At 60.3% G+C, this 57093-nt stretch carries 59 protein-coding genes and 1 pseudogene (2 of these 60 running past the window's edge); 31 read left to right on the top strand and 29 right to left on the bottom strand.

Translation table 11 applies throughout. The features are described from left to right. A protein-coding gene (locus HED64_RS09300; protein ID WP_168151737.1) for a quinone-dependent dihydroorotate dehydrogenase crosses the window boundary here: on the top strand, positions 1-297 show its 3' portion. 795 nt of this gene lie to the left of the window's left edge; the window shows 297 of its 1092 coding nt (coding positions 796-1092); the start codon falls outside the window, past its left edge; it ends in the stop codon at positions 295-297. A 168-nt stretch (positions 298-465) separates the two neighbouring features. On the opposite strand, the gene HED64_RS09305 is transcribed toward HED64_RS09300, so the two are convergent. After that, positions 466-1047: a DUF3043 domain-containing protein gene (locus HED64_RS09305; RefSeq protein WP_168151738.1), complete on the bottom strand. Its 582-nt coding sequence runs from the start codon at positions 1045-1047 to the stop codon at positions 466-468. 70 nt (positions 1048-1117) lie between these two features. On the opposite strand from HED64_RS09305, the gene HED64_RS09310 reads away from it, so the two are divergent. The 6 genes from HED64_RS09310 to HED64_RS09335 all read left to right on the top strand — a co-directional run bounded on the left by HED64_RS09310 (position 1118) and on the right by HED64_RS09335 (position 7169). Next, positions 1118-2527 carry a dipeptidase gene (locus HED64_RS09310; RefSeq protein ID WP_168151739.1) on the top strand — a complete coding sequence of 470 codons (1410 nt, stop codon included), beginning with the start codon at positions 1118-1120 and terminating at the stop codon, positions 2525-2527. 108 nt (positions 2528-2635) lie between these two features. Then, the gene (locus HED64_RS09315; RefSeq protein ID WP_132363784.1) at positions 2636-3010 is read left to right on the top strand and encodes a HesB/IscA family protein; all 375 of its coding nucleotides are present in this window, start codon (positions 2636-2638) and stop codon (positions 3008-3010) included. Between the two features lie 205 nt (positions 3011-3215). Further along, a complete protein-coding gene (gene ctaC, locus HED64_RS09320) occupies positions 3216-4091 on the top strand; it encodes an aa3-type cytochrome oxidase subunit II (RefSeq protein ID WP_168151740.1) in 876 nt (291 codons plus the stop codon). A gap of 6 nt (positions 4092-4097) precedes the next feature. After that, complete coding sequence (ctaD, locus tag HED64_RS09325; protein WP_168151741.1) at positions 4098-5816, top strand: aa3-type cytochrome oxidase subunit I; 1719 nt, start codon at positions 4098-4100, stop codon at positions 5814-5816. 2 nt (positions 5817-5818) lie between these two features. Continuing rightward, positions 5819-6220, top strand: a complete 402-nt coding sequence (locus HED64_RS09330; protein WP_168151742.1) for a cytochrome c oxidase subunit 4 — start codon at positions 5819-5821, stop codon at positions 6218-6220. Positions 6221-6383: 163 nt separating this feature from the next. Then, positions 6384-7169, top strand: coding sequence for a GntR family transcriptional regulator (locus HED64_RS09335; protein WP_132364005.1), 786 nt, complete (start codon positions 6384-6386; stop codon positions 7167-7169). A 413-nt stretch (positions 7170-7582) separates the two neighbouring features. Here HED64_RS09335 and HED64_RS09340 read toward each other — a convergent pair whose 3' ends face one another. The 14 genes from HED64_RS09340 to HED64_RS09385 all read right to left on the bottom strand — a co-directional run bounded on the left by HED64_RS09340 (position 7583) and on the right by HED64_RS09385 (position 16631). After that, positions 7583-8068 carry a recombinase family protein gene (locus HED64_RS09340; protein WP_210149458.1) on the bottom strand — a complete coding sequence of 162 codons (486 nt, stop codon included), beginning with the start codon at positions 8066-8068 and terminating at the stop codon, positions 7583-7585. Between the two features lie 112 nt (positions 8069-8180). Then, positions 8181-8465, bottom strand: coding sequence for a hypothetical protein (locus HED64_RS09345; protein WP_168151743.1), 285 nt, complete (start codon positions 8463-8465; stop codon positions 8181-8183). Positions 8466-8756: 291 nt separating this feature from the next. Then, entirely contained in the window at positions 8757-10433 is a 1677-nt protein-coding gene (locus HED64_RS09350) for a sensor histidine kinase (RefSeq protein ID WP_132363795.1), read from the bottom strand. Between the two features lie 247 nt (positions 10434-10680). Continuing rightward, a complete protein-coding gene (locus HED64_RS09355; RefSeq protein ID WP_425351792.1) occupies positions 10681-11013 on the bottom strand; it encodes a recombinase family protein in 333 nt (110 codons plus the stop codon). After that, the gene (locus tag HED64_RS20265) at positions 11010-11144 is read right to left on the bottom strand and encodes a recombinase family protein (protein ID WP_425351793.1); all 135 of its coding nucleotides are present in this window, start codon (positions 11142-11144) and stop codon (positions 11010-11012) included. Before HED64_RS20265 ends, HED64_RS09355 begins: the two co-directional genes overlap by 4 nt. A gap of 252 nt (positions 11145-11396) precedes the next feature. After that, positions 11397-11795: a DUF302 domain-containing protein gene (locus HED64_RS09360; RefSeq protein ID WP_245325834.1), complete on the bottom strand. Its 399-nt coding sequence runs from the start codon at positions 11793-11795 to the stop codon at positions 11397-11399. Between the two features lie 209 nt (positions 11796-12004). Then, entirely contained in the window at positions 12005-12475 is a 471-nt protein-coding gene (locus HED64_RS19650; protein ID WP_210149460.1) for an MFS transporter, read from the bottom strand. Beyond that, positions 12475-12669 carry a hypothetical protein gene (locus HED64_RS19655; RefSeq protein WP_210149462.1) on the bottom strand — a complete coding sequence of 65 codons (195 nt, stop codon included), beginning with the start codon at positions 12667-12669 and terminating at the stop codon, positions 12475-12477. The genes HED64_RS19650 and HED64_RS19655 overlap by 1 nt, the downstream gene beginning before the upstream one ends. Continuing rightward, positions 12660-12809, bottom strand: coding sequence for a hypothetical protein (locus tag HED64_RS19660; RefSeq protein ID WP_210149464.1), 150 nt, complete (start codon positions 12807-12809; stop codon positions 12660-12662). Before HED64_RS19660 ends, HED64_RS19655 begins: the two co-directional genes overlap by 10 nt. Positions 12810-12954: 145 nt before the next feature. Further along, the gene (locus HED64_RS19665; RefSeq protein ID WP_210149466.1) at positions 12955-13110 is read right to left on the bottom strand and encodes a hypothetical protein; all 156 of its coding nucleotides are present in this window, start codon (positions 13108-13110) and stop codon (positions 12955-12957) included. A gap of 55 nt (positions 13111-13165) precedes the next feature. Further along, positions 13166-14062, bottom strand: a complete 897-nt coding sequence (locus HED64_RS09370) for a sulfite exporter TauE/SafE family protein (protein WP_168151744.1) — start codon at positions 14060-14062, stop codon at positions 13166-13168. A 62-nt stretch (positions 14063-14124) separates the two neighbouring features. Beyond that, the gene (locus HED64_RS09375; protein ID WP_132363799.1) at positions 14125-14421 is read right to left on the bottom strand and encodes a rhodanese-like domain-containing protein; all 297 of its coding nucleotides are present in this window, start codon (positions 14419-14421) and stop codon (positions 14125-14127) included. A 119-nt stretch (positions 14422-14540) separates the two neighbouring features. Further along, complete coding sequence (locus HED64_RS09380; RefSeq protein ID WP_132363801.1) at positions 14541-15125, bottom strand: rhodanese-like domain-containing protein; 585 nt, start codon at positions 15123-15125, stop codon at positions 14541-14543. Positions 15126-15233: 108 nt separating this feature from the next. Continuing rightward, on the bottom strand, positions 15234-16631 hold the full coding sequence (locus tag HED64_RS09385; RefSeq protein ID WP_132363803.1) for an MBL fold metallo-hydrolase: 1398 nt from the start codon (positions 16629-16631) through the stop codon (positions 15234-15236). Between the two features lie 532 nt (positions 16632-17163). Here HED64_RS09385 and HED64_RS09395 point away from each other — a divergent pair. Continuing rightward, positions 17164-17421 (top strand): metal-sensitive transcriptional regulator, encoded by a 258-nt coding sequence (locus tag HED64_RS09395; RefSeq protein ID WP_168151745.1) that lies wholly within the window; start codon positions 17164-17166, stop codon positions 17419-17421. A gap of 818 nt (positions 17422-18239) precedes the next feature. Here HED64_RS09395 and HED64_RS09400 read toward each other — a convergent pair. Continuing rightward, positions 18240-18692: a universal stress protein gene (locus HED64_RS09400; protein WP_168151746.1), complete on the bottom strand. Its 453-nt coding sequence runs from the start codon at positions 18690-18692 to the stop codon at positions 18240-18242. Positions 18693-19249: 557 nt separating this feature from the next. Between HED64_RS09400 and HED64_RS09405 the strand changes: the two genes are divergently transcribed. From HED64_RS09405 to HED64_RS09420, 4 genes are all read left to right on the top strand, one after another. Continuing rightward, complete coding sequence (locus HED64_RS09405) at positions 19250-20320, top strand: zinc-dependent alcohol dehydrogenase family protein (protein ID WP_168151747.1); 1071 nt, start codon at positions 19250-19252, stop codon at positions 20318-20320. A gap of 10 nt (positions 20321-20330) precedes the next feature. Beyond that, complete coding sequence (locus tag HED64_RS09410) at positions 20331-20972, top strand: NADPH-dependent F420 reductase (RefSeq protein WP_132363811.1); 642 nt, start codon at positions 20331-20333, stop codon at positions 20970-20972. Between the two features lie 513 nt (positions 20973-21485). Beyond that, complete coding sequence (locus HED64_RS09415; RefSeq protein WP_168151748.1) at positions 21486-23345, top strand: heavy metal translocating P-type ATPase; 1860 nt, start codon at positions 21486-21488, stop codon at positions 23343-23345. A gap of 642 nt (positions 23346-23987) precedes the next feature. Continuing rightward, positions 23988-24299 carry a DUF3040 domain-containing protein gene (locus HED64_RS09420; RefSeq protein WP_132363815.1) on the top strand — a complete coding sequence of 104 codons (312 nt, stop codon included), beginning with the start codon at positions 23988-23990 and terminating at the stop codon, positions 24297-24299. A gap of 201 nt (positions 24300-24500) precedes the next feature. Here the strand turns inward: HED64_RS09420 and HED64_RS09425 are convergent, their stop codons facing one another. Beyond that, a complete protein-coding gene (locus HED64_RS09425) occupies positions 24501-26159 on the bottom strand; it encodes a GAF domain-containing sensor histidine kinase (protein WP_168151749.1) in 1659 nt (552 codons plus the stop codon). Between the two features lie 458 nt (positions 26160-26617). Here HED64_RS09425 and HED64_RS09430 point away from each other — a divergent pair, with 458 nt between their 5' ends. From HED64_RS09430 to HED64_RS09440, 3 genes are all read left to right on the top strand, one after another. Beyond that, the gene (locus tag HED64_RS09430) at positions 26618-27082 is read left to right on the top strand and encodes an Hsp20/alpha crystallin family protein (RefSeq protein WP_132363823.1); all 465 of its coding nucleotides are present in this window, start codon (positions 26618-26620) and stop codon (positions 27080-27082) included. 51 nt (positions 27083-27133) lie between these two features. Next, on the top strand, positions 27134-27802 hold the full coding sequence (locus HED64_RS09435) for a BON domain-containing protein (protein ID WP_168151750.1): 669 nt from the start codon (positions 27134-27136) through the stop codon (positions 27800-27802). A 206-nt stretch (positions 27803-28008) separates the two neighbouring features. Then, a complete protein-coding gene (locus tag HED64_RS09440; RefSeq protein ID WP_132363827.1) occupies positions 28009-29091 on the top strand; it encodes a carboxylate-amine ligase in 1083 nt (360 codons plus the stop codon). A gap of 163 nt (positions 29092-29254) precedes the next feature. Here HED64_RS09440 and HED64_RS09445 read toward each other — a convergent pair whose 3' ends face one another. After that, on the bottom strand, positions 29255-29521 hold the full coding sequence (locus HED64_RS09445; protein WP_132363829.1) for an SHOCT domain-containing protein: 267 nt from the start codon (positions 29519-29521) through the stop codon (positions 29255-29257). Between the two features lie 976 nt (positions 29522-30497). On the opposite strand from HED64_RS09445, the gene HED64_RS09450 reads away from it, so the two are divergent. Next, the gene (locus HED64_RS09450; RefSeq protein WP_168151808.1) at positions 30498-31364 is read left to right on the top strand and encodes an SGNH/GDSL hydrolase family protein; all 867 of its coding nucleotides are present in this window, start codon (positions 30498-30500) and stop codon (positions 31362-31364) included. A 545-nt stretch (positions 31365-31909) separates the two neighbouring features. Here the strand turns inward: HED64_RS09450 and HED64_RS09455 are convergent. Then, positions 31910-32335, bottom strand: coding sequence for a hypothetical protein (locus HED64_RS09455; protein ID WP_342590691.1), 426 nt, complete (start codon positions 32333-32335; stop codon positions 31910-31912). Between the two features lie 102 nt (positions 32336-32437). Between HED64_RS09455 and HED64_RS09460 the strand changes: the two genes are divergently transcribed. From HED64_RS09460 to HED64_RS09500, 8 genes and pseudogenes are all read left to right on the top strand, one after another. Further along, entirely contained in the window at positions 32438-32704 is a 267-nt protein-coding gene (locus tag HED64_RS09460) for a hypothetical protein (RefSeq protein ID WP_132363831.1), read from the top strand. Between the two features lie 370 nt (positions 32705-33074). Then, positions 33075-34274, top strand: a pseudogene (locus tag HED64_RS09465) (IS110 family RNA-guided transposase). A gap of 392 nt (positions 34275-34666) precedes the next feature. After that, positions 34667-35341 carry a glycosyltransferase family 1 protein gene (locus HED64_RS09470; protein ID WP_168151751.1) on the top strand — a complete coding sequence of 225 codons (675 nt, stop codon included), beginning with the start codon at positions 34667-34669 and terminating at the stop codon, positions 35339-35341. Between the two features lie 117 nt (positions 35342-35458). Next, a complete protein-coding gene (locus tag HED64_RS09475) occupies positions 35459-35911 on the top strand; it encodes a universal stress protein (RefSeq protein ID WP_132363836.1) in 453 nt (150 codons plus the stop codon). Between the two features lie 1111 nt (positions 35912-37022). Further along, the gene (locus tag HED64_RS09485) at positions 37023-37394 is read left to right on the top strand and encodes a hypothetical protein (RefSeq protein WP_132363838.1); all 372 of its coding nucleotides are present in this window, start codon (positions 37023-37025) and stop codon (positions 37392-37394) included. Next, positions 37395-37625: a hypothetical protein gene (locus tag HED64_RS09490; RefSeq protein WP_132363840.1), complete on the top strand. Its 231-nt coding sequence runs from the start codon at positions 37395-37397 to the stop codon at positions 37623-37625. 203 nt (positions 37626-37828) lie between these two features. Continuing rightward, positions 37829-38488, top strand: a complete 660-nt coding sequence (locus HED64_RS09495) for a hypothetical protein (RefSeq protein ID WP_132363842.1) — start codon at positions 37829-37831, stop codon at positions 38486-38488. Between the two features lie 220 nt (positions 38489-38708). Next, on the top strand, positions 38709-39614 hold the full coding sequence (locus HED64_RS09500) for a potassium channel family protein (protein WP_168151752.1): 906 nt from the start codon (positions 38709-38711) through the stop codon (positions 39612-39614). 809 nt (positions 39615-40423) lie between these two features. On the opposite strand, the gene nhaA is transcribed toward HED64_RS09500, so the two are convergent. Then, a complete protein-coding gene (nhaA, locus tag HED64_RS09505; protein ID WP_168151753.1) occupies positions 40424-41755 on the bottom strand; it encodes a Na+/H+ antiporter NhaA in 1332 nt (443 codons plus the stop codon). An 89-nt stretch (positions 41756-41844) separates the two neighbouring features. On the opposite strand from nhaA, the gene HED64_RS20175 reads away from it, so the two are divergent. After that, entirely contained in the window at positions 41845-42078 is a 234-nt protein-coding gene (locus HED64_RS20175) for a hypothetical protein (RefSeq protein WP_210149468.1), read from the top strand. Between the two features lie 27 nt (positions 42079-42105). Here HED64_RS20175 and HED64_RS20180 read toward each other — a convergent pair whose 3' ends face one another. Next, positions 42106-42441, bottom strand: coding sequence for a hypothetical protein (locus HED64_RS20180; RefSeq protein WP_210149470.1), 336 nt, complete (start codon positions 42439-42441; stop codon positions 42106-42108). Positions 42442-43467: 1026 nt separating this feature from the next. On the opposite strand from HED64_RS20180, the gene HED64_RS09515 reads away from it, so the two are divergent. Next, a complete protein-coding gene (locus HED64_RS09515; protein ID WP_168151754.1) occupies positions 43468-43716 on the top strand; it encodes a hypothetical protein in 249 nt (82 codons plus the stop codon). 2 nt (positions 43717-43718) lie between these two features. Further along, on the top strand, positions 43719-44207 hold the full coding sequence (locus HED64_RS09520; RefSeq protein ID WP_168151755.1) for a hypothetical protein: 489 nt from the start codon (positions 43719-43721) through the stop codon (positions 44205-44207). Positions 44208-44704: 497 nt separating this feature from the next. On the opposite strand, the gene qcrB is transcribed toward HED64_RS09520, so the two are convergent. From qcrB to ctaE, 4 genes are all read right to left on the bottom strand, one after another. Continuing rightward, the gene (qcrB, locus tag HED64_RS09525) at positions 44705-46381 is read right to left on the bottom strand and encodes a cytochrome bc1 complex cytochrome b subunit (RefSeq protein WP_132363892.1); all 1677 of its coding nucleotides are present in this window, start codon (positions 46379-46381) and stop codon (positions 44705-44707) included. Next, positions 46381-47430: a cytochrome bc1 complex Rieske iron-sulfur subunit gene (gene qcrA, locus HED64_RS09530; RefSeq protein WP_168151756.1), complete on the bottom strand. Its 1050-nt coding sequence runs from the start codon at positions 47428-47430 to the stop codon at positions 46381-46383. The genes qcrB and qcrA overlap by 1 nt, the downstream gene beginning before the upstream one ends. A 69-nt stretch (positions 47431-47499) precedes the next feature. Beyond that, complete coding sequence (gene qcrC / locus HED64_RS09535; protein WP_168151809.1) at positions 47500-48288, bottom strand: cytochrome bc1 complex diheme cytochrome c subunit; 789 nt, start codon at positions 48286-48288, stop codon at positions 47500-47502. A gap of 63 nt (positions 48289-48351) precedes the next feature. Next, positions 48352-48990 (bottom strand): aa3-type cytochrome oxidase subunit III, encoded by a 639-nt coding sequence (ctaE, locus tag HED64_RS09540; protein ID WP_132363898.1) that lies wholly within the window; start codon positions 48988-48990, stop codon positions 48352-48354. Between the two features lie 146 nt (positions 48991-49136). Here ctaE and trpD point away from each other — a divergent pair, with 146 nt between their 5' ends. Next, positions 49137-50189 carry an anthranilate phosphoribosyltransferase gene (trpD, locus tag HED64_RS09545; protein ID WP_168151757.1) on the top strand — a complete coding sequence of 351 codons (1053 nt, stop codon included), beginning with the start codon at positions 49137-49139 and terminating at the stop codon, positions 50187-50189. A 432-nt stretch (positions 50190-50621) separates the two neighbouring features. On the opposite strand, the gene HED64_RS09550 is transcribed toward trpD, so the two are convergent. Next, the gene (locus HED64_RS09550; RefSeq protein ID WP_132363902.1) at positions 50622-50900 is read right to left on the bottom strand and encodes an Lrp/AsnC family transcriptional regulator; all 279 of its coding nucleotides are present in this window, start codon (positions 50898-50900) and stop codon (positions 50622-50624) included. Positions 50901-50959: 59 nt separating this feature from the next. Continuing rightward, positions 50960-51343, bottom strand: a complete 384-nt coding sequence (locus HED64_RS09555) for a DUF3054 domain-containing protein (RefSeq protein WP_168151758.1) — start codon at positions 51341-51343, stop codon at positions 50960-50962. Positions 51344-51629: 286 nt separating this feature from the next. Between HED64_RS09555 and HED64_RS09560 the strand changes: the two genes are divergently transcribed. Both HED64_RS09560 and HED64_RS09565 read left to right on the top strand, forming a co-directional pair. After that, positions 51630-52733, top strand: coding sequence for a DNA alkylation repair protein (locus HED64_RS09560; RefSeq protein WP_168151759.1), 1104 nt, complete (start codon positions 51630-51632; stop codon positions 52731-52733). A gap of 128 nt (positions 52734-52861) precedes the next feature. Continuing rightward, complete coding sequence (locus HED64_RS09565) at positions 52862-53353, top strand: GNAT family N-acetyltransferase (protein WP_168151760.1); 492 nt, start codon at positions 52862-52864, stop codon at positions 53351-53353. Between the two features lie 142 nt (positions 53354-53495). Here HED64_RS09565 and HED64_RS09570 read toward each other — a convergent pair whose 3' ends face one another. Both HED64_RS09570 and HED64_RS09575 read right to left on the bottom strand, forming a co-directional pair. Beyond that, positions 53496-54944 (bottom strand): SLC13 family permease, encoded by a 1449-nt coding sequence (locus tag HED64_RS09570; RefSeq protein ID WP_168151761.1) that lies wholly within the window; start codon positions 54942-54944, stop codon positions 53496-53498. 11 nt (positions 54945-54955) lie between these two features. After that, on the bottom strand, positions 54956-56071 hold the full coding sequence (locus tag HED64_RS09575) for a PrpF domain-containing protein (protein ID WP_168151762.1): 1116 nt from the start codon (positions 56069-56071) through the stop codon (positions 54956-54958). A 239-nt stretch (positions 56072-56310) separates the two neighbouring features. Between HED64_RS09575 and HED64_RS09580 the strand changes: the two genes are divergently transcribed. Continuing rightward, on the top strand, positions 56311-57093 hold the 5' portion of the coding sequence (locus HED64_RS09580; RefSeq protein ID WP_168151763.1) for a LysR family transcriptional regulator. It continues 156 nt past the right edge of the window; the window shows 783 of its 939 coding nt (coding positions 1-783); its start codon is at positions 56311-56313; the stop codon falls past the right edge of the window.

Here is a 57093-nt window from a genome sequence, read left to right on the forward strand (position 1 = left end):
GTCACCGATGCGTTCAAGGTGGCCGGAATTGGTGCCGGTGGACTTAGCGGTGCCCCATTGAAGGCTCGCTCGCTGGAAGTATTGAAGGTACTGCGTGAAAAGGTGCCGGCGGACATGGCCATCATCTCCGTTGGCGGCATTAGCAGCGGTGCGGACGTCATTGAGCGTCTGGCCGCCGGTGCCGACCTGGTGCAGGGATACACCGCGTTCCTCTACGAGGGACCGGCCTGGGTGCGCAGCATCAACAAGGAGCTAGCCGAGGCCGTTTCCCGCGGCGAACGTTTGAGCGCTAAGTAAGAATTCCGTAGCCAGCTGGGCCTCCGACGCTTGTTGCGTCGGAGGCCCACTGTTTTTCGTGGCGAACTGCCGGGCTTCTTAAGCGAAAAGGCGTGTGGCCCCGCTCCGGATTAACCCGGTGGTTGGGGCCACACGCCTGGTGTGGATTATTGAACGCTAGTGCGTGTTTTAGCGGGGATCGTCTCCGCGGCGGACCTGCGGCTTGGGCAGGCGCAGCTTGCGGAACTGCATGCCGCGCATGACGCCATACCAAATGACGCCGCGCTCTACGGAGCCAAAGCGGGCGATGAGGCCCTTCTTCAGGCCGCGAGATGCGATGAAGGCCTCGAGGGCAACCAGCACGACCAGGATCCACAGGGCAAAGGTGACGTACACCGTTACCTGCGGGAATCTGGAAAGGCTCAGCGAAACGATGAGGAAGGCGAATACGGCGAACATCAGGTATTCACCGACCATGATGCGGCGATCCACGAAGTCGCGAGCGAAACGCTTCTGCGGGCCACGATCACGGATGGCCATGAATCGCTCATCGCCAGTTTCATTGGCCAAGCGCATGCGGTTTTGCGCTTCGAGTCGTTGTTCGCGTTCGGCCGCGCGCGCAAGCTTGCGGTCGGTGGGCACCAGGGGGCGCTGATTCTGCGCCTGCTGCACACTACGTTTAGGGGTCGGGGCATTTTTGCCGACGGGCTTGATGGTCTCTTCTGTGGGCGCTTCTACGGAAGCTGCCTGATCTTTCTTGCGTCCAAACACCGCACCAGTCTAGCGTGCAGAGGCGGTGGGGCAGGTATTGCCCCGCCCGTACAGTTGTAGGCTTTTCTCTATGACTACCAAGAACACCGACAACACGGCGAACTTTGGCGTTGACCGCGACGCATTGGCCGCCCACGTTGATGCAGCTTTTGACCGTATCGTTTCCGAACTGAGCACACTCGTGGCAATTCCGGGTATCGCGTGGGAATCTTTTGATTCGGCCCAGCTGGACCGGAGTGCCGAAGCCGTCGCGGAGTTGGTGCGCGAAGCCGGCATGGAAAATGTTGAGATTCTCCGCGTCCCCACGGCGAGCGGCGCCATGGGCGGACCTGCCATCGTGGCTAATCGTCCGGCCCAAGCGGGAAAGCCCACGATTCTGTTGTACGCGCACCACGACGTGCAGCCTCCGGGCGATGAAGCCCTGTGGAACACCTCCCCCTTTGTCGCCACCGAAATTGACGGTCGACTCTATGGCCGAGGTGCAGCAGATGATAAGGCGGGAATCATGGTGCACATTGCCGCCCTGCGCGCGGTGCTAGACAGCGTTGAGAACTTCGGCCTGGGTGTCACCTTCTTCCTTGAGGGGGAGGAAGAAGCCGGCTCACCGAGCTTCCGCCAATTCCTTGAGACCCACCGTGACCGACTGGCCGCCGACGTCATCGTCGTGGCCGACTCCAGCAACTGGAAGGTCGGTGTTCCGGCGCTGACTACTTCACTGCGCGGAATGGTCGGGGGAGAGGTTGAAATCCGCGTGCTGGATCATGCCGTTCACTCCGGCATGTTCGGTGGACCACTACTTGATGCGCCAACGGTTGCCGCCCGGCTGATTGCCACCTTCCATGATGAAGTGGGCAACGTAGCCATCAAGGGATTGGTTTCGAACGAGCTGGCCACCGTCGATTACCCGGAAGCAGAATTCCGTAAGGATTCCTCGGTATTGGACTCGGTGACGCTGGCCGGTACCGGAAACCTGGCTGACCGCTTATGGAACAAGCCGGCCCTGTCGATCATCGGCATGGACATCCCCTCGGTGGCGGTGTCCTCTAATACGTTGATTCCATCGACCCGCTTTAAGCTGAGCCTTCGGGTGGCGCCGGGACAGGATCCGCAGGCCGCCACGGAGGCGGTACGCGCCCACATCATGTCCCAGAATTTGGGTGGAGCCCAGGTGAACTTCGTGTCCGATGAGAACGGTCAGTCCTTCTCCACCGATACCAGTGCGCCGGCGGCGCAGGCCAGCCTGTGGGCCTTGGGTGAGGCCTGGGGAGTCCCGGCCGTAGAAACCGGCATTGGTGGATCGATCCCTTTTATCTCCGATCTGTTGGAAGTTTTCCCGGAGGCGCAGATTCTGGTCACGGGCGTGGAGGACCCCGACTCTCGAGCACATTCGGCCAATGAGTCGCTGCACCTAGGTGACTTCCGTCATGCCATTCTGGCCGAGTCCCTGCTGATGGCCCGTTTGAACAATTACGGCCTATAACGAACACGGGACATAACCGCGACAGCATTTGTTTGCTCGTCGTACCATTGAAGATGAGGGGCAGCGCTTGAGGCGTCGCCCAAGTGAGCAGTATATGGAGGATTACACATGACAACTGCAGCAAATGAGACCACCGCAGACCCGACCGAGCTTTCGACCCACCAGGTCCAGCTCACGGATGTTGCAGCGGGAAAGGTCCGCTCATTGCTTGAGCAAGAGGGACGCACCGATCTTCGTTTGCGTGTCGCTGTCCAGCCGGGCGGCTGCTCTGGCCTGATTTACCAGCTTTACTTTGACGAGCGCCTGCTTGAGGGCGACGCCGTCAAGGATTACGACGGTGTCGAGGTCGTAGTCGATAAGATGAGCGTTCCTTACCTGGATGGCGCATCGATCGACTTTGAGGACACCATCTCAAAGCAGGGCTTCACCATCGACAACCCTTCCGCCGGTGGGTCTTGCGCCTGTGGAGATTCCTTCCACTAAGCCGGAACCAATTGCACCGCCCATACGTTGAGTCATCTTCGTCCCTGGGCGGTGTTTTGGTCGGCATTCGAGCACCCGAGAGGGTAAGCTCTACGGTAAGTAGTAAAACTATGGTTTTCTTCGACCTCATCAGCGTTGATTCACTTGAGTCCGGCCGCTGGGCGTCGAAGACTCATTCAGCACCAACAAAGAGGAAGGGCCGTCTGTGAGTTCGCAAGACCGAACCAGCAGCCGCGGTAAAGGTGTAGCCAAAGTCTTGGCTATCGCCGGCGCTGGCGCGTTGTTGTTGACGGGATGTTCGGAGCAAGTCCAGCGAGGTTGGCTCCCGAACGTCGAACGTGACACCACCAACCACACCGGTATGATCCAGGATCTCTGGGTTAACACGTGGATTACCGTACTTCTGATCGGTATCCTGACGTGGGGCCTGATGCTTTGGTGCATCATTGCCTACCGCCGCCGCAAGAATGACACTGGCTACCCGCGCCAGCTCAGCTACAACTTGCCGCTTGAAATCTTCTACACGGCCGTACCTCTCGTACTCGTCCTGACGTTCTTCACGTTTGCAGATGGTGCCGAGAAGTCGATCAATACCGCCGTGGATTCCGAGCTTGTTGTTGACGTCCGTGCCAAGCAGTGGGCATGGGACTACAACTACAGCTACAAGGGTCAGGAAAATTACGAGGCAACGACTCAGGCTCACCTCACCGGCAAGGAAGGCGTTGAGGAAACTCTTCCAGTCCTTTACCTGCCGGTTGGAAAGACTGTGACGCTTGAGCTGAATAGCCGCGACGTTATTCACTCGTTCTGGGTTCCTGCATTCTTGCAGAAGCTTGACATGATCCCGGGCAAGACCAACTACATTTATCTCACCCCGCAGGTCGAAGGAACATTCGACGGCAAGTGTGCAGAGCTCTGTGGTGAGTACCACTCCGAGATGCTTTTCAACGTGAAGGTAGTACCCGAGGCCGAATTCGTCGCTCACATGGCAACCTTGCCTGAGGGTCACATCGGCGCCGAGTATGATCGCCAGCCGGGCACGGTCAACCAGACCAAAACCGCCCACACGGAAGGAGAGTAATCCGTCGTGACTACTTACGAATACGCAACGGACGAGGCCACTAGCCTCGCGCCTCGCGTGGTGCCGGTATCCAAGGGGCGGATTTTCGTCAACTGGATCACCTCCACCGACCACAAGACCATCGGGTACATGTACCTGATCATGTCGTTCATCTTCTTCTGCATCGGTGGCGTCATGGCACTGGTGATCCGCGCCGAGCTGTTCGAGCCCGGTATGCAGATCTTGCAGACCAAGGAACAGTACAACCAGCTGTTCACCATGCACGGCACCATCATGTTGTTGATGTTCGCAACCCCGTTGTTCGCGGGCTTCGCCAACGTCATGATGCCGCTGCAAATCGGTGCACCGGATGTGGCCTTCCCGCGTTTGAACGCACTGGCCTTCTGGTTCTTCGCCTTCGGCTCGACGATCGCCGTCTCCGGTTACCTCACCCCACAGGGTGCGGCTTCCTTCGGTTGGTTCGCTTACGCGCCGCTGTCGAACACCACCTTTAGCCCCGGCGTCGGTGGAGACCTCTGGGTCTTCGGTCTGGCACTCTCGGGCTTCGGTACCATCCTTGGTGCGGTCAACTTCATCACCACGATCATCTGCTTGCGCGCACCGGGTATGACCATGTGGCGCATGTCGATCTTCACCTGGAACACGTTGATCACCGGCATCCTGATCCTGATGGCCTTCCCGCCGTTGGCAGCAGCTCTGTTTGCACTTGGTGCCGACAGGCGTTTCGGGGCCCACGTCTTTGATCCCGAATCGGGCGGCCCAGTCTTGTGGCAGCACCTGTTCTGGTTCTTCGGCCACCCCGAGGTTTACATCATTGCCTTGCCGTTCTTCGGCATCGTCTCTGAGATCTTCCCGGTCTTCTCCCGCAAGCCGATCTTCGGCTACAAGGGTCTGATCTTCGCCACCATCTCGATCGCGGCACTGTCCGTATCGGTATGGGCCCACCACATGTACGTCACCGGCTCGGTCATGCTTCCGTTCTTCGGCTTCATGACGATGTTGATCGCCGTACCCACGGGTGTGAAGTTCTTCAACTGGATCGGCACCATGTGGCGAGGCTCGATCACCTTCGAAACGCCGATGCTCTGGAGCATCGGTTTCATGGTGACCTTCCTCTTCGGTGGTTTGACCGGCATCATCCTGGCGGCCCCGCCGCTGGACTTCCACGTCTCGGACACCTACTTCGTGGTTGCTCACTTCCACTACGTGGTCTTCGGTACCGTGGTATTCGCTATGTTCGCCGGATTCTACTTCTGGTGGCCGAAGTGGACCGGCAAGATGCTCAACGAGCGCTTGGGTAAGATCCACTTCTGGTTGCTGTTCATCGGCTTCCACGGCACGTTCCTGATCCAGCACTGGTTGGGTGTTCTGGGCATGCCGCGTCGTTACGCCGACTACATGCCGGAAGACGGGTTCACCACCATGAACCAGTTCTCCACCGTCTTCGCCTTCATCCTGGGTATGTCGATGATCCCGTTCTTCTGGAACGTTTGGACCACTCACCGCCACGGTAAGAAGATCCACGTGGATGATCCTTGGGGCTTTGGTGCATCGCTGGAATGGGCAACTTCTTGCCCGCCACCGCGCCACAACTTCCACTCCATCCCGCGTATTCGTTCCGAGCGTCCGGCTCTTGACCTGCACCACCCGGAACTGAGCGCACGCTCGACTCCGGAAACCGCAGTTGCCAAGATCTTCGGCCCGGCTGACCAGAAGGATAAGTAGAGATGAAAGTAGAGTCTTGGCTCTTCCTCGGCGGAATCTTCTTCTTCACGCCGGTCGGAATCGTTTACGGATACATGGTTGATTGGAAGGAGCCGGTCGGTTTCCTCGGCCTCTTCCTCCTCTCGGGCATGTGCATCCTCATCGGTTGGTACCTGCTGTTCACCGCAAAGCGCGTTGGTCCTCGTCCCGAGGACCGTCTTGATGGGGAAATCCACGAGAACGCCGGATCCATCGGAGTCTTCGCTCCGTGGAGCTGGTGGCCGCTGATCCTGGGTACGGGCGCCGCTATCGGCTTTGCCGGTTTGGCCCTGGGCTTCTGGGTAATGTTCATCGGCGTCGGCTTCACCATCATTGCGTTGGTCGGCTGGGTCTACGAATTCAGCCGCGGTAACCACGCTCACTAGTACGGGCGTTGTACTGAAACACTGATCTCATCAAGAGCGGTGCTTCTTCCCCTTGTAGGGGAGGCAAGCACCGCTCTTGACGTTTAACGGCCCAGGCCAACAATGCGGGAGAATGGAAACACAAGGGGTGCCGGAAGGCCGTCACCCCGACGATGGAGTATCGATGAAACCCTACGCGCCACGGCCCAAGGTCAACGGGCTGATCGACGAGAATTCGCCGGTGAGCAAATACCGGCAGATTCGCGAGATCTTGCGAACCCATGCCAAGACGGTATGCCAACCCGGGTACCGCCTGCCGCCCGAACGTGAACTTGCCGAAGGATTCAACGTCGCCCGCAAGACACTGCGTCAGGCCATCGATTCGTTGGTGGAGGAAACGGTACTCACTCGCGTGGTCGGGGTGGGCACCTTCGTTTCGCACCCCAAAGTTGACCTCCAGATCCGGCTGAACTCCTACAGCGAGGAGATGGTCAGGCGCGGCATGGTGCCAGATGCGCACGTCTTGCGTTTTGACGAGGTACCCGCCTCCAGTAGCCTCTCCCGGCATATGGAGATCGAGGAAGGCACCATGGTCATCCGCTTTAGTCGCCTCCTGCTGGCCGATGGCAAACCCATGAGTTTGGATGAGAATTTCCTGCCCAGCGAATTGGTGCCCGGCTTCCTCAAAGACACCCCGCCCAGTTCGCTTTATCAGTCCTTGCATGAACGCTATGGTCTGGTTCTGGAATGGGGAGAGGATCAGATTGAAAGCACCGCAGCCAGCGCCGAACACGCGAGCCTGCTGCAGGTAGACGTCGGCTTCCCGCTGCTGCGGATCACGCGCTACGCATTTGTTGGGGAGGGACTGGTGGATTATTCGGTCTCGCTCTACCGCTCGGATCGATACAAGTTATTTGTACCGTTGCAGCGTCAGGGGAGCCGTAGCCCGCGTTACACCACCATGCGCTAACAACCCCCGGCTGGTGCCCGGATCGTCACTTGGTACCCGGATCGACACTCGTGTGGCAGCTTACCCACGATCGGGCTCCGGCCGGCAGGACCGTGGCATAGCGACGCCCGGACGAAGAGTTCTCCTTCTCCTGGGATAAACAGCCGTGCTCGCTGAGCGTCTTCCGCGAGCGTGCGGAAAGTTGGATTCCGTCATCATTGTGCCGACAGGCCACACCCATGCCGGAACAGCTGGCACATCTGCTCAGGATGATTCGGGGGCTGACCGGTAGCGGAACAATGGTTGGCGTTAAGTAGTCTGTTTGAGCGGTATGGTTCGAGTGTTGCTGGTGGCTAAGTGTCGGTAAATGGACGCGCGGGAGACTGCCAGGGCTTTGGCGATCTGGGTGGGACTCTCCCATTGGCATGTCTGGCCTACGCGGCTGCGAGGGTATCGGCTTCCATGACGGTGGGGCGACTGCCGGTGCGGCCTTGGGCACGGGCTGCGGCTAAGCCAGCCAAGGTCCGTTCACGGATCATGTCGCGCTTGAGTTCGGCGAACGCGGCCATCATGACAAAGAAGAACTTCCCTTCTCCGGTAGGACTGTAGGTTCCGGTGAGAATACGCAGGCCGACTCCTCGCTCGTGGAGGCTGTCGGCGTTGGTAAGCACGTCCTTCGCCGACCGGCCGAGACGGTCCAATTTCCACACGCACAAGGTGTCCGTCGGACGGAGATGATCGAGTCCTTCAACGAACCCCGGGCGGGCGGTGGCGCGTCTGGAGATCTTGTCTTCGAAGATCCGGCCGCAGCCCGCCGATTCAAGGGCGTTGCGCTGGAGTTGGGATTCTTGCCCTTTGGTGGAAACCCGGGCGTTACCTGTGACAGTTGGCCCGGAACGGCGGTTAAGTTGCAACGTCAAATGGCGGTATGCCATTTCCCTGCGGCCGCATCCCATGCAATGTTCGGCCCAAAGGGTGTCCCGCCGGTTGCGGGTGACACTGCAACCAACTTCGTTGTCGTGAGCGATGAATTTACCGAAGCTTTTCCGGTATCTGGAAGTTGCCGTTGTTGGCGTTGTCGGAGTACTCGCAGCAGGATGCCAACAACAATACGTCCACTCCGGTCAGGACCGAGGCCGGTGGCAGCGTCACTACCAAAGCAATAGATGCGAGCGCGCCGATGGCTTGCCGTGCCTTGGGACACCGACGATCAGCAACGGGATGGGTGAACGCAGCAATGCTCGCCAGCAGATAGTCGACGAACACCCCAGAGTACGAGAACCCGGTGGCGTGGCGCAGATCCGCCACGGTGATCACTAGGCAAATCACGACCGCGAGAACCACTTCGGCGTGATGCGGGACCTAGTAGCGAGGGTGGACGGCAGCAAGCCAATTCGGCAGATCATGTTCCCTGGCCATGGCGAAACTGGTTCCCGGGTGTCGCGCTGGGGGATCGAATAAGAAATTCCAGCGGCAACTGGCAGTTGCGCACGAGCGGCACTGTCGAAGTTCGCCTAAGGGCGTTGGCAAGCTCCGGAACCCACGGGTTGATATGTGCGAAATCGATCGCTGAATAGGTGCGTCTAGGTATCCTCGAGCGACTGCTCTTTAGCGTTCGTGCGGTCCACCGTGCGTGGATACGGGCTGTGGCAGGGTGAATCGTATGGTGGTTCCTTTTTTGGGGGTACTTTGCAATCTAATGGTCCCGCCGTGCATTTCCACAATGGATTTGGTGATCAGTAGGCCTAGGCCAAGTCCGGGGATGGCGCGTTGTAAGGCCGACTCGGCCCTGAAAAACCTGGTGAATGCTTCTGCTTGCTCGGTGTTACTCATGCCCATTCCTGTGTCTTGGATGGTACATACGAGGTCTTCGCTCTCGGGCCAGGCCCGCACTGTGACAGTACCGCCATCGGGAGAGTACTTAATAGCGTTGGAGACGAGGTTATCCAGCACCTGTCCGATTCTCCCGGCATCAATGACGACAGGCATTGGACCCTCGACCAAACTCATTAAGGTGACCGCATTTGTGGCTGCCGAAGGGGCTGCTGCCGCCAAGCTGTGCGCTACTAGCTGGGCAAAGTCGGTCGGAGTAGGTCGGTACGTCAACGTTTTTGCGGTCAAAAGGTCATTGACAAGACCTAGTAGGCGTTCAGCGTTGCGTTCGATGACTGCTACAGAGCTGGCTACCTCGGAGGGGAGGTCCTGCCCGTCGTCCATGATGAGACTTGCATAGCCCAAGATGGAGGACAACGGTGTTCGAAATTCATGGGAGACCCGGGCTACAAAGTCATCCTTGGCGGCCAGCGCGGTAAGCATGCCTGTGACGTCGTGGAAGGAAATTACAGCGCCATCATTATTGCCATCAGCGTCCTTCATCGTGCGGGCAGTGGTGGAGAAGGCGCGGGCTCGGTCGCCCGATCCGACCCAGATCTGGCAGTTAGTGAAAGACTCGCCCCGAACGGCCCGGCGCACGGGGCGATCCTCGGTGCCCAACGGTGTCACCTTGTCCGTTCCAAACAGCAATAAGTCCTTCTCTTCCGGATCCCCGGTGTGATCGGGGACGGCAAATGCGTGGAAAGCCTGTTGGGTGGAGTTCATCAACTGGTCATGGCCCTGAGCATCAACTACCACCACGCCCACGGGGATTGCATCCAGGACAGTGGAGAGAAGCTGTTCGCGCTGGCGGCTAGCTTCCAGCGCAGCGCGCAACTGCACATCCATGGCGAGAACTGCCAAACGCTGGCGGTCCAGTCTTGCTGTCATGCTCACCACTGTCAGGGAAAAGCCGGCCATCATGAACGGGAAGAGTAGCGGCTTGCTCAACTGCTCCGCCGTGACCGGAATACCGGCAAGAAGGATTGGGGTCCAGATGATTAACAAAGTTCCCACTAGGCTGCTGAAAACTGCCGTCTTGCGTGCCAGGCCCGAGGTAGAGAGCCAGAAGACAGGAAACAGCATCAGCAATCCAGCCGACGTTGCGTATAGCAGGCTGCCCTCACGGGTAAAGCCAATAGCCACAAAATCCAGGTACGGAATGACCAAGAAGGATGAGGTCGGGAGCCTCTCCCAAGGGACCGCAAAGCAGAGGACAAAGATGGCGGCGTGCATCCACAAGCCAGTGACAAAAACGGGATTAGCGAAGATCTGCGGGAAAACAACGCCAGCATGGACGACCATCAAAATCACCGTCAGGCTGAGTGGTGCCTGGGTGAGAATGACCCTGACCCGTAGGGAACGAGAGTGAAAGTGACGGTGAACTAAACCCGCTGTGCTGGACTGAGTCATGGGACTTCCATCTGTGGCACGCGCCGGGCCCGGGGATCCAAGGACGACCGTGCCGCGACGTGTGAGAGGGAACTACGTGGCACCGGAAGTATTCCGGGCAACACGTAACGATAATGTCATAGCCCATCGGTGATCCCATATATTCGGCCTTGGGGAGCAGCGGCACAGCTGTTGGCGCTAAACGGGAGATCGTGGTCCCGGGCTGCGGTTCTTCTGCTACCAGAGTCGTCTGCACTCCGCAGGGTGATCAGCGATCGCTGGCTTTCGGCGGATCAGGCGTTTGGGTTGAGGTGGCGGTAGAGCGTCGCGCGACTCCGCCGAGCAATCGTGCCGCGTCTTCCGCGGTGCGTCCCTTCACACGAGTATCCTGCGCGATCAAGAGATTGTTGGCGGTCACTGCCGGGGCCGAGAGCGGCCGGCCGAATCTGGTGCCCGATTGACGCGCCGCGGCGATTCCGGCATTGACCCGTTCCATGATTAGCTCGCGCTCGTACTCTGTCAGAGAGGCCAAGAAGTTCAGCATCATCCGCCCGGCCGAGGTAGCTGGGTCGTTCCCGTCCGAATTGGATTGGACGTTCACGCCGCGTTCACGCCGCGTTCGCGCAGCAGGTTCACGGCATTCAGGCCATCGACCAAGGATCGGCCAAGCCGGTCGACCCGCCATACCACCACGGTGTCTCCGGCCTCGGCGTACTCGAGCAGCTTCTTCAACCGGGCCGCTCAATAACTGTTGTTCGTGGCTGCAACGCCCACCACTCTTTGCTGACTTCGCGGGTGGCGGTCGGCGCGTTTGGTGCCCACACCACTGTCCGTAGCCTGACGGTTCATAGGCCGAGTCCTAAGGTATCTGGCTCCGGGTAAAAACCATGCAGGAACCGGTGCCCGTTAGCGATGTCGGAATCGTGCAAGCGACCTGTGCCAATCAGGTCAGAACCTAGGTACCTACTGTTCGGGAGATTTCCTTCAATGCCGCCTGAAGCCTGGCATCGGCTTCGTTGGTGACCTCACGTGTCGCATCGCTCTGGCTGAGCTTGACCATGGTTTGCGGTCGATGGCCTCGATGGTGGTTTCCATGGCGGCAGGAGCGCGACGTGCGACGACGTGCGACGACGCTGCGCGGGAGCAGTGCGCCCAGCTGCGGTTCGGCGGTGTTGCCGCGTTGGGACAGTTGCGGGTTGCCGGCTCCGAGAATGATCTAGTCCCCACGGAGGCCTCGGTCTCGTGGCCCACCTTCTGGGTGATGGTCCCCTTCACATCGATGTCCGTCAGGACGCCGAATCCCTGTTCTGCCAAGGCGCCGCGTGTCCGTTCGACAGCTTCTTGCCAGGACAGTGGGACGGTGATGGCGTGGGTGTAGGTCACTGTGGTTCTCCTCGGGTCGTGGTGTGGAGGCGTGCCTGCCTCGACTGCGTACTTCGCCGCGGCAGGGGACCTCGGTTCTGTGGCCATGCTGCGGGTTGGTGTGGTCGCGCGGAGGTGTTGCCGGGGCATTGTCCGCAGGGGTCGGCCGGGGATGCGGTGGGTGCGTTTCATGCATACGGATCGCGACGATTAGCCCGGTAGACGCCCATCTAGCGTCCACTCCATGCGGGACGGGCGACGTCGCCCACGGAGGCCCGTAGCGTGGGCTTGACCATGGCGGTTCCCGCGCCAGACAAGACAGTTTCCAAGGCCCAGGCACCAAAGCCGTCCCCGAGCGCGATGAACGCCAGGGCTCCGGCCTGGACCAACATGCCGGAGGTGATGAGGTGTTTGCGTCCGATCCGGTCCGAGAGAGCACCGGTCGCCATTTGGCCTATGCCCCAGGCCCCGGGATTTAGGGCGAAATGTAGGACGATCTGGCCCATGCTGAGATCCGCGGTGGCGAACAGGAGGTGGAACTGGCCCGAGGAGAGTCCGAAGTTCAGGTTGTTCACCAGACCGGCCAGGCTCGGCGAGGACAAGGCCGGTTCCCAGAAGCTGCTCAGGGAAAGGATTTGGGCGTTGGCTAGGATGTCGGCCAGGCCAGGCCAGGCCGAGCCGAGCGCAAGCGCCCCGGGCATCAATGTTTACGGCATCCAGGAGGACATGTGGGGGTCTCCCGGACGGAAAGGCCTGACAGCAGCAGTGCCATTGCGGTGAAGGCGATTCCCAAGAGGAAGGGTGCCGGACGCAGCCCGGACTGTTCGGCGAGGTATCCGGTCAGCAGGGACACGGCGGCCACGTCACCGAAGCCCGCGGCCCCGTTCAGTCCCATGGCCAGGCCATGCTGTGCCGGGCCGTGCCCACCAGATCGATCTTCATGATGAGGGTGCTCGACCGGGTCAGCCCCCGGTTGATGCCCAGTAGCACGTTTGCGGCGACGGCCCAGCCCCAATCCGGCGCAAGGATGAACATGAGCGGCAGCGGAATGGTGAAAAGCCATCGGCCAGCAGCACGGGCTTTCGTCCGTAGCGGTCCGAGAGGGTCCCGGCGAACCAGTTGGAGGTTGCCTTGGCGATCCCGAAGGCCGCCACGTAGGCAAGCAGGAACGTGTATCCGCTCAGGCCGAATTCGAAGTGGGCCAGCAGTGCCAAGAAGGTTTGTTGCTGTCCAACCATGCCCCGACCAGCGCGTTGACCGCGACGAGCAGGCTGAACTCCGCCGCGTTGTCGCGCAAACTCAAGATGGGGAGCGCTCTGGTGGTGGACTGCTTCATGCTCGGACTCCTGGTGTGCTGGGGGCCGAAAGGCCGGACGGCGATGGGCCGGCGGTTAGTGGGCTTCGGTTGCCGTGGTGGTGGCGGGGGACCCCAGGGGCGTGCGTCGCAGGGGGCATGCCGGGATGGCAAACCAGCATAGGGCCGCGGCGGCCGCGATTGCGGTGGCCGTGACGCCCAAGATGAGGTTGGCGGGGGATGGTAGTTCCTGGAAGAGGACGAAGACGCCCATGGCCAGGACGAAGAAGCCAAAGCCCTTGCGCAGGGCCGATTCTGGGATCCGTCCGGCCAGCCGGGCCCCGAGGAAGGAACCAAGGATCGCGGCGGCCGTGACCCCGCCGACCAGTGCCCAGTCCAGGGTGACTGTGGTGAGGTAGCCGCCAAGTCCGGCGAAGGACTTCATGGCGATAACTACCAGTGAGGTGCCGACTGCGACGGGCATCGACAGGCCGCCAAGCAGGGCGAGCGCCGGGACGACGAGGAAGCCGCCGCCGGCGCCGACGAGCCCGGTGACCAGGCCCACGACTAGACCCTCGATGATGACCTTGAATGCGGGCAACTCGGCGTCGTGGGTGGCGTCGGTGTGATTCTTGCGGCCGCGGATCATGGCCAGGGAAGTGGCGACCATCATCAGGGCAAAGGCGATCATGAGGATTGTTCCGGGGATGCGGCCCCCCAGGAGGCCTCCGCCGAAGGCCCCTGCCATGCCGGCTGCGCCGAAGATCAGTCCTGTGCGCCATTGCACGCGTTTCTTGCGAGCATGAGTCACGGCGCTGACCGCCGAGGTCGCTCCGACCACGAAGAGGGATGCAGCGATGGCTTCCTTGGGGTTCATGCCTGCAACATAGGTGAGGATCGGGACGGTGAGGATGGACCCGCCGCCGCCGAGCAGGCCGAGGGAGATCCCGATCAGCACCGAGAGCAGGAGGGCGAGTGCGAGTGTGAGGGGCATGGAGGTGGCCTTGTCTTGGGAGGAAGGGCGGAGGGCGTGCGGGTTGGCGCCGGTGCGTGGCTTTAGGTGACGGGCAGGCCGGCGCGTTGCCAGGCGATCATGCCGCCGCCCATGGTGTCTGCGGTGTAGCCGGCCCCGGTGAGGGCGTCGGCGACGCGGGCGCTGCGGTTGCCGCTGCGGCAGATGACGATGACGGGGCGGTTCCGGTCTAGCTCCTCCAGTCGGGCCCCCAGCTCGCCCATGGGGATGTGGATGGCACCGGGGATCATGCCCTCGGTGATTTCGAAGTCTTCGCGGACGTCAAGGATCTGGTCCGTGGCACGTCGTCGCTCGGTGTCGGTGATGGAGATTTCGGGCATGGTCTGCTCCTTCGGGGGCGTGTTCAAGCGGCATGTGGGTGTTTTTCGGGCCCGGATCAAGGTGATCCGGGCCCGAAACCGGGAGAAATTCGGTTGGGAGCGGACCAACCGGGTGGGTGCTACGACTTCTTGGTCGGAAGCTGAGCGAGGACTGATGTGCGGGTCGGTTCGTTGCCGGTCTTGTTCCATGGCATTACTGATAGGGCTTTGCCCATGGCGCAGGTGTTGGTGGCAGCCGAGAAGGTCAGGCCCGCGCCGATGACTCCGGCGACGCTGCGGATCTGCGGGGACAGGAACCTGCCCCCGACCAATCCCGCAATGACGAGGGAACCGGCGGCCATGCGCACCTGGCGTTCCAGGTCCCAGCGCTTGGAACCTTCCACGGTCTGACCTCCGGCCTGGTGGTAGGCGGGAACGCCGCCGGCCAAGACGTGGGCGTTACCGAATCCGACTGACGCGAGGTTGGTCTTGGCTTCGGTGGCGCGCACTCCAGATTGGCAGACCAGCACCACCTTGGTGTTGAGCTTGGCGGCGAGTTCTTCGGTGTGTTCGGCCAGCAGCGGGAGGGGGACGTTGTATGAGCCCAGGATGTGTAGGGATTCGAATTCGGCGGCGGAGCGCACGTCAAGCACCACGACGTCAGATCCGGTGGTGATCCAGTCCTTGAGTTCTTCGGGGCTGGTGGTCTGGGGAACAGGGTTCATGGCTGGTGGGCCCTTTCTGCCGGGCATGGCGCCCAGCGGCATCCTGCATCCGGAAGGGGGATGAGGAAATACGTAGAATTTGTGGTCGGGGGATGGGTGGTGGAGAACTTAGGCGTTCTGCAGTTGCTTCCAGTTGGCCCATCCGGAGTAGCTGCCCTCGAGTTCAACAATATTGAACCCGGCACGGCGCAGCGCGGAAGCAGCTACGGAGTTGCGTACCCCGGACTGGCAGTAGCTCACGATCACACCGTTGGCTGGAAGGGTGTTGGTGTTCCAGAGCACTCGTCCTGCGCTGAGCTGCTCGGAACCCGGCACGTGCCCGGCGGTGTGCTCGGTCTTGTTGCGCACATCCAGCAGTAGGGCGGCGTCGAACCCTGCCAGCTCGGCGGGGGAGATCGTGCGAGGCACGTAGAGGGGCAATCCGTCCAGGGACGTGATGTATCCGGCGACTTTGTCGATGCCCACACGGATGAGGTGGTCCCACATCTCGGTGGCACTTTTGCTGTCCGGAGCCAAGAGCACCAGCGGGCGCTGGTCGGTTTCGGGGTCTACGGCCCAGGCGCCGTAGCTTGCTGCCTTGGTGCCGGCGGGAATGTTCAGTGCCCCGGCGACGGTGCCTTCGTGGACCAGGGTGTGGTGGCGCGTGTCGACCACGCCGATTGCGTCGGCAGCTAGAGCCGCGGCGACGTCGTCGGTGGCCAGCTCGGTCAAGGGTGTTCGCTTGCCTATGATGGCCGGGCCCTGGCGGTTTTCGCGTTTCATGCGGCCGAAGTAGGCGTGGGCATCGGGCTGTCCGTCAAGCAGTGCCTCGACGAAGCCTGCCTCGTCGTTCGATTCCAGGTAGTGCCCCCACCAGGCGAAGTTGCGCTCGTAGCCAACGGTGGAGGACGGGATCGCGCCCAGTGCCTTGCCACAAGCACTGCCGGCGCCGTGGCCCGGGTAGATCTGTATGTAGTCGGGCAGGGTGAGGAACTTGTTCTTCAGCGAGAGGAATAGGTCGTGGGCCCCGGCGAAGCGGGTGTCGGTGCCGCCGGCGGCCTCGTCAAGCAGGTCCGGGCGGCCCAGGTCGCCGGAGAAGACGAAGTCGCCCGAAAGTAGGAAGCCGGGCTTGTCGCTGAAGGCGCCGTCGGTGACCAGGAAGGAAAGATGTTCAGGGGTGTGTCCGGGGGTGTGTAGGGCGGTGACGGTGATGTTTCCCAGCGTGATGGTGGACTGGTCCAGGAGGCGTTCGGCCTCGAACTCGTATTGCCAGTCGGCCCCGCCCTCGCCCGAGACGAAGATGGCGGCGTCGGTGGCGGCGGCCAGTTCGCGGGTGCCGGAGAGGTAGTCGGCGTGAATATGGGTTTCGGTAACAGCGACGATCTTCATGCCGTTTTTGGCGGCGAGGTCCTGGTACACCTGGATGTCGCGGCGGGCATCCACTACAACGGCCTGGCCCTTGGCCTGGCAGCCGATGAGGTAGCTGGCTTGTGCGAGGTCCTCATCATAGATGCGTTCGAGAAGCATGGTCTCTCCTTAAGGTGCGTGAATCGTCGGAGATACCCCATGGGGTATCCGGCTGTTCATTAAACCGTAATACCCCCGGGGGTATTGGTCAAGTCGTTCAATAGATGCCCCAAGGTTGCCTGAAATGCAAGAGTGGCCGCCGGCGTCGGAGTAAACGGTGCCGACCGCCGCTAATTTCGGAGCAGTTAGGCTCGACGGCCAAAGAGGCGCGCGAAGTACCCGCCCTTCTTGCTGGACTCTTTCGGGGCCTTTGGGTCGCAGGAGCAGCGCTCGCTCTGCGGCACGTGGGCCATGACCTGTTTGACGTGCTGGCCGCATCCGGCCCAGGTGGTTTTCTGGCACTTGCGGCATTTGGTGGCGCGGCACATGTGGTGGCTCCTTGAGGGTCAGGTTATTGCGGGGGCGGGATAACCCCTTCGCATTCGAGTATTGCATATACCCTAGGGGGTATTGAGCATCCTTGTTTTCGAGTTACTTCAAAACCCCTGGGGGTATACAATGAGGGAAATTACCACACACGAAGGGGCTCGTCATGGAACTTGAAGCGGAAACCATGAAACCCGCAATTAATAGGCTCAAGCGCGCTCAAGGGCAGCTTAATGCGGTGATTCGCATGCTTGAGGAGGGCAGTGATTGCCGCGCGGTGGTCACTCAGCTTTCAGCAGCCTCCAAGGCCATCGACCGCGCCGGTTTCTCCATTATCGCCACCGGGTTGGAGCAGTGCCTCAAGAGTGAGGACTCCTCAAACGATCGCGCCGAGATGGAAAAACTCTTCCTCTCCCTGGCCTAACCCCGTCTAATCAGCGGCCATTTTCCCTGGAATTTGACCACGGGTATCCGGGGTTCTGGCAGCGCACATGCGAGAACGTCGTCGGTGCAGCGGTTTCGTAACCGCCACGGAATTGTTCCCCAGCCGCAAAGCGGGCCGTGGCGATCAGAGCCCATGTTCGTCACTCGGGTACCGCGCACCGAGCAGGGCTATCCACTGAGGTTGGTTCATCCAGTGGCCCAAAGGGCGAGGGTAGAAGTTAGGCCGCGCGGCCATTTAGCGCTGTGAAGAGGAGGCCATGTGCCGTTGCGATTCACAATCTAGCTGTTTAAATTTTGATGCCAAGTTGTCACGGTGGGGGTTAGCTTTTGCGACACTATGTAGGTTGCCACTTTTTGGACCGGCCGCCGTGGCGGTCAGAGGTGGACATATGCGTAGCCATCGTGCAGGTGTTGGGCCAGACGCGCGATGGCCGCAGGGACGTCCACGACGCCTTTGACCAGCGGCGCCCCGGTTACCGGCAGCCTGATCCTGACAAGGATCTTCGTTAAGGCTACCCTCGCCGTGACGGCGACCAACCAAGTCCATTTCCTGATCGTCAAGAAAGAGGAAACGTTCCAACTCGGCCCGCGAGATCGGACTTGAGAACTGGCCATACACCGCTACTGGGTCTTCACTGAGAAATCCAACTGGCATGGCACCAATTTGCGTTAATCGCGAAGGCTTGGCGCTAACCATTGTTCCGCTGCAGCTCAGAACCTAACTCCACCTGGTCCGTTGAGTTCTGCCCGCGCCGCCCTAGGGGGAAAGCCGGTATTCCGTTGTCACGTGGGGAGCGATCATCCTTCGTCCTCTTTATCAGGGGTGTGGGCGACCAAGACGGGGCAGGTGGCGTGCGCGATGCAATATGAGCTGACCGAACCAATGAGCAAGCCTGCGAGCCTGCCGTGGCCTCTGCGGCCTACGATGAGCAGGTCGGCATTCCTACCGGCTTTGATGAGCGCGGATCTCGGATCCCCTTGCACCAAGCTGACTGTGACATTGCTGGGTGTATCGGTGCCGAAAACACTGCTCACTGCCTGGTTCAGGAGGTTCGCGGCGCTCTCTTTGAATCCCTCGATGCCTGCGAGCAGGTAGCTGTCATACATCCGAGGGAAGTCCCAACAGCCGATTGCCTCGATGTGGGCGTTCAACGAACCGGCTAAGTGTTGGGCGTGCCGAAGCGCTTCGAGGGAAGCGTCCGACCCATCCACACCCACAATGATTTTCGATATTCCGTATCCAGGTCTCATAGGAGCCTCCAGTGCTATGGGTGTAGGGCTTCCCAAGCTACCGACTGCGCCGTTGGAACACCATAGGAGTCCAAGAATTTCCAGCTCCTCGCCGTCGGCGGCATTCCCCTAGGGCGCCTGCGAGTGGAGAATAGTCGGCGGGCGCACCGACCAAGCAGCTTTTCCGATCCGCTGTCCCTAATACCTAGGTGACAGCTGCTAATGGGGCGTCAGCATTCGCACCCATGGTAGAGGCGGTAGAGGCTGGTGCCCGGTCACGGAATAGAGCTTGCCGTTCAGGACGTTTTCCCTCCATCAAGGGCAACGCCAGCAAATGAACGAAGCAGAGTCTTAGTAGGGAGCGCGAGCCGGTCCGCGACATTAACCCAACGCACAAGCTCCATGCATCCCCTCACGGCATCAATGCCGGACAGCACGGGCCGGCGCCAAGTTTCTCTCCGTTCAAACAATGAGGGTGTCCACAAGTCTTGTCCCATCACGTCCTGCTCCGTAGCCTTGGCTTCACGGACACCTCCCGGTTGTCTTTTTTGATGAAGGACTAACCCTGAGGACGCTGTATGAAAGCCCTGATCTATCATGGCCCCGGCGACATGTCTTGGTCGGAGGCCCCCAAGCCGCAGGTTCTCAACCCGGGGGATGCCATCGTTCGAGTAGAGACCACCACCATCTGTGGCACTGACCTTCACATCCTCAAAGGGGATGTTCCTGCGGTGCAGCCGGGACGGATCCTGGGTCACGAGGGCGTGGGCACGGTGGTGGAAGTCGGTCCGGGCGTTCACGACATTACGGTGGGTGACCGGGTCCTGATTTCCTGTATCAAGTCCTGTGGACACTGCTCCAACTGTCGGGTGGGCCTATACTCCCATTGCCTAGGGGAGGAAGGCCAATCCGGCATCGGGTGGATTTTGGGGCACTTGATCGATGGCACCCAAGCCGAATACGCGCGGATCCCATACGCTGACAACTCGCTTCACAAGATCCCCGAGAACGTCAGCAACATCGAAGCGGTCATGCTCTCAGACATCCTGCCCACCGGGTTTGAGATCGGTGTGTTGGCCGGCAGGGTCAATCCTGGGGACGTGGTGGCCGTCATCGGTGCCGGCCCGGTCGGGCTTGCCGCCGTTGCCACAGCAGGACTCTGCGGCGCGGGAACGATTGTGGCTATAGACCGTGACACCAACAGACTTGACCAGGCTCAGGGTTTCGGGGCTACGGACACCGTCAATTCCACTCACGTGGACTGGCAGAGTCAGGTGTTGGCACTCACCGACGGTGAGGGAGTGGACGTGGCGATCGAAGCCGTCGGCCTACCCGAAACCTTCACTATGGCCGTTGACCTCGCCCGCCAGGGCGGGCGCATTGCCAACATCGGGGTCCACGGCGCCAGTGTGGAACTTGCCCTTCAGGATCTGTGGATCCGGAACATCGGAATCACAATGGGCTTGGTCAACACCAACACCACTCCGATGCTGCTCAAACTCGTGGCGCAGCACAAGATCCCGGTAGCCAAGTTCGCCACACATTTCTTCACCCTCGATCGGATGATTCATGCCTATGACACCTTTGCCCGGGCTTCCGAAACGAAGGCATTGAAAGTCATTATCAACCGCGCCTCGGCGCTCGCCTAAGGAGTTCATCATGGATCACGTCACCATCATCGGTAACGGACATATGGCCAGAGCCATCGCCGTCCGCATGCTCCGCGCCCGGCATTCGGTCCAGATCATTGGCCGCAACAGCGAAAAGACGCAAGCTCTTGTGGAGTTTCTGGGTGCTGGTGCCCGAGGCGACGAAGAGGGGACCCCCGTTGAGGGAAATATCGTCTTCTTGGCCGTCCCGTTTTTGGAAGGCAAAAAGACGGTCAGTACCTATGGCGAGTCACTGGCGGGAAAAGTCATTGTTGATATTAGCAACCCGGTGGACATGGCCACCTTTGACCACCTGTTGACCCCGGCTGGGACCTCCGCGGCGGAATCGATTGCCTTGCTGGCACCTCCTTCCAGCAACGTGGTCAAGGCCTTCAACACCTGCTTCGCCAAGTCACTGGAAGTGGGACAAGTGGCGGGAGTACCCTTGGATGTTTTCATTGCCGGGGATTCCGAGGCAGCCAAGGCCAAAGTCAGTGCGGTTGCGGCCGCCTCAGGGTTACGTGTGATCGACGTTGGCCCGCTACGCAGGGCGCGTGAGCTCGAATCCATGATGCTCTTGGTCATGGGGCTCCAAGCGAACCCCGAGCACGTGGGTTTCAACTGGGACACGTCCCTGAAGATCCTTCCATAGGAAGAGAAGAGATGAACACGGCACCGGCGAGGCCCGAGCGGATCGTCGTTGACCTCGGTGACTCAGGAAGCTGCACCAACGAGGTCAAAACCGCTGCAATCACTACAACGGATTTGACTGTGGAAGTGCGTATTCTCGAGTGCTGGAGCAGCTTGGAAATTCCCTTTGACTTGAGATTGTCAGGAGATCAGATCCTGGACGCTGAATGCTTGGCAGACAAACTGTGCGATTGGTCGATGACATTTCCGATCGTGCCTTGGGTTCAAACTGCCCACCTTGGCCGAGCATCGCCTTCACGTATGGTCATTCGGCCGCGGTCCTGATCGGGGACATTACCAACACCCGAATGCTTGACTTGCGCCAATGTGGTTGAGGTGGTTCGGAAGGCATACCATCGTTTCGGTTTTAGTCGGCCTGCTCCGACCACCCATTCCCGCCACGTATTGATGGTCACCAAGCCGTAACCAACGGATACCGCCAAGATCACTGTTCAGCAAACTCTGAAATGAGTCGATGAAAGCCATCCGCAAGTACCCCATGATCACCGTCACCCTTTTGATCGGGGGGCTGGTATTGCTGCTCTCGATTTTGGGTCTGGAAACCGTTGCCCAATGGATCGCCAGTGCTTTTGCCGTGGCCGCCGGCCTGCAACGAGGAACAGGGATGGTCCGCGAAATGATCCATGGACGGTGGGGTGTGGATGTCCTTGCCGTCACGGCCATTGCCAGCACGATCGCCGTGGGTGAGTATGTCGCTGCCCTGATCGTCGTACTTATGCTCTACGGTGGTTCTGCTCTGGAAACCCATGCATCGGGAAGAGCGAAGGCAGAACTCCATGCTTTGCTGGCGCGTACCCCCCAAATTGCCCACCGGGAAGTCAACGGAGGGCTGTTGGAAAATGTTGCCGTGACGGAGGTTGTGGCCGGTGACCTCCTAGTCCTGCGTCCGGCCGAGGTGGTACCGGTCGACGGACTCTTACTCTCTGCCAGGGGGTCCTTCGATGAGTCCGTCATTACCGGCGAAAGCCTTCCGGTCGATATGATCAAAGGCGATGTGATTCTCAGCGGCTCGGTCAATGGCGTGTCCGCCGTACGCATGCGGGCCACCGCCTCGGTGACCAATTCCCAATACAGCCGCATTGTCTCGTTGGTGGGAAATGCGGCAGCCAGCCGTGCCCCGGTGGTCCGTCTCGCAGACCGCTACGCCGTCCCCTTTACTTTTCTGGCCTTGGCTCTTGGGGGAGGCGCCTGGCTACTTAGCGGAGAGGCCTCGCGGTTCGCCGAGGTAATGGTCGTCGCAACCCCTTGTCCGTTGCTGATTGCGGCCCCAGTGGCGTTCCTCGGCGGCATGAGTAGGGCCGCCAGAAACGGGATCATTGTCAAGAGCGGCGGCACCCTTGAACAACTGGCCCGAATCAGAACGGCCGTCTTTGATAAGACCGGTACCTTGACGCAAGGACGTCCCACGCTGGCAGAGGTCAGGACGGCCGGCGGCCCCGCACCGGTCGCCAGCGAGCTGGAAGTGCTTGGATCTGCGGCCTCGGCGGAATTGCACTCCTCCCATGTCCTTGCGGCCTCCGTGGTCGCCTCGGCACAGGACCGAGGGGTGGAACTGTCGGTGCCGTCCGACGCGGTTGAACACGCCACTGATGGGGTAGCCGCACTGGTGGACGGGTGCCGTGTTGTCGTTGGGAAACGATTGTTTGTCGAGGCCAGCGTCGGTCCGATCAAGGAAGAGCCGCTCACCGGTGGCCAGCTTGCCGTCTATGTCGGGTTCGACAACGTCTATGCCGGCGCCCTCATCATGAGCGACCCGTTGAGGAGCAACGCCGTGAAGACGCTGGACAGGTTGACAGCACTGGGGATTCAGCGCACCGTGATGGTTACTGGTGACGCCCAGACGACGGCGGAGCACATCGCCGGCTTGGCCGGCATCGCCGAAGTTCTGGCAGGTTGTCGGCCGGAGGACAAAGTCCGCATCGTTCGAGACTTGACTCCGGGGCGGGTCATGATGGTCGGAGACGGCGTCAACGATGCACCGGTCCTGGCGGCTGCCGATGTGGGGGTGGCCATGGGGGCCCGGGGTTCAACGGCCGCTAGCGAATCCGCAGACGTGGTGATCATGGTGGATGACCTGTCCAAGGTGGCCGATGCTGCACGCATTGGCAAAGACACCATTCGGATAGCAGTCCAGAGCATCTGGATAGGCCTCGCGCTGAGCGTGATGTTGATGGGGCTGGCCGCGGTGGGTTACGTTCCGGCGATTGCCGGGGCGCTGAGCCAAGAGTTGGTCGACCTGGCCACCATTCTCAATGCGCTGCGGGCGCTCAAGCCAGGGGAACGCTCCTCAGGAGTCCGTGGGGCATCGCAGTGACAGGCTGAGACCCTGTCCTAAAATATCCGGAGTGCATCCTCGTCGCCGAGCAAAAAATTATCACCCGGACTTCGCCCGTGGGGGCTACAAACAATAAGGGAGAGCGGCCTGCTTTCGGAGAATCCTGTCCAGCGGCTCCGATGTGCCATTCATGCCCTCTTCAGTCCCGCGCCAGACATGGAAGGGGTCCGCCGGTGCAGGCGGCCCCGACCTTTGATTCTAAGCACTGCGGGTACGCGGGTGATTGTTCCGGCAGAGTTCGTTTCTTGGTGTTCAAGAGAAGTGTAAGTCAGTTCTTGCCGGTGGTGGATTGCTTAGTTTCAGCTCGGCCATAGAGCTACTCTCTAAGTCAAATTGTCCTGTAATTGGTAGCTCGGATAGAGCAAGCACCGTGCCCTAGCGACCGGCGGGTAGGTTGCTTTTCGTGACTTGAGCTGTCCTTTCTGACTTCCCTGCCTTGCATCTGGGGGCGGTCGTCCTTAGTACTGCTACGACCACGAGCGTCACTATGATCCAGGACCCAACCATGTGGCTTTAGACCCTTCCGTCCGTCCGGTGAACCGTGGAGTGTTGAGGTGCCATGGTGTTGAGGTGGCATGCCAGCGCCAGGGTTCCGGCCCGTTAGTGTGAGGAGGGGGGACCATGTCGCTCTCGGCTCGTGAAGAAGAGATCCTGCAATCCCTGGAAAAGGCTTTGTCAGACCAGTATCCCGTGCTTGAAAGAAGACTAAAGCACTTCGCGAATCTCTCCGGCGGTGGTTGGATGGTGGGCATCGGGTTCCTGTATCTCCTTCCGGGACTGGGACTGTTGTTCTTGGGTTTGTTCAGCAGCTCCACGTGGTTGGGCATCGTGGCGTTCCTCGTCTTGAACGGTGGCGCATATCTCGCGTCAGTGAGGGTGAATCCCGTTAGCCTGCTTCGCCCGAACCGCGCGCAATCCGCTCCTTCCACATGACGTGGAACCCCCTGCCGGCAGTAGGAGCCTAACCGCCGCGCAATGACTGAGCGCGCTGGGAATGTGCGCTTCTTCCGCCCAAGCTTTGGGTTGCATCACGACGGATCAAGTACAGACACAAGAATATTGAATCGATGCACGTCATCGCCGCGTTAAACGACGGCCGGGTCTAAGAATCCCTTCCACGCTGCGGATGTTTCCCTACGTCCTAGTCGTTTCTCCCAAGCTGGTGCCAAGAGGTGCCGTCCATTCAAACCGAGTCCCCTGGTCCTGAGAACTCTTGACCAGAAAAGTTCCGTTGAGTTCCTGGGCCCGTGCTTTCATGTTGTCCAGCCCGTTCCGGCCCTTGAGCCTGCGGAAACCACATCCGTCGTCGACCACTGCCACCATGATCTTCTCGGTGTCGACATCCACGCGAACGTTGATGCTCTCCGCCTTCGCGTGGTGTACGGCGTTGCTGAGGCCTTCGGAGATGACGGCCAAGACATGACCTTCCATGGCCAATGGGACGAGCCGGTCAATGCCCTCTCCGAGGTGGAGGCCGGGCGCAAACGGCAAGGTGGCGGAAAGCTTCCGGACCACCTGACTGATTCTGTTGCTCAGCGATCGCACGGTGTCTCGCGGTTCCTGAAGTGAATGGATTGTCTCACGGATATCGGCCATGGTTGAGTCGAGTTCTTCCGTAATGGCATCAATGCGTTCCAGCGCCACGGGCTCGGTCGTGAAGAGGGCCAGGCTTTTGGTGCTGAGGCCCGCGGCAAATATCCGCTGAATCACCAGATCGTGCAGGTCCTTGGCGATGCGGTCCCGGTCGGCAAAGACGGCAGATTCCTCCCGGTTCCCGGACACGCGCATCAGTTCCAATGCCAGGGCGGATTGGCGTCCGTATTTCCCAGCTAGGATGTTTTCGTGGTCGCTATAGGGCTGTTCCCCGGGACCGCGTGCCAGGATCAGGAAATCATCACCTACTGCGCCTGAACTCAGGGCGATCAGTAGGGCCGGTCCGATCCCGGATTCCTTTTCGGCGCGAGGCAAGTGCGGGGACAGGTCAAGGGCAACAGCTTTGTTCGTTTCGTGTGCCCTTCGCATCGGGCCCTCCCCGAGGTGAAACGATCGGTGCAGGAACTCCGGGGCAAGTAATCCGGCCCCTGCAGAAATCCGAAGGGTTCCCTGGTCGCCATCACGGAGGCCGACCAGAGCCAGTGCCGCACGGGAGGCTTCCAACCCCTGACGGGCGACAATGGTTTGCCCCGATCTCTTTTCCTCGTTTGTCCGGTCCAGCATCTGCACGGCCACCTGCATGCTTGCTTCCATCCAACGGGTGCGCAAGTGAGCCTCATCAAATAGCTGCGCGTTTTCAATGGCGAATCCCGCCGCGACGGCCAATACGACGGTCAAATCCTCATCGGCGGCAGTGAATGGTTCACCACCACGTTTTTCGGTGAGATACAGATTTCCGAAGACGACATCGTGGATGCGGATGGGGACGCCGAGGAAGGACCTCATTTGAGGGTGAAATCGTGGAAACCCCACGGACGCAGGATGCGTGTGAAGGTCCTGCAGCCGGATCGGGTGGGGATCGCGCATGAGCACGCCAAGGACCCCCTGGCCGGTGGGCAATGGTCCGAGGCATTCGACCGTTTCGTCATCGATTCCCTCGGTGATGAAGCGGCTCAGCGTCTGCCCGTCCCCGACGACTCCCAGCGCCCCATACCTGGCATCGGTGAGCTTGCATGCCGACTGAACAATATGCTGCAGGACTGAGTCCAGACTCAGGTCCTGGGAAATGGCGATGACCGAAGACAGTAGTCCCTGCATGCGTGTCTGGAACTGGACTAATTCCTCCACACTGGTGCTCAAGACCGTGCGGATATCCTCCAAGCCAGGGGTCGGAGCGGAAGACCGTTCCACTAGGGGGCGGGGGTCCGCCGATGAAGACTCCATGGTCTCTCCGTCCAAGTGCCGCAGGGGACTGACTTCCGGGGGCCGCGTCTTGACCGAGGATAGCCAACAGGCTACGCCCACTGGCTCTTGAACACCAGCAAGAGACCCTACAGGATCCGGGATGAGTCAACGGCAGATTTCCCCGGTTCGGAACCACGCTACCGGGGTTCCGACCTTGGCAAGCCCCGGGGCACAGAAATGGATGTGGTCCATGCCGGGGGCCAAAATGGTGCAGTGCATGGAAAGGACAGCTCTCCGGAGAAAGGGGGACGGGACGTTTGGCCCTACCGCCACGAAGCGCGGTGGCCAACGCTGGGGTAGGTCAAATCGCCGCTTTTCTGCGGCAACAACCCACACCTAGTAGGAGAAATGTCATGAACGAAATTCTCAGGTCGCCGCGCCAGTCCGCGGTGTCGAGGTCCCCTTTCGACCTGTTCGCAAAGTCCCCATTCGGCATGCTCGATTCCCTGCAACGGCTCTTTGACGGGGAAAACGAAAACTCCACCATGAGGGTGGAGGAGTTCGTTGAGGACAACTCGTTGGTTGTTCGGGCCGAACTGCCCGGCATCGACCCCGACAAGGATGTGGAGGTGTCGGTCGCCGACGGGATCCTGAGCATCAGTGCCCACCGCGAGGACACCTCGGAGACTCGTTCGGAGGGCAGATACCGCTCCGAGTTCCGCTACGGATCGATGCTGCGAAGGATTGCTCTTCCGGAAGGCGTAGGCGAGTCCGAGGTAAAAGCCTCCTACAAGGACGGCATCTTGGAGGTCCGCGCACCGATGCCGGCCCAGAAGCCCGCCCCCGAGACCACCAAGGTGGCCATCACTACGGAATAGGAAAGCATTGCCCGCCGAATCGACTCGCAGCCCACCAAGACCAAGGACATCATGGAGAATCATCCCGCACCCACCGACCGCACCGTTCAAGCCGCCGTCGAATCCGAACTCCGGTGGACACCTGACGTGGAGGCAGCACACATCGGGGTGAGCGTGCAGGACCATGCCGTCACCTTGAGCGGTGAAGTTGCCAACTACCCCGAACGGCTGGCCGCCCAGCGGGCGGCACTGCGCGTGAAAGGGGTTTCCGCTGTGGCCGACGAGCTCTCGGTCCACTACTCCGGGGCGCCGAAGACAGACGGGGACATCGCCGAATCGGTGGGATACGTGCTCAACAACCACGCGAGCATTCCTCCGGGATCGGTCAAGGCCACGGTCCGCAACCACGTGGTGACACTCACCGGAACGGTGCCCTGGAATTACCAGCGGGAAGAGGCTGCCAAGGCCATCGGAGCGGTCACCGGGGTGAACCTCGTGGAGAACCACATCGGATTGCCCCAGCAGCCCTCCGCGACCGTCTTGGCGGACAGGATCAAGGACGCGCTAGCCCGGAATGCCGCACTCGCGGCGCGGAACATCAAGGTTTCCGTCCAGGGTGACCGCGTCACCCTGAGCGGGTATCTGCCCTCTTGGTTTGAGAAGAAGCAGGCCGGGCTTGCTGCTTGGGCGGCTCCGCACGTGGGATCGGTCCAGAACAACATCACCATCGGCCTGGAATGACCTGACCGCGAGGCCGGGCATTTCCTGGCCGCACGGGTGCACTTGACACAAGGCTTGCATGAGATCGCCTACAGCGGGAGATCTGCGATAACTCCGCAAACACGCTGTGGTGCTTCCCGTTGCAGTCCGTACCTCGATCGACGAAGCAGCCCGGAAGGATCAACCCCGGGTGAACAAGATCGCTATTTGAAAGGAGGTGGGACACAATGCGCACCTTTGGTATTGAGGAAGAGTTCTTTGTTGTTGAACCGCTGACTGGTCTACCCGGCGTGCCGCATGCCTCGGCTCGGAGCGAACTGCTGGCTCTGAGCATCGGCGGTGCCGGGACACGCAGCGAGTTTCTCGCCTGCCAGTTGGAAGGGGTTGGCCCGATCTGCACCGAGGGTTTCGAAGCACTTGAGTCGGCGCAAATGTACCGCAAGGCCTTGGCCCACGCGGTTAGGGACTTGGGATACCACGCAGTGGCGCTGGGAACTCCGCCGCGCATTTCGACGGCTCCGGCCGTGGTGAGCTCCGGCGACAGGTACCGCGCGATCCATTCCTTGTGTGGGGAGCTCGCCACCTCGCACTACCTTTCGGGCTTGCACGTGCACGTGCAGGTGGAGGACCTCGATTCCGGCATCATAGCGCTGAACCAGTTGCGGCGCTGGCTTCCGGCCTTGACGGCGTGTGGGGCAAACTCGCCCTATTGGCGCGGACATGACACCGGATTCGCGTCCTGGCGGACCATTCGCTATCGGCAGTGGGCACTCCAAGGCATACCGCCGTACTTCTCAGATGCGCAGGAATACACCGATCGGATGCGATTCGTCCTTGATGCCGATATAGTGCTGGATCCGGGCCATGTGAGGTGGGGTGCCCGGCTTTCCTCCTCGTTACCAACTATCGAGGTCCGGGTGGCAGACACTCAAATGAAAGCCTCGAATTCCATCCTGCTGGCTCTAATTATCAGATCCCTGGTCGACGCCAGTCTGACGGGGGAACCTGAAGGCTTCCAACCGATGCCAGAAGCCATTGATATTGCCCAATGGCAAGCGGCAAAATTCGGTTTGCACGGCAATAACTTCGATCCCACGGACGGGAGAAAGACGTCCGCTACTGGGATGATGCACCGGCTGATGGAATACATCCGTGATGCGTTGAAGCGGAATGGGGATTATGAGTATGTCACCGCAGGGCTCTCGGGGATCCTGCAGCAGGGAACGGGGGCCAGTATTCAACGCCGGCACTTCAAACAGGGCGGTTTCACCGCCGTGCTGGATGAAGCAGCCCTCGCCATCGCTGACTAGCGCGGGTGCATTCGCGGCCGCGAGCTGGCGTGAGGTCAACGGCCTAGTCGTGTTGGCTGCCCCGCGGCAGTGGGGTGTGGGTCATCATCCCCAAGGATTTTGACGTTCAACGCCAAACGTATGTCTCCGGCGAACACATTTGGCTGAAGGCCTGCAGCTGAGATCACCGCGTCGAGCCCTGACCGCGGCGGAGTACCGAGAGCCTGGCAGTATATTCATTCTCATCGATTTCACCGCGGGCAAACCGCTCGGCGAGCAGGTCTTCTGCCATGTTGCGACCCGGCGCTTCGCCCTCGTATCGCCGGTTGGAGACGCCCGCGGACCGGCCGAACAAGATGACCGTCGTAATGATGACACCCCAAAACAAGACAACGCTGAGGATCATCAGGACATTGCCCAACCCGCCCATGTCTTGGTTCCAATTCATCATGACGGTTTCCTTCCGTACCTCAAATAGTCGCTGACTCATCCTTCACTATCGAGGGCGGTTTCGGATGGTGACAGAGTCTTTGGTCCCAGAGAGGCCGGGTCGACTCCTTAAGTGCCAAGACAAACCCTGCATGTAAAGAGCTCGGGGGCGGTCCACTCCCGGGGCAGGTACTGGGTGATTGTTGCTGCCAGGATTCAACCCGCGCAGCCATAGGCACCGGCGTTCTAAGCGCGTGCACCGAAATGATCGCCGTGACCACCTGCTGCACTTACCTGAATCCGCTGCTCCTCACTCGGGTGTGGGGACATAGTGCAGAAGACTTCGAACGTGGTCTAAAGCTCAACGGGGGGTGTCCCCTTTCCATGGACCTGGGATAGCTTCCGCGGGTGGCAGCCTCCGGAGAGGAATGCATCCGCGGAAGTCTGCAACATGACGGTGGTACTTACCCAGGTGTCCTAAATATTGGGAAGGGCGATTCCGAATCGGAGGTTCGAGACCGAACACCGGCAGCTAGGTCCAGGGTGTTCGGACCGGTGGCGTTGATCTGACAGTGTGCTTAGACCATTTCGGCGATATCCGGAATTGATGTGTCCTAGGCACCCAGACGTGTGGAGGTGGGGTCGTGACAATGGTTTGGTCCCAACCACTTCTGCCAGATGGAGGGGAGCCGCTATTGCCCGTTTCGGCTGGAGCACTCCAGAGGGAAGATCATTCCCATTGCGAGGACTCCCTCCATCGATATGGCGATCGTAAGAGGGAACGACTGGGGTCCCAACAACGCATATTCGACGATTCTTCCCGAGCCAGGCCCGGGTCTCAGGGGCATCTGTAGTAGCGCAGTGTGACTCGAACTTTCAAAAGAAAATCCGCTTCGGGACTTTGCGCACTGGCTTGGGACCGGGGGGTGCCGTTGACTGTGAGGACGATAAGCACAACTCGCGCTCACCGAGTTTCTCGGGTAAGGCAGAAAGGAATGATGGACGTGAATCATATCGAGGCTCAGCCCAGGAGTGATTCATCTTTCCGGCCCCCCGGGCAGGAGCCTTGGCATCGATATGTGGCGTTGGGGGACTCCTTTACCGAAGGATACGGCGATCCCGAACCTTCGAGTCCGGGGGGATACCGCGGTTGGGCGGATCGCGTTGCAGAGGAACTCAGCCTTGAACACGACGGCTTCTCCTACGCCAATCTGGCCGTCCGGGGGTCTACCGTCCGCCAAGTGATTGATCGGCAGCTAGCCCGGGCGGTGGACCTTGGCCCGGATTTGGTGACTTTCCAAGCGGGTGGAAACGACCTCATTCGTCCTGGGGCCGATCCAGACCGGCTGGCCGCCGCTATCGAACCTGCCATCAAGACCCTGGCCTCGACTGGCGCCGCCGTAGTGCTTTTCGTCGGGCCGAATTCCGGGCCGCAGACCGTCTTGGGCCACGTGAGACCGAAGATCGCGCTCTTTAACGAGAACCTTCGTGCCATTGCTGTGCGTCAAGGTGCGGTAGTGGCTGACCTATGGGCACTGACGGACCTGACGGATTCATGTATGTGGGATCGGGACCGGCTGCATCTTTCCCCGATGGGCCACCAAAGGGTCGCAGCCATGGTGCTCGATAGCCTTGAAGTCCCGCATGGCCTCGTTCCCTTCCACATCAGGGCTCTGCCGACGCGAACCTGGACCCGGACCAAGGCCGATGACTTCACCTGGGTCCGTGAATATCTTGTTCCGTGGGTCCTGCGCAAAGCCACCCGACACCCAGTGCTTCCGGTACCGGCACCCAAACGTCCAACCCCCGGCCCCGTCGAAGGATGCAGAAGTACTTTGACTGTGCCAAGAGGATCCGAGGTGTAGCCCCATGTCTAAGACTTCTGCAGCGGGGCTAGCCTGCGATTATGGATGTCCTGATAGTCAACCTCGACAATGACCCCCCCTATGAAAATGTTGGCTGTATACCTTGGAAACCCAGCCGCCAACGAACAACTCTTAGCCGGGCAGGTGGCATCAGATATTCAGCGCAGTCGACTTCGAAAAGCGACTGAAAACAGCCCTCCTGTTAGGAATCGGTCTAGCTCCCGAGTCTTTCATCAAAGGATCGTTTCCCAAGAAACCCAACGGAATCCCGAGAGAGTTTTTCTATGTTTGGAATCTATGGCCCAAAGATTCCGAGCAAACGGGTGCCAGCTAAATTATCCGATATAGGGGATTCTCGAGTTCATCTTCACGGCCTATTTGCGTCCGTAAGAGGAAGGTCTGCGGGACAGTAAGCGGATGACGCCGCCGCATCAGTGGGTCCGAGTATCTATCCGTACGAGTGTGATCGTAAGCTTGTCGTCACCCCGATCCAGTCGCACCCGCAAACAAGCTCGCTTGCAAGGGTTGAGATGATCTACGGCAGTTCAGGCCACGAACAGGATCTGGGACGGCCTGAACATCCTTGGGCGCGATGTCGCCTCGCCTTTGCGGATGCCACGGACATCCGCTAAGGACCGAAGCTGACGCGACTCTAGAGCCCCTAGGTCTTTTTTGCGGTTTCCGCCAGAGATCATCGAGGCCAGTGCCATAACCCTGGTGACGGTCAAGACTGCAGGCCCCTGGCCAATCCTCTTGGCCAGGGGGTGGGACGCGGCGAAGGTCGTTAGATACATGCCCGTAAGGGGGGCACCCCGTGCCGAGCCGGCGTCGTTATTCCAGACCGTGAAGGCGACCAGGCCGCAGGCCGCCAAGATGACGCCGTCTGCCTGCCGGTTGCCTGTGTCGCGGGCGACCTTGTAGCCGAGCAGGAGGCCGACCATTGCCAAACCGATCGAAATGATGCGGGACATTCGAAGTCTCCTTCAGCGGGACGGACAAGCGATGACCTGAGCATAGGTTCCGTATGGGAGCACAAGCATGAAAACCGGCTGCGTTCCATAGAAGGTTCCGGCATGAACCCGACTTGTATTGTCTGGCCGAATCGCAAGGAACCTCGCGGTTCGTCGCTGTCGAGTGCGGAGCACCATGGATGGTGTGCCGGGAAGCCCATCGGTGGCGATGCCGCCCAGCCGCTGGGCGACCACGGAGCGGATCCGGAGGAACCTGCCATGCATGTTTTGATCATGTCGTTCGGGACCCGCGGCGACATCGAGCCCTACGCTGCCTTCTCCGGTGCGCGGGCCCGCTCGCGCAACGATGTCACCCTCAGTGTCCCCTAGGCGTTCGTGGATCTGGTGCGGCCCGGTGGCCCCGGGATCATCACTCATCGGCCCGCCGGCTCGTCGCTGCTGGACGTCCTCCGCGAGGTCATGCCCGAGCTGGGTGGCCCCGTTACCTTTTTAGTAGCCCCCTAATCGAGTAAGAATTGGGGTTGTTGGCCTGTCGGTCCCGGCATGATTCTGTCCCCCAGTCGTTGATGATCCGGGGGGTGCTGTCACCGGGATTCGATAGGCGCCAGAGGATCGCTAATAGGGACCGGACCAGCACAAGACTTGAAAATGTAGGTCGGCCGTAACGTGGATGCCGAGCTTTGCCGCCGCAGGACATGCCAACACCATAAAGAACAACTCAATTTCTGGGAGGTTTGCGTTGATCAAGAACCATGAATCCATCGACATCTTCATCGGTGTTGACGTTGGCAAGAGCAATCACCACGCCGTCGCCATCGACCGCACCGGCAAGAAACTCCTCGACCGCGCCCTACCTCAGGACGAGGCGAAACTCCGGGCCATCATCAGGGCTGTTGCCGGCAAAGGAACCGTTTTGCTGGTCGTTGATCAGCCCTCGACCATTGGTGCTCTGCCAGTTGCCGTAGCCCAATCCGAGGGCATCCTCGTCGGCTACATTCCGGGCCTAGCCATGCGCCGCATTGCTGATCTGCATCCCGGAGAGGCCAAAACGGACGCGAGAGACGCAATGATCATTGCTTCCGCGGCCCGCACTATGCCCCACACGTTGCGTTCCATTGTCATCTCCGACGAGCAAGCTGCCGAGCTGTCAATGTTGTGCGGTTTCGATGATGATCTGGCGAAGCAGGCCACCGCGGCATCTAACAGGATCCGTGGGTTACTGACCCAGATTCACCCGGCGTTAGAACGCGTTATCGGACCTCATCTGGACCATCCGGCCATGCCCGAGCTGCTGATCAAATACCCATCACCTCAGGCACTGAGCAGAGCCGGCCAATCCCGGATAGCAATGCTGCTGGCAAAGCATGCCCCGCGGGCCGGGAAACGCTGGGCAGCTGAAATCTTCGCTGCCCTAGGTGAGCAGAGCGTTGTCGTCGCCGGAAGTGGCGCAGCCGGCCTCGTCTTGGCCCAACTAGCAGCCATGCTCAAGCAACTACGAACGGCCCGAGAAGAACTGCTGACCCAGGTAGAAGCTCTGGTGGAGGCCCACCCTCTTCATCTAGTCCTGACCTCCATGCCGGCGGTCGGTGTCAGGACCGAAGCGCGCATCATCACCGAAGTCGCTGGCAAGGAATTTCAGAGCTCCGGACATCTAGCCTCGTACGCCGGGCTATCTCCGGTAACTTGGCGATCAGGCACCTCGATCTGAGGCGATCACTCGTCCAAGAAAGGCAATAAGAACCTTAAACGTTCATTCTTCCTCTCGGCGTTCGCTTCGTTGAATGATCCTCGTTCACGGGCCTACTACGACAAGAAACGCGCTGAAGGTAAACGGCACAATCAGGCCCTGATCGCTCTGGCCCGCAGACGCTGCGATGTCCTCTTTGCCATGCTGCGCGACGGAACACTTTACGACGCACCAGAACCCAAGACCACATAACAACTAGCGACTAACAGCCGGCGAGGAACACCCGCGCTGGCCGACATTCTCTGCCAAGAACCAGCCGCAAGAAACCCCTAGAAAAAGTCCCCAACCCCTTGTGAAAAACATAGGGACACCCCCCGGGATGTGTTGCGAACATTGGGGTTCAAGACTGCCGCGATGCGCGAGTTGAACGCGGAGTGCTGGACTGCCGCGCAAGCGGTGCGCTCGGTCGTCGTCGTGTATTACCCCAAGTGCCTTGCCGGGGCGCACATCGCTCAGGGCTTAGGCGTTCCCGGCGTGTTTTCCCTCTTACTGCCGTTCACCCCGACGAGTGTGCACCCTACGCCGTTCTTTGGCGGTACTTCCCTCGGCGCCTGGGAAACCGCGCGTCCTATGGGCTCAGGCGAGTGGCCGGGGCCATATACGGCGACAAGTTCAACGACTTCCTACGTGAGGTCGGCCTGGGACGCATCGGCCGCCTCGCCTACCCGCTGCGGAATCCGGACGGCAGCCCGGTCCACGTCCTGCCGGTCCCTGACCACTACCCGCCCTCGGCCCACGTCACCGGCTACTGGTTCCTGGATCACCGCGACGGCGGTGACAGGGAGCCGCCCGCGCAAATGGCGGGCTTCCGCGCGGCGGGCGAGCCTCCGGTCTATGCCGGGTTCGGGTCCATAGGCTTCGGCAAGGGAGCGAACGAGCGCCGGGACGCCATCATAGCCGCGCTGCGGGTCCACGGCCTGCGCGGGATCGTCGCGACCGGGTGGGGCAGCATCCCCTCCCGGCGGTGCAGGCTCAATTGCGGCCGGCCGGCGGGCGGGTCAGCCGACGCTGGTCGTGCCGTTCCTGGGGGACCAGCCGTTTTGCCTGCGCGGGTCCATGCGCTCGGTGTCGGACCCGTCCCACTCCCGGCAAGGAACCTGGGCACGGGCCTGACCGACTGTCTGGGCGAGCTTGTTCGCACCGGATCCTACGCCTCCCGAGCCGAGGAAGTGGGTGCCGCCATCCGCGCCGAGAACAGTCTCGCCGCCGGGGTGAGGGTCCTGACGCAGATCGCCGGTGTGGCGGCCACCGAAGTCTAGCTAGCGGCTGGCGCGCCCGCCGAACAATGTTGGCCCAATCGTTGCCGGGAGCCCCTACGCATGCCCTGGCATCACAGGTACGGTGAAGGGACCAACCAGCGAACATCGGGGAATTTCATGGCGCAGCAATTGGGAACTCAAAAGATCATCGTGGGTGTCGATGGATCCGAGGCGTCCCTCGAGGCCCTTCGCCAGGCCCGGAATCTTGCACATTCCCTGAACGCCCGGATCGAGGCGGTCGGCTGCTGGGAGAATCCCCGCATGTATGATGGCTACGTCCTCATGGGCATCGAGGGGTTTCGCGAAAGTGCGGAGAAGGTCGTGACCCAGGCGGTGAAGACGGTGTTCGGGACCGAGATGCCTCCACACGTCACGATCAACTTGATCCAGGGCGACCCAAAATCCGCACTCGTCAAGGCCAGCGAGAACGCCGACTTCCTCGTCGTGGGAAGACGCGGACATGGCAAGCTGGGCAAGTTGTTGATCGGGTCGGTCAGCGCATCCTGCATCGCCCACGCCAAGTGCCCCGTCTTGGTGGTTCACAGCCAAGACGATGGGGAAGGCCGCTAGCCCGGTGACTGCAGGGGCTCGATAGGGCATGTTCACTTTCCGGGAGGATTATCACCGGCCAGGCGGAACCTACATCCGCCGGAACAGTGCGGGGCGTCGGTTGCCCCCAGAGGGACGCTCTTCCCTGGGGAATTGCACGCTTGTTAGGTTGTGAAGCCGAAGACGGAGCACTCTGACCGGTCTGGATGGTGTGCCCGCGCAACGCCCTGGCGGATGGCTCGGTCGTTGTCGCTGGACGGAAGCCGCAGGCGCACCCTGAATGCAGCACCGGGCCCAAACATTGAAACCAACTCGCTCACCAAGGATTTCGGCTCGGATCGGGCACTTGATGGCTTGGAATTGCGCGTCACGGCCGGCGATGTCCACGGTTTCTTGGGCCCGACGGTGCCGGCAAATCAGCGACACTGCGAGTACTCCTGGGACTCATGCGTTCACCTCGGGTTCTGTCCGTGTCTTCGGGATGGACCCATGGCATGATGCCGTGAAAATCCTCAAGGATATCGCCTACAGCTGGTCGAGGACTTTGAATTCGATCCGCGGCGCAAGGCCCGCACGTATTCCAAGGGAAACCGCCAGAAGGCAGCATTGATCGTGGCATTTGCACGCCCCGCCGGCTTCTAGCTGCTGGATGAGCCCAGTGCCGGCTTGGATCCCCTGATGGGTTCGGTGTTCCGACGTCATGTCCGGCGGGTCACCGGCGAGGGTTCGATGGTCCTGCTTTCCAGCTATATCCTGAGCGAGGTCGAGCAGCTTTGTGACCGGGTGACGATCATTCGTTCCGGCAGGGTCGTCGGATAAGGGACCCTGGACCGATTAAGGCATCTGAAGCGAAACCATTTCAGGATTGAAGGCGGAACTGGTGCTAACCCTGTCGCGGATTTGCCAGGTGTCTATGACCGCCGCGCCGAAAGCGGTGTCCTGAAATTTGAGGTGGATGCGGTTGACCTTGCCTCCGTTTTGGAAGCCGTCGCGACCGCAGTGTCGGTGGTTTGACCGTTTCCCCTTAGTCTCTGTAGTCACTGTTTCTTCGCCACTACGGCGACCCTAGCGGACAGGTCCGCTGATGTCCGGCATCATGCGCATGGCCGTGGGCTAGGCGCGGCGGGAGCGGGTGTTGCTGCCAGTTTGGATCTTTGGCATCGCGTTTCTGGGACTTGTCACGGCCGGTGCGGTTTCCAGCCAGTTCGGTGAGGAAACCGAACGGACCGCCATCATCGCCGTCGTTACGGCCAGCCCTGACTTCCTGTTCGTGCGCGTCATGCCCGACGGGACCAGCATCGGGGCGGTGGTGTTCTTCCAGAGCCATGCCTTCACGGCCGTGCTCGCGGGATTGATGAGAACCTTTCTGGTCATCCACCATACCCATACCGACGAGGAGTTAGGCCGTGCCGAACTTATTGGATCAACACTCCTTCTGGGCACGGCCGCGATACTGGCCGTGGCCGTGGGCTTCGTCGCGGCGGGGCTCCCCATGGTCGGCTAGGTGACCGCTGGGTCCGCGGTCGGTGCGGCGGGGTTGTTCTTCGTCGCACTCGCGGCTGCTATTGCGAAGGACATGCCCTCGGGAGGTAGCGCCAACGGCGCAGCTGACGGATTGGTCGGTGCGGCGTACCTTCTGCGCGGTATCGGGGATTCCTTCGGCACCCCGAGCGCCGGCCTTACCCAGGTGACCGGCCATTGGGTTTCGCTGCTCTCACCCATCGGTTGGGGTTAGGGCTCCCGGCTCTCTTCCTCGGCCAATCCAACCCCACGCCTGGTTCTGGTTGGCGCCGCGGCCCTTCTGGCGGCGGCATCACTGTTGATCCGCAGCCGCAGGGATTTGGGAGTGAGCCTGCTGAAGGAACCTGACGGCAAGGAATACCCCGGCGTTGGTGGGGTTGGCTTGGAGGCTTCAACGGCCCGCCTTGCTCGGATGGTGTGTCGGGGCGGCCGTGCTGGGCGGCATTGGCGGTGGTTTCGGGCCGGGCAGCCGGGCAGCCGGGCAGCCGGGCAGAAATGATCAAGGTGTTCACCATCGCCCTGCTGGGCATGGCCGGTGTCTTGGCCGTGGCAGCCGGCATCCAGACGGTCCTGCGGCTGCGGGTGAACGAATCCGAGGGCAGGGCGGAACTTCTGCTCACCTCCTCGCGGACTCGGGGGCGTTGGCTCGGGGCGAACACGGTCCTTGCGGCAGCCTCCGCGGTGGCTGCGGCCCTGGTCGCAGGAACTGCGACGGCCATCGGCCTTTCCCTCTCCGCCTCGGGAAACTGTCTGCCCGGACTGATCCTGGGTGCCGCGCTGGCGCACGTCCCGTCAACGACCATGTTCAGTTCGTCAACTGCTGTCGTCTCCGGCGCCGCCTCCAGGATCTATGTTCCAGCGGGATGGGGCATCTTGGTTGTCGGCCTGGTCTTGGGCAAGTTCTGGGAGCTGTTGGGGTTGCCGATGTGGCTCCCGGATATGAGTCCGTTCCGACATTCCGCGGCCATGCCGGTGGATTCTTTTGACCTCGCCGCCGCAGGGATGCCCGGTGCCTTCGCCGTGCTTGGAGCGGGACTGGCAGCCGCCTTTATCGGTCGAAGCGACCTCACAGGATGAGTCAGACCTGCATGGAGAAGACCCTCCGGCCCCTTCTCCATGCCGCACTAGGAGCAGGCATTTGCCGTCGGTGGACCCCCAATGACGGCAGTGTGGCGTCCGCCGTACTTATCCGTCAGGTCGTTCGAGGTTTGAGTGGTTGCTCGCGGGAGCGCTCCACGTCCGGCACCACTGCGCGCTGTGGACAGGCAGGGAGAGTACCTGGACCGTAAGCTGAGACATGGGCTTCACAGATATCGTGGGAACTGCCGCCGGAGCAGGACTGATTCTGCTGATGGTCGCCGACGTCTTTCACACACTCCTTTACCCCCATGGCATGGGGCCGGTCTGCAAGGCCATCATGCGCGGACTCTGGCTACTTTCCAGGCGACTGCGTGGCCGGGCTTCCCCCGTGGCCGCACCCGTGGGTATGGCTGCAGTGATTGGAACCTGGGCAGCCCTCTCGATTATGGGGTGGGCCCTGATCTACCTTCCGCACTTGCCGGACGGCTTCGTTTATTCCTCTGGCGTGCCACAAGCCGGAGACCTCACCGAAGCCATCTACCTCTCAATGGTGAGCCTCTCCACCGTCGGCTACGGCGAGATCGTTCCGGCAACACCCTGGCTGCGGTTGGTCATGGCAGCCCAAGCCGTGACGGGCTTCGGGTTGCTCACGGCCACGGTCTCCTGGATTCTGCAGACCTACCCCGCCCTGAGCCGTCGACGATCGCTGGCCCACGACCTGAACTTGATCCGGGAGGCAGCCGGACCCCTAGGCGTTTCTGCGCTGGAACCCGGGCATGCCGCGGCACTGCTCGAATCACTTGCCAGAAACATCTCCACGGTCAGTATTGACCTGCTGGCATTCAACGAAACCTACTACTTCAACGAAACAAAGCAGCGGGGATCCCTGCCTGCCACCCTAACCTACGCCCAGCAACTAGTCACCGCTGCACTGAACAGCACCAACACCGATCTGCGGTTCTCTGGCCGCATGCTACATGCAGCACTCGAAGATTTGGCCGAAGTCCTGCGCGGAAAATTCGGCCACGCTGGGCCCACCTCATCCGAGGTCTTTAACAGCTACGAAACACGCCACAGGCACCGCCGAAATCCCGACGGCGAGGCAACTCGGCAGAAGCAATAGCGGACAACTCGTTGCCCTGCGGCGGGCGAAAGTTTCTTCCACCTTGAACACGTTGCGGCCACGGGCCGAGGGGAATAATGGGGGGAGGGGCGATTTGTTGTGCTCCGCTGCCTTGGCAGACTTGTGCAGGCAGGCAGACAGTCTTGACCCAAGCTCCAGGATCGGCCTTTGCCCGCAGCCTCGAGACACCCCAACAGTTCAGGGAGACGGCCACAATCGTTTGGGGAAGAGATCCCCGTTAAAGGGTGGAGTCCGGGGCCGGGAGGTTGGGTGCACATAATCCCTCGACGAGGTAGAAATCGTGCGGATTCATACCCCGCAGGTCAGGAGGGGCTGAGGCCCGTCCACTGGCCCAGTATCTAAAAGCTTCCTCGCTCACGGCCAAGTCGCGGCCCACCCGTGAGCGAACCATCTCGGGGTGAAGTTCCCTTCTACCTAGATGCAGTATCCGTGAAGCGTTCCACGACGGTCATCGAATGTGGAAAGGGCAAACACCACAACCGGACAACTGCCTAGCTCGTATCCGGGACGCCCCCAGCGCGAAACCCCGATCCAGGGATGCCTCAGCATCAGCGTCCAGTCAATGGCGTCACCGTCAGGCTATCGGGAGGCCGAGGCCGGGACACAGACCTTTTCATGGGTGTCCTTGGTGAAGTGTGGTTCTATCATTGATTCCTTGGCGGATGAGTGGACTGCCGCAGGCGTGTTTCTACTCGAAGACTGATTTGCGGAACACCAGCCGACCAACCGGCCCCGACTCCAGGGACCCCCTAGATCCCTGAGGCATGGGAACCCTTGGTCACAAACCCCTAGTCGTCTTGCTGGTAGACATCCGGTACGCCGTCGGCGTCCGCATCGATTGCTTCCGCTGCCAGCAGTTTTTTGTATTGCCGATTCCGGCTGCCGAGCAGGATCGAGGCGAGCACTGCGGCCAGAACGGAGGCAGCGAGGATGGCGACCTTTGCATGGTCGTTGGAGGGGTTTCCGAGTCCGAAGCTGAGTTCGGCCACCAACAGCGACACGGTGAAGCCGATGCCGGCCAGCAGGCTCACGCCCAGCAGGTCCACCCATTTGAGTTCGGGGTCAAGGGTGGCCTTGGTGAATTTGGCGGTAAGCCAAGTGGCGGCCAGGATACCGATAGGTTTTCCGAGAACGAGGGCCGCGATGATGCCGATGGCCACCGGGTCGGTGAGGGCTGAGCGCAGTCCCTCGGCCCCGCCGATGGCGACTCCGGCGGAGAAGAACGCGAAGAGGGGCACAGCGAATCCGGCAGAGAGGGGGCGGAAGCGGTGTTCGAAGATCTCGGCCAGTCCGGGGCCGTCGGTGTGGCGCCCGTGCTTGGCGCTGTGTAGGACGGGGATCATGAAGGCCAAAGCAACGCCGGCAACGGTGGCGTGGATGCCCGAGGCATGCAGCAGCGCCCAGGCCGCGAAGCCGATGGGCAGCAGGATGAACCAGGCCGCCGCCGGCTTCATCCCGAAGAAGCCCCGGTATTTCCGGGCCAGGAAGGCAAAGAGTGCCAGCGGGATGAGGGTGAGCAGCAGCGCCGGGGTGTTGATCGTCTCGGTGTAGAAGAAGGCGATTATCGTGATGGCCATGAGGTCATCGACCACGGCCAGGGTCAGTAGGAAGATGCGTAGCGGGGTGGGCAGGTGCGAGCCGATGACCGCCAGAACTGCGACGGCGAAGGCGATGTCCGTGGCGGTGGGAATGGCCCAGCCGGAAATGGTGTCCGGGTTTGACCAGTTGATGGCCGCATAGATCAGGGCCGGAACGATAACGCCGCCCACGGCCGCTGCCACCGGGACGATGGCCTTACTGATCTGGCGCAGGTCCCCGGCGACGATTTCGCGTTTGAGTTCCAGCCCGACGAGGAAGAAGAAGATTGCCAGCAGGCCATCGGCCGCCCAAGCGCCCAGGCTCAGCTCCAAGTGCCAGGGCTCAAAGCCGATCTTGAAGTCGCGCAGGGCGAAGTAGCTCTCGGAGGCCGGGGAGTTGGCCCAGATCAGGGCGATGACCGCGGCGATGACCAGCAGGGTGCCGCCGACGGTTTCCTTGCGCAGGATCTCACCGATCCGCAGGGCTTCAAGGTAGCTGCCGCGCCCGATCAAGGGACGTGGAGACGGAGGGTTAGTGCTCATGGGAAAGAGGTCCTTACAGTGGGTTCGACAATTACATTGCCGACCAGACTTCCCGGCTCACCTATCCTCAACCCTACGGCATAGGTTGAGTGGCTTCCACCGTGTTTCCCGCCTATGCGTTCGCGCATCTTCAGGCTGGCGGTGTTCAGCCCGATGATGTCGACGTGTTTTCCGTGCTGCTTGCATCTTTCGGTGATGGCGTCATAGGCGGCGATGGTGGAGGCATCCCACAGGTGGGAGGCGTGCAGGTCGATGACAACGCGGTCGAGGTCTTCAACATAGTGGAACTGGGTGTAGCGGTCGTTCGAGAATACGAAGAATAGTTTCCCGTTGGCCCCGTAATCGGAGATCTATACGCCGAAGCGTTCCTCAACGCGTCGTTCCACGGCGACCAGGTGCGCGGCCCGGTTGGCAAAGAGGACGATGGCGGTGAGGACCCCGAGGCCCACGCCGATGGTAAGGCTATGGGTCCAGGCGGTGAAGAAGACGGTGATGAGTATGACGGGGGTTCGCTCTTGGGCATCGTGCGCAACGTCGAGGGTTGAATGCTGTTCCAGTCGACTGCGGCTATCGCAACGGAGATCATCACGACCACCAAAGCGGCCACCGGAATCAGGGCAACGATGTCGCTCAAGGCGACCACCAAGATGATTCGGGAGACACCGGCCAGGAAGGTGGAGATTCACGTCCGGGCACTGGAGGCCTTGATATTGATCATGGTCTGGTCAAACATCGCGCAGCCGCCGATGAACCCAGTGATAATGTTCGCCGCCTCTAGCCCCATGATTCGCGGGTCTTGTTGGATCGGGTGTCGTTGACGTCATCGACAAGTTGCGCGGACATCAGGGATTCGAGCATGCCCACGAGGGACGCCCGCGCCAAGGGGACGCCCGCGCCAAGGGGACGCCCGCGCCAAGGGGACGCCCGCGCCAAGGGGACGCACCGCCGAGGACGCGGTACGCCTAGTCGGCTGAAGACGCGCGGTGCTTGACCGCCATCTCGGCCAAGACACCCGTTCCTACAAGAGCCAGTGATCGCTGATGCCCAACCGGAGTCCACCCGATTATGGCACCCGATGGACCGTTCCCCCGGGCCACGATCACATGCTTTGCACCAACCACTGTTCCGCTACTGGTCAGACCACGATTCCAAGCTGATGTCCTAGTTAGTTCCAACAACGTGGCCGGGGGCTGGGTTGGGCTCACGCTCGAAGCCGCCGGCTATCTACACCTCCATTCGGGCCAGGGAACCTCGACGTTGTTTGGCGTGTCTGTACGGATGGTCTCGGAGTAGACGTCCCACGATCCTTCGGGTTCACGTGCTGACCAACGTGGCCGACAACGTTGCACTGTGGGGGTCGTTCAACGGATACGTCGAGCCCTACAAAATAGAGCTCCGCCGAATGCTCTCATCTGAGTGCTCCACAACCAGGATGCCTTCGTGCGGGTGCCATCGGAGCACAAGGAGTCATAGGCCCCTTCGGCGGCATGGTTCGTACGTTGGCTCACCCACATCGAATCAGGGGGAGCTGCGGTGATGAGTGATCTTGGCATCGTGGTCGCGCTCATCTCCGGGGGAGTGGCCGGAGTCGTGGCACTGCGCCCGACCAATCGATCCGGAGTGACAAGGCCGCCGCCATCGGCATTGCTGTGACGGTTGCGCTATTCACAGTGGTCGACCTGTACATGGCCGGTGAAGGCGACTTCGCGAGAGTGGCGAGCGTTCTGGTGGGCATGTGGGTGGCCATAACGCTCGAGCTCCATGGCCTGCTCCACGCCCGCAAGCTGCGCATGGACAGAGACGACATCTACGCAGCACACCTGGCCCAACGTGTGACCACGCCGCAACCCATTCGGCGGGTGGTGCGTGAGGTCATTCCCGATCCACAGATCTTCGACACCGAACCTACAGATTTCGACCTGGAAGCGGCCGCATACGCCGGGACCCGAGGTCGTGTCTAGGCATGGATGCTCTACGCTCCGCTTTTTGTTTTCTTTTTTTCCCGCTTCTGGTCATGAGTTGCGCGCTGGGATTTGACTCCGTCATGTGGATTATTCCGGTGCTCGTCGCAAGGGGCATCGCGCTGGTGCGCTTTGTCCACGGTTTCCTGAAGCTGAAGAGGGACCGCTCGGGCACGGTGCAGTTCCCGCAGTGGAACGGGCGCGACATGTTCCGGGTCGGTGGGCATCAATTGGGGGACGGCATCGCCTCCTGCTATCTGGCGGCGATCATTTTCTTCTCCGGGGCACTGGTTGCGGGAATTGCCTCCAGCCCCGAATTCGTGCTCTATTCAACGACATGCGCCATCCTGCTTGCCGCGATGAGTCCATTCATGTTTGTAGTCATCAGGATCATGCATCGGCGCCGTGAACTTTACACCGCGTGGCTGCTGCCCAACGGCCGGCCGGTGGAGATTTCGCCGCGGAACACAGGCAACTCCGACCGACCCTGATCCATCGGGATCACGAGTTGGTCATTGAATCAGTTTTGTGAGTCTGTGGCAAGAGCCCTCGATCACCAATATCCAGGGTGGAGTGCGTGGCCCGAGACTATCGGAGCATGCCGCGCGGATCAACGTAAGATACCGCGCGGGCCGGAGCCAGTACGGGTAGCTCCACATCTCAGCTGCGCACCAGAACGCTCGGACCATGCAGTGCCCCTATATCTGGCTCGAAGACTGGCATTCATCGAGCCGGGGGGAGTGAGCCCGCTTCGTACTCCTTGCCAAACGCTCCACCATGGCCGCTGAGCGCCCGAACGAGCTCGCAGGGGTTCTCCTGCCGCTACTGCCAGATGGTGGTCTTCTGGGGCGAAAACCGTTGAAGCTACGCGGACCGGGGTCCCAACGATTCAAGAACGGTATGGGCGAATTTCCCCTGTGGACCTTAAACGCCGCTGGGGCCCACCAAATGGTGAGCCCCAGCGGTCAGGAAAAGATCCTGGCAGTTACTACTTCTCGATGGATTCCGTGGAGGAATCTTCGATTTCTGCCGGGCCGTGTCCGTGTGCTGCATGCTGAGCAGCCAACTCGGACGGCGTCACCGGAGCAACGCGATCCTCGAAGAAGAACCTGGACAAGGCACCGCGGCGCTTTTCATCCGCCGAGATGTGGCCAGCCGCATCGGGCTGTGCCGGGATGTACTGGCGATCCTCGTAGTTGACCAACTGGTGCAACTTGTACGGATCCAGCGGTTCGTGGCGTTCGGTGAAGGTGCCCTCAGGGGACATCTGGATCACGCCAGTTTCGCGGCCGTGCAAGACGATCTCGCGGTCCTTGCGCTGCAGCGAAAGTGCAATGCGGCGGGCCACGATGAATCCAACAATTGGGCCGATGAAGAACAGTGCGCGCAACCAGTACGTGACATCGTTCAGCGACACATGGAAGTGTGTAGCGATCAAGTCAGAGGATGCAGCTGCCCACATCACGCAGTACGAGACAACACCTGCAACACCCATACCCGTACGGAACGGAGCGTTACGCGGGCGATCGAGCAGGTGGTGCTCGCGTTCGTCCTTGGTGACCCAGCGTTCGATCCACGGCCAGGTAAACATGATCGTGAACATGATGCCGGCCGGAACCAGCGCCGGAAGTAGCACGTTGAGCACCAGGGAGTTATCTCCCCACGGCAACGGGATGTTCCAGTCGAGGGAGAAGTTGCCCAAAGTACCGGGCATCAAACGCAGGGCGCCATCAACAAAACCGATGTACCAGTCAGGCTGGGTACCAGCGGAAACCGGTGACGGGTCATACGGGCCATAGTTCCAGATCGGGTTGATCGTGAACAAACCGGAGATCAAGGCAACGATGCCGAAGACGATGAAGAAGAATCCACCGGCCTTTGCAGCGTAAACCGGACCAACGGGGAAACCAACAACGTTGTCGTTGGTGCGACCCGGGCCGGGGTACTGGGTGTGCTTGTGCACAACAACCATGAAGAGGTGGACAGCAACCAGAAGGAGGATGATGGCCGGGACGATCATGATGTGAAGTGAGTACAAGCGAGCAATAACCACGGTGCCGGGGAATTCGCCGCCAAAGAGGAACAGCGAAATGTAGGTGCCAACCAGCGGGATCGACTTGATCACGCCGTCAATGATGCGCAGACCGTTACCGGAGAGCAGATCATCGGGGAGCGAGTAGCCGGTGAAGCCTGCAGCCATTGCCATGATGAGCAAGAGACCGCCGACAACCCAGTTCAGTTCGCGCGGCTTGCGGAAGGCGCCGGTGAAGAACACGCGGAGCATGTGCACCGAAACGGAGGCAACGAACAGAAGTGCCGACCAGTGGTGTACCTGTCGCATGAACAGACCGCCGCGGACATCAAAGGAGATATCCATGGTCGAAGACATTGCGGCTGACATGCCGATGCCCTTAAGCGGGTTGTATGAACCATCGTAGATAACGTGCGTCATCGATGGGTCGAAGAAGAACGTCAGGAACGTTCCGGAGATCAGCAGCAGTACGAAGGTGTACAGCGCCACCTCACCAAACATGAAGGACCAGTGGTCGGGGAAGATCTTGCGACCAAATTCCTTGACCATGGCCGAACCGCCGACGCGAGAGTCAACAAAGTTGGCAATGCGACCGGTGGAAGTCTTCGGAGTGTACTCAGTTGTGGTGCTCATTAGTTTGAACCACGCTCCCAGTAGCTAGGTCCGACTGGCTCGTGGAAGTCGCTCTGAGCGACCAAGAAGCCATCGGAGTCAACCGTGATCGGCAGCTGCGGCAACGGGCGACCGGCCGGACCAAAGATGACCTTGCACTCTTGAGTGAGGTCGAAGGTCGACTGGTGGCACGGGCACAGCAGGTGGTGCGTCTGCTGCTCGTACAGAGCAACGGGGCAACCAACGTGGGTGCAGATCTTCGAGTAAGCAACGATTCCGTCGTGGTGCCAATCCTTGCGCTCTTCGGAAACGTGCATCAATGCCGGGTCGAGGCGCATCAACAGAACAACGGCCTTGGCCTTTTCGTTCAGCGGATCTTCGAGATCGTTCAAACCCTCGGGAATGACGTGGAAGACCGAACCGAGCTGCACATCCGCAGCCTTGATCGGAGTGCCCGAAGGATCCCTGGTCAGTCGAACATTCGTGTCCCACATGGTGTGGCGAAGCTGTTCAACCATGGCGCCGGCATTCTTGCCGGAACGGTCCAGATCTCGGAACATGAAGATGGCCGGGATCGGGGCCAAGGCGATGGCACCGATGAGGGTGTTGCGGATCAATGGGCGGCGTGCGATGCCCATTTCCTCGACCACCTGGTTGATGATCTGCTCGGCGTCCTGACGATCCGCTTCGGGGCGGATCTCGTGGCGCAGCTCCGAGATTTCGTGGTCCGGCATCAGGGTTTTAGCCCAGTGAACGATGCCGATACCAATGCCAAGCATGGCAAAGGTGGTGCCAAGGCCGAGCATCGCGTTCTGTAGACGGATTTCCGAAATATCTTCCGGACGTCCGAGAACGAAGTAAGCAATAAAGAACGACAGCGTTCCGATGATGGAGATGATAAACAGCAGCGCTACCTGACGCTCTGCTCGCTTCTCTGCATGCGGGTCGGTATCTGCCAAGCGCTTCCGATGCGGCGGAAGGCCGGGATCCTGGAACTTGTCCAGGTCTCCCGCGCCAGCCTTAGCAACGGTGCCCGAGTCGTCCGGACTGCCGTGACTATGGTCGCCCATGTTGTCTCTCATCCTTTTCTCAAGATTCATTAGTACGTAGTGATGATGGCGGTCTGGACCGCCAGCAGATTAAGAAGGACGCGAAGTGAGCCAGATGGTGAAGGCGATGATGATGCCCAAACCAGCTGTCCAGATGAACAGGCCTTCAGAGACCGGACCCAGTGAGCCAAGCTTGGCTCCACCCGGGGAGCCCTGAGCTTCGATTTCCTTCAAGAAGGTGATGACGTCGCGCTTCTCTTCGGCGGTCACGTTGGAGTCATTGAAGACGGGCATGTTCTGCGGGCCAGTAACCATGGCTTCGTAGATGTGCTTCTCCGAGACTTCGGCCAGGGACGGGGCGAACTTACCGCGCGTAAGAGCACCGCCGGCAGCGGCGGCGTTGTGACACATTGCGCAGTTCACGCGGAATACCGTACCGCCGGCGGCGGCGTTGCCCTGAGACGTGTCAAGCATGTCTTCGGACGGAATGGACGGTCCGGCACCCAAGCTGGAGACATACGCAGCGAGCTGCGAGATCTGGGCGTCGTCGAACTGTACCGGCTTGGCCTGAGCCTGGGGCCCCTGCATCTGCATCGGCATACGACCGGTTCCGACCTGGAAGTCGACTGCAGCGGCACCAACACCAATGAGCGAAGGCCCATCTGCGGAGCCTTCTGCATTCATACCGTGGCAGGTAGCGCAGTTGGCCACGAAGAGCTTGTTGCCCTCCTGGATGTCGCTTGCGCTATATCCGGTGGCCGCCTTGGCCTCGTTGACGCTGCCGGCTGCCATGTATAGGCCTCCGGTGATGAGCAGGCCCATCAGCAGCAGTGCGACGGCGGCGAGTGGATGGCGACGCCTTTGCGAAAGAGCCTTCACTTGCTGGTTCCTCACTTATTTCTTAGAACGGGGGTTGCCTTTGGTAGGCAACTTAGGGGTTGCCTACTTCAGGAAGTAGATGATCGCGAACAACGCGATCCACACGACGTCGACGAAGTGCCAGTAGTAAGACACAACAATCGCACTGGTTGCTTCGAAGTGACCGAACTTACGTGCAATCAAGGCACGTCCGATGATCAGCAGGAAAGCGATGAGGCCGCCAGCCACGTGCAAGCCGTGGAAGCCGGTGGTCATGTAGAAGACCGAGCCGTAGGCGTTGGAGTTCAAGGCAATGCCGTGAGCAACCAATTCGGTGTACTCAAAGGCCTGCACGGAAACGAAGATGGCACCGAGGATGAAGGTCACAACGAACCACTCGACCATTCCCCATTCCTTCAAGTTGAACAGTCCGCCGGTACGGCGAGGCTTAAGATCCTCGGCACGGAAGACACCCAACTGGCAGGAGAATGAGCTCGACACCAGGATGATCGTGTTGATAAGTGCGAACGGAACGTTGAGTTTCTCAGTTTCGCTCGCCCACATCTCCGGCGATGCAGCGCGGAGCGTGAAATACATGGCGAAAAGCGCGGCAAAGAACATAAGCTCGCTGGCAAGCCAGACGACAGTTCCTACCGACACCATGTTGGGACGGTTCGGCGCAGCTTGCGCCGGGGCATTTAGGGCATGAGTCGCAGTTGTCACAGAGCCATTATGTCTATAAAAGTGCCTCTGACACCAATGCATTGACCCCCGCGTGGCGCGATTTTTGACACCTTCAGGCCTACAGCCGCGGAAACACGCGGGATTAACATTTCAGACTTTCTACGATTCGTAGATAACCTTGAGGTGTGTCAACGAATCGAACGAACCAAAAGTTCCCCACATGGCCAACAATTCTCTCTACGCTGATCGCTGGAAGCGACCTCGATAGGGACCAAGCGTATTGGGCCATGGGCGAGGTGATGACGGGGAATGCCAGCGACGCTCAGGTAGCTGGTTTCCTTGTCGCGCTCCGCTGTAAAGGTGAGACGGTAGACGAACTGACCGGCCTGGTTGAGGCGATGATTGCCAACGCTCGACCGCTGGCCATCGAGGGTGAACACCTGGACATCGTGGGTACCGGTGGTGACCGACAGAACACTGTGAATATTTCCACTATGTCCTCACTTGTCTGCGCCGGTGCCGGCGCGTTGATCGTTAAGCACGGCAATCGGGCCTCATCTTCGTCATCGGGCTCCGCCGACGTTCTCGAGGCTCTGGGCGTGCGCTTAGATGTTCCCATCGAGCGGTTGAGCGATGTCTTGGATGCGGCACATATCACCTTCTGCTTCGCCAACATCTTCCACCCCTCCATGCGCAATGCCGCCGTCCCGCGACGTGAACTCGGTGTTCCCACCGCCTTCAATTTCATGGGTCCGCTGACTAACCCCGCGGAACCCACCGCCTCGGCCATCGGCTGCTCGGACCTGCGAATGGCGCCGCTGATGGCGGGAGTGCTGGCCGCCAGGGGCGTTCGCGCACTGGTATTCCGCGGCGAAGATGGCCTCGATGAGCTGACCACAACAGCAGATAACAAGGTCTGGGAAGTGCGCGACGGAAAAGTTGTTGAGTCGCTCTTTGATGCCCGTGAGCTCGGGATGGCACGCGTGACACTTGATGATCTGCGTGGGGGAGATGCCGAACATAATGCGCAGGTAGTTCGCGATGTGCTCGATGGTGTCCATGGTCCGGTGCGTGATGCCGTGTTGCTTAATGCGGCTGCCGGGCTGGTCGCTTACGACGAATCTGCCGAGGGGTCACTGCACGACCGCTTAGGCGCGGCGGTTACCCGCGCCGCTGAATCCATTGATTCCGGGGCCGCGCGCCTGGTGCTGGAGAAATGGATCGCCGCCACGGCCTAGCTTTTACGATATTTGGTGAACTTGGACTGGCGCGTCGGCGCATCCCACGGGATGTGCGGCGCGCCAGCGCTGTTTCTACGCCCTTGCGGTCGATTTGTTAGGAACTGGCGCACCGGGGTGCTTCGGGCGCAGCAGGACTCCCTGTGTGGCTTCCGCACTGCTGAAGGATCTGCCCGCTCGCGAGGGCAGTGATGTCCGTTTCGGCTCCGAAACGCTGTTGGGAGCGTAACAAAGCATCAGAAACGAAAAAGTTTTCACTCACGGTGTGTGGAAAATTTCTATTCGGCACCAGCAGTCGTTCTCCTCGGGACGAGTTCACACCCAGTAGCGTCGTCCTGAGCGGCCTTTAAGCGACAAAGCGATCGCGCATCCGCCCTCACAAGGGGCGGACACACGACCGCAGGCAAATCGGCATGGAACCGAGTTAAATGTTTACTCGAGACCCAGCGAAAAAGCAGCATCCAGATCGTGGCTGGAATATGCCCTAAACGCAATATGTGTCTGTGTGCCCGTAATTCCGGGGACCTTGGACAACTTGTTCGCGATGACTTCAGCCAGATCTTCGTGGTGACGAACCCGTGCGATAGCGATCAGGTCCCAATCGCCGGCAACCGAGTAAACCTCGGAAATGCCTTCAATGTCCGAAATCTTTTCGGCGCACTCGGGAATGCTGTCAGAAGCCGTTTGGATCATGACGAATGCTGTGACCACGTTTATACCTCCAGATGGTTATTGGGTGATGGCTCCAGGAAACTTGCCTTGAGCCTAGTTCAGGATGCTGTGGTGCGCGCTTGGCGACGCACGATGAAAGTGGTGATCAGGCGGCGACCGATCAAGAAGATACCTAGGACAATGGCCGCCACGATGATAAACGGCACGGCAGCGGTGGCACCAAAGAGTACCCGCAGGGCTAGACCCAAGGCGACTGTTCCGATCCACACCAGCACGCCGGTGGGCCAGATTCGAGAGTGATTTTCCCAGGGCCGTGAAATCAGCGTCATCGCCGTCAGTGCAATTAGGAATGGTGCTGCAGTTTGGAATACGCCCAGGAGGGTCAGGGATTCCTCGTGGGATCTCCTACCGCTTAAGGCAAACACCACAACGAGTGCTAGATCGATCGCAAAGTAAGCGATCCACGTCTTACGAGAAGTCATGTTGATATTCTACTTCTCGTAGTAGCGGGCGTTGTCACGAGTCCCGTTCGCTGGACTGAATGACGTCCCACCTGGCGTGAGACATGACGGATAGCAACCGGGGGAATTCGGTGGTCGAGGATGGGAATCAGCATGAAGAAGACACTCAAGCACACATCGCGTGGTGCTTTTCTAGGATCTCGCGTCCCAGTAACCGATGGTTCCGCGGCCGGTGGACCTCGCGGGAATGTGAGCATTTACCCCATGCCACGGTCAGTTGACCAGACGAGCGGCGAGTGATCCGCCGATGCCATTCGCCGATCAATTGATTAATGAATCAACCGCGCGCAGCCTCGTGACAACTCTGGAGTTGGCGCTGCCACCGGTGGAGCTGCCAACTCTAAAGACTGCCGCAACACGGATGGACATGCTGAGTTTGCGGGAGCGCGCCGACCTTCTACGAGATGCGTTGCTCGAAGACCTTCCGGGGAACTATGCCGCATTTGTTCGGAGCATCCGTTTGGCGAGCCAGAACGACGCTTTCCGAGGATGGCTCATTTGGCCAGTTACCTCGGCGATTGCCACTAAGGCCGTGGCGCAAGGCACTGCCGAGGCATTTGACGACGCGATGGCGCTGCTTGCCGAGCTGACCGGACGGCTGAGTGCCGAATTCGCCATCCGGACCTTATTGAGGCACGACCTGTCTCGTGCCCTTCAAATCATCGGCGGGTGGACGACATCCGAGGATCTGGATGTACGACGTCTGGCCACCGAGGGCACTCGACCGTACCTACCGTGGGCAACCAGAGTTCCGGAAATCACCGAACAGCCCGGAGTGACGATCGCGGTCTTGGACGCGCTGTATCGGGACCCGGAAAAGTATGTGCGTCGATCGGTGGCGAACCACCTCAACGACCTGAGCCGTGATGAGCCCGGACTGGTCGTTGACACTGCGCGAGGCTGGCTTTCGGACCCCGATGAGAACACGCAGCGTTTAGTGCGACACGCCCTGCGGACGTTGGTCAAAAAGGGGAATGCTCAGGCGCTTGAACTGCTGGGATTCGGCCCCGTTTCCGTGGAGGTTACCGGTCCCGTGCTGGGCCGTGCCAGCATCGGTTTCGGGCAGAGTATCGGTTTCAGTGCGACACTTCTCAACCTTGCGGATGAACCGGCGCGCGTGGCCATCGACTACACGGTCTACCACCGCAAGGCCAACGGGGGACAGACGGGCAAGACCTTTAAGCTCGCCACTCGTACTCTCGAATCGGGAGAAAGTTTCGAGGTTCAACGCGATCACTCGTTCCGGGCGATCACCACCCGGCGTTATCACCCGGGAACCCACGCGATTTCTGTGCAGGTAAACGGTGTTGAGTCCGAGCGGGCCGAGTTCGAGCTGCTGCCCGAAGAGTAGGTCGGTGTTCTCCATCGTCACACGAGGCTCGTGGTGGCGTTTGATTCAACATCGGTCCTTAGATAACCCGTGATCCGGCGAGATTTGTGCCGCATGAACCATAACTAACTAAGTGGGAGGATGAATTCATGATCGCCGAAACCCTCGTTATATCCGGAGGCCACTTCAAGCTGCGTCGGGCCGTTGAGTCAGATGTTGAGGACATTGTTGAGCTGCTGGCCAACGATGCGGTGCGCCGGGCGGAAAACTCGAGTACACCCGAGGATCGAGGTCAATATCTTCAGGCCTTCCATGCGATCCAAGCGGATCCGGCACACCTGTTGATTGTGGTGACTGATGATCGGGATGTCGTTGTTGCCACCATGCAACTAACCATCATTCCGGGGATGGCCAGATTGGGCGCCACACGGTTGTTGGTTGAGGCCGTCCGGGTCGAGAATAACTTGCGGGGCAACGGACTTGGTTCGGCGATGATGCGCTGGGCCATTGCGGAAGGTAAGCGTCGTGGCGTCGCACTGGTGCAACTCACCAGCGACCAGTCCCGCACGGAGGCTCACAAGTTTTATGAACGATTGGGCTTCACCGCCTCACACGTGGGGTTCAAGCTATTCATCGAATAGCAATGTTCACGCGGCAGCTTTGATTCCTGGGTGTTACTGAATCTCAAAACCTGCAATTGGTGACATGACAAAGTATCGGTCCGCCACGTCAATGTGGCGGGCCGATACTTTGTGAATTCTGGTGGTGCAGAAGGCGGAACGTTTACATGATGCCGGTGGGTACGAGCAAGGCCCAAGCGAGGACCGGAGCGACCAGGACCACGGCCCCGGCGTACATCATCAGCTGACGGTAGACGCGCTGGCGATCATCTTCCCTGGCGTTAGCCACTACCAAGGCGCCGGCGGTGGAGAAGGGCGAAACGTCCACGACGGTGGCGGCGATGGCAATGGCCGCCACCGTGCCGGAGGCACTCAGGGAACTGACGGCCAACAGTGGGCCGGCAAGGGGGATGAAGGCTGCCAGCAAGGCAGTGGAGGAAGCAAAGGCCGAGCCGACACCAATCACGTAGCACAACACCAGTGCGATCAGGATGGGTGCGCCCAAGGCCAGCGCCTTGTGGGCAAGGGTGTCGATGACACCAACATGCTCGAGCAATGAGACGTAGGTGATCATGCCCGCCACCAGCAGGACCGTTGACCAGGAGATGCCGGCGACGAAGGACTGGTGCTTCTTGATATTGACCAGTGCCAACAGCAGCCCGGCAGAGAGGGCAACAAAGCCGATGGGAAGGTGGAAGCCCAAGGTGCTCACGAGCATCGCGGCAATCAGTACCAGCGTGAAGATCTGCTGTCCCCGGGGACGGACGCTGTCGGATGCGTTTTGATCGACGTGTTTGATGCCGTCACCCTCCCGCAACTTGCCCATTAGCGCGAAGACCACCACGGTGAGCACGGAAAGAATCAGGTTGATCACGAAGCTAGCGATAAAGAGTGCACCGGGGGAGACGGGGAAACCGTTTTCAAGGGCGATGTCGTGCACCAAGACGCCGGCGACGGACAATGGCGAGAATCCGCCGGCGTGAGCGCCATTGATAATGAAGGCACCCATGAGTACCGGATGAATGCGCGATTCGTAGGCGAAGCCGATGGCAGCTGGAGCCAGTAACGCGACGGCGGCCGGTGAGAAGGTACCCAGTGAGGTCAGTGCCGCAGCGACGAGGAAGAAGACCCAAGGCAAGAGCATCGTCTTACCGCGGACGGCGCGCACACAATTTCTGACGATGATGTCGATGGTCCCGTTGTGCTGGGCCATGCTGAAGAAGTAGGTGACCCCGACGATGGTCAGCACGATGCTGGCCGGGAAATCCGCCAGGATCTCCTTGTCGCTCATTCCGAGCATGAAGTAGCCGATGCCGAAGGAGGCGACCAGTCCCATCACTCCGATGTTCACCGGCCATTTGGTGGCGATCACAAACATCACAACAAGAGCTATCAGGGGGATGACCTGCGTGGCCGTCATGGGCGTCTCCGTATCAGAAGCAGCCGCTGGGTCGAATATGGCCCGTCCGATGATCAGGGCGAGCAGAGTGATGAAGGCGATCGAGGCTACGGCAATAATCATGACACGGCGTTTGCTGGTCGGTCGCGCCGAAGCGGTTTCGTGAACTTCCTGCTCTGCAGGTGGAGCAGGTTTTACGGCTGTATTAGTCATGGTGTGTCTCCTCAGTAACTTGCGCTTGCTAGGGAGGCTTCGGCGACGCTGCCGAGTGCCTCGGGGAGGTAGATGGTGGTGCTGGCGATGGTGCGGGCCGTTCGGTCGACACCGACCACTAATGACCCGTCGTGTTCCGCGCTCCAGGTCTCGATTACTCCGGCTGGTGTGCGTAAGCGCAGCGTGCTTCGCGCAGTGTCGCCGGTGATGTTGCTCAGTATCGTGTTCGGTGTTCGTGTAGCCAGAGTCAGAGCGATGCTGCCGGTGATGGCCAGTGCCGGGTGGGGCCTGCCCATCGAGAGCATCATGACGTTGACATCGGCATCCGAGTCAGCTGCCGGGGCGCCAACGATGGCGAGTTTGGGGATGGCCCGGGCGGCCTCGGCGGCGGTGGCCGCGAGTCCCATGAGCACGGCTGCCTGCCGGCGGATCTTGTCCAAGGTGTCCAACTGCAGTTCGACTCCGCCGACCCACGTGTCGTATCGGGCGACGTCCAAGCCAAGGTCCTCGGCGCGGACGATGACTACTGGAGCTCCAGCATCGACCATGGATACGGTCCAGTTGGTTCCGTCAGCGGTGAGCACATCGTTGGCCGCGCCCGAAGGCAGCAGGCTGCCGGTGGTCATTCCCGCCGGATTCTGAAAACCGAGCCCGACCTTGTACCCGGGGAACGCAACGCCGGGCATATTTGCCTCTGGAACGATGGGCAGGGCCCCTCCGGGGGTGGGCACGCGCTGAACGATGATCTGCCCGGTGTTCGTATTGCGGGTGGTGATCCGGGTTGTCTCTGCGTGTGGGAGGACCCAGCCCTTCTCGATGGCATATAACCCCACGACCGCGGAGCAATTTCCACAGTTGCTTCCCCAGTCCACCGTGGCTTCTTCGATGCCGACCTGAGCGAAAGTGAATTCGACGTCGATACCTGGCTGGGTCGAGCGGTGAAGAATTATTGCCTTGCTGGTGGTTGACGTGGCTCCGCCGACACCATCAATTTGCCTCCGGTCGGGGCTTCCGAAAAGTCGTGGAAGCAATTCATCGAGACTGGTTTGTGTCTCGTTGAGGTGCTCGGTTTCGAATACCCAGCATTTGCTGGTGCCGCCGCGCATCCATTCAGATTCAATCTTCATTGTCTTTTCTGCATCTCCTCGTGCCGCTTGTATGTTCAGGGCTTGGTATCAGAATGAGGTGGATCACAGATGAAGACAATGTTCGATTTCTATCGAGGTATGTAGACTTGCTTAAGTCACAGTCAAGTGGGGCGAAAATCCCCGTCTGTTCACCGGTGGTTAGTGAAATACGTGATTGAGATCAGACTGGTTTTGATCTGTTTTTATTGAATGAACTAAACAGACAGCAGGGTGAAGTGATGCTTAACGAAGACAATCAAGATTTATTTGATATCCGAAGGTTGGCGCTGCTGGTGGAGGTGGTCGAGCAGGGCTCAATCACCGCCGCGGCGGATCTCATGATGTACACGCCGTCGGCTGTTTCGCAGCAGATGCGCAAACTTGAACAAGAAGTTGGGCAACCCTTGTTGAACCGCCGCTCTCGTGGCGTGGCACCCACGGAGGCAGGCCAGCTGTTAGCCGGGCATGCCCGGAAGATTATTGGTCAGATGCGTGCGGCCCAGTCCGATCTCGATCAGATCGCCGGTCTGGGTCGCGGTTCTTTGACCGTGGGTACATTTCCCACGCTGGCCGGTTCATTCTTGCCGGTGGTGATCCGTGCCTTTAAAAAGCGATATCCGGCCATTGGGTTATCGGTGCGCAGCGCGCGCTTTGATGAACTGGTGTCCGACCTCGAGGCTGGCGTCACCGGGCTGTGTTTGCTCTGGGACTACCCATGGAATCGCTTTAGTGACGATTCCATCCGGGTCACCGAAGTTTTCCAGGAAAGCACCGTCATCCTCGTGGCCCGCGGGCATCGCCTAGCCGACAGGGACGAGGTGCGAATGGAAGAACTGCGTACCGAATCCTGGATCGTCCGTGCCGAGGCCCACCCCGTGGTCGAGGTGTTGCAGAGATCGGCTCATGATGCCGGATTTGAACCGACCATTGGGTTCTTGGCCAACGACTACCAAGAAGCCCAAGCCATGGTGAGCGTCGGGATGGGTGTGGCCATGGTGCCGAAGACTGCCGTTGCCCTCCAG

The sequence above is a fragment of the Paeniglutamicibacter terrestris genome (assembly GCF_012271785.1).
GTDB lineage: Bacteria > Actinomycetota > Actinomycetes > Actinomycetales > Micrococcaceae > Paeniglutamicibacter > Paeniglutamicibacter terrestris.

What these genes read in the sequence shown, in the direction of transcription:
- HED64_RS09310 (WP_168151739.1), top strand. Translation starts at nt 1,118, where the DNA reads ATGACTACCAAGAACACCGACAACACGGCGAACTTTGGCGTTGACCGC.
- HED64_RS09315 (WP_132363784.1), top strand. Translation starts at nt 2,636, where the DNA reads ATGACAACTGCAGCAAATGAGACCACCGCAGACCCGACCGAGCTTTCG.
- HED64_RS09330 (WP_168151742.1), top strand. Translation starts at nt 5,819, where the DNA reads ATGAAAGTAGAGTCTTGGCTCTTCCTCGGCGGAATCTTCTTCTTCACG.
- HED64_RS09335 (WP_132364005.1), top strand. Translation starts at nt 6,384, where the DNA reads ATGAAACCCTACGCGCCACGGCCCAAGGTCAACGGGCTGATCGACGAG.
- HED64_RS09350 (WP_132363795.1), bottom strand. Translation starts at nt 10,433, where the DNA reads ATGACTCAGTCCAGCACAGCGGGTTTAGTTCACCGTCACTTTCACTCT.
- HED64_RS19650 (WP_210149460.1), bottom strand. Translation starts at nt 12,475, where the DNA reads ATGCCCGGGGCGCTTGCGCTCGGCTCGGCCTGGCCTGGCCTGGCCGAC.
- HED64_RS19655 (WP_210149462.1), bottom strand. Translation starts at nt 12,669, where the DNA reads ATGGGACTGAACGGGGCCGCGGGCTTCGGTGACGTGGCCGCCGTGTCC.
- HED64_RS19660 (WP_210149464.1), bottom strand. Translation starts at nt 12,809, where the DNA reads ATGTTCATCCTTGCGCCGGATTGGGGCTGGGCCGTCGCCGCAAACGTG.
- HED64_RS19665 (WP_210149466.1), bottom strand. Translation starts at nt 13,110, where the DNA reads ATGAAGCAGTCCACCACCAGAGCGCTCCCCATCTTGAGTTTGCGCGAC.
- HED64_RS09370 (WP_168151744.1), bottom strand. Translation starts at nt 14,062, where the DNA reads ATGCCCCTCACACTCGCACTCGCCCTCCTGCTCTCGGTGCTGATCGGG.
- HED64_RS09375 (WP_132363799.1), bottom strand. Translation starts at nt 14,421, where the DNA reads ATGCCCGAAATCTCCATCACCGACACCGAGCGACGACGTGCCACGGAC.
- HED64_RS09380 (WP_132363801.1), bottom strand. Translation starts at nt 15,125, where the DNA reads ATGAACCCTGTTCCCCAGACCACCAGCCCCGAAGAACTCAAGGACTGG.
- HED64_RS09385 (WP_132363803.1), bottom strand. Translation starts at nt 16,631, where the DNA reads ATGCTTCTCGAACGCATCTATGATGAGGACCTCGCACAAGCCAGCTAC.
- HED64_RS09395 (WP_168151745.1), top strand. Translation starts at nt 17,164, where the DNA reads ATGGAACTTGAAGCGGAAACCATGAAACCCGCAATTAATAGGCTCAAG.
- HED64_RS09400 (WP_168151746.1), bottom strand. Translation starts at nt 18,692, where the DNA reads ATGAGACCTGGATACGGAATATCGAAAATCATTGTGGGTGTGGATGGG.
- HED64_RS09405 (WP_168151747.1), top strand. Translation starts at nt 19,250, where the DNA reads ATGAAAGCCCTGATCTATCATGGCCCCGGCGACATGTCTTGGTCGGAG.
- HED64_RS09410 (WP_132363811.1), top strand. Translation starts at nt 20,331, where the DNA reads ATGGATCACGTCACCATCATCGGTAACGGACATATGGCCAGAGCCATC.
- HED64_RS09415 (WP_168151748.1), top strand. Translation starts at nt 21,486, where the DNA reads ATGAAAGCCATCCGCAAGTACCCCATGATCACCGTCACCCTTTTGATC.
- HED64_RS09420 (WP_132363815.1), top strand. Translation starts at nt 23,988, where the DNA reads ATGTCGCTCTCGGCTCGTGAAGAAGAGATCCTGCAATCCCTGGAAAAG.
- HED64_RS09430 (WP_132363823.1), top strand. Translation starts at nt 26,618, where the DNA reads ATGAACGAAATTCTCAGGTCGCCGCGCCAGTCCGCGGTGTCGAGGTCC.
- HED64_RS09435 (WP_168151750.1), top strand. Translation starts at nt 27,134, where the DNA reads ATGGAGAATCATCCCGCACCCACCGACCGCACCGTTCAAGCCGCCGTC.
- HED64_RS09440 (WP_132363827.1), top strand. Translation starts at nt 28,009, where the DNA reads ATGCGCACCTTTGGTATTGAGGAAGAGTTCTTTGTTGTTGAACCGCTG.
- HED64_RS09445 (WP_132363829.1), bottom strand. Translation starts at nt 29,521, where the DNA reads ATGATGAATTGGAACCAAGACATGGGCGGGTTGGGCAATGTCCTGATG.
- HED64_RS09450 (WP_168151808.1), top strand. Translation starts at nt 30,498, where the DNA reads ATGGACGTGAATCATATCGAGGCTCAGCCCAGGAGTGATTCATCTTTC.
- HED64_RS09455 (WP_342590691.1), bottom strand. Translation starts at nt 32,335, where the DNA reads ATGTCCCGCATCATTTCGATCGGTTTGGCAATGGTCGGCCTCCTGCTC.
- HED64_RS09460 (WP_132363831.1), top strand. Translation starts at nt 32,438, where the DNA reads ATGAACCCGACTTGTATTGTCTGGCCGAATCGCAAGGAACCTCGCGGT.
- HED64_RS09475 (WP_132363836.1), top strand. Translation starts at nt 35,459, where the DNA reads ATGGCGCAGCAATTGGGAACTCAAAAGATCATCGTGGGTGTCGATGGA.
- HED64_RS09500 (WP_168151752.1), top strand. Translation starts at nt 38,709, where the DNA reads ATGGGCTTCACAGATATCGTGGGAACTGCCGCCGGAGCAGGACTGATT.
- nhaA (WP_168151753.1), bottom strand. Translation starts at nt 41,755, where the DNA reads ATGAGCACTAACCCTCCGTCTCCACGTCCCTTGATCGGGCGCGGCAGC.
- HED64_RS09520 (WP_168151755.1), top strand. Translation starts at nt 43,719, where the DNA reads ATGGATGCTCTACGCTCCGCTTTTTGTTTTCTTTTTTTCCCGCTTCTG.
- qcrB (WP_132363892.1), bottom strand. Translation starts at nt 46,381, where the DNA reads ATGAGCACCACAACTGAGTACACTCCGAAGACTTCCACCGGTCGCATT.
- qcrA (WP_168151756.1), bottom strand. Translation starts at nt 47,430, where the DNA reads ATGGGCGACCATAGTCACGGCAGTCCGGACGACTCGGGCACCGTTGCT.
- HED64_RS09555 (WP_168151758.1), bottom strand. Translation starts at nt 51,343, where the DNA reads ATGACTTCTCGTAAGACGTGGATCGCTTACTTTGCGATCGATCTAGCA.
- HED64_RS09560 (WP_168151759.1), top strand. Translation starts at nt 51,630, where the DNA reads ATGCCATTCGCCGATCAATTGATTAATGAATCAACCGCGCGCAGCCTC.
- HED64_RS09565 (WP_168151760.1), top strand. Translation starts at nt 52,862, where the DNA reads ATGATCGCCGAAACCCTCGTTATATCCGGAGGCCACTTCAAGCTGCGT.
- HED64_RS09570 (WP_168151761.1), bottom strand. Translation starts at nt 54,944, where the DNA reads ATGACTAATACAGCCGTAAAACCTGCTCCACCTGCAGAGCAGGAAGTT.
- HED64_RS09575 (WP_168151762.1), bottom strand. Translation starts at nt 56,071, where the DNA reads ATGAAGATTGAATCTGAATGGATGCGCGGCGGCACCAGCAAATGCTGG.